This is a genomic window from Paenibacillus sp. DCT19 (genome assembly GCF_003268635.1).
GTDB lineage: Bacteria > Bacillota > Bacilli > Paenibacillales > Paenibacillaceae > Paenibacillus.
The window spans coordinates 932,843-990,513 of record NZ_CP029639.1; the positions used below are offsets into that span (position 1 = coordinate 932,843).

Below are 57,671 nucleotides of genomic sequence, written 5' to 3' on the forward strand. Positions count from 1 at the left end.
ACGCCTTATATTATGAATCCCGAAGGCCACCGTACGGTATTAATCGTCGACGATCAGTATGTGAATCTAAAGGTATTGCTGGATGCGTTGCAATCGCTCAATTATCGTGTTATTGCAGTCAAGGATGGATATGAGGCGCTTGAACAGATCGACCAGCCGGGTAGAATTGATCTGGTCATTCTTGATCTGATGATGCCTGGTATGTCTGGATACGAAGTATGTCTTGAAATTCGCAAGCGTTACTCACTGCTGGACTTGCCTGTGCTTATGGTAACAGCAGCGTTGCAACCGCAGGATAAAGTGGCGGCATTCCAGGTGGGAGCCAACGATTATTTACCCAAGCCATTTGACCTGGAAGAACTGAAGGCTCGAATTGGAAGCTTGCTTGCCATGAAGGAATCGCTGGGACGGGCGGTACATATGGAAGTGGCGTTCCTTCAATCACAGATCAAGCCACACTTTCTATATAATGTCCTCAATAGTATCGTTTCTTCTAGTTATACAGATGTGGAGCTTGCAAGGAACATGATTATTGCATTAGCAGATTACTTACGTGGAAGCTTCCGGTTCAGCAATACGGATGAACGTATTGAATTTGATGAAGAGTTCCAGCTTATTCAAACGTATGTGGAGATTGAGCAAGCAAGGTTCGGGGATCGGATCTGCTTCAAATATGATATTCCTGAAGCGGCTTATCGCTCGAAGATGCCGCCGCTGCTGTTGCAGCCGTTGGTTGAAAATGCAATTCGCCACGGCATCGGAGCTCGAAATGAAGGCGGAACGGTAAAATTGAAAGCAGAGAGATATGAGGATTATTGGTTATTCACTGTAACTGATGATGGAGTCGGCATTTCTCCTGAACGAATAGACCTGCTTTTGGAACAAAATGAATCGAATGTTGAGCACGGAGTAGGCTTGCGGAATATCAATAAGCGACTGAGATTTGAATACGGAACTTCACTGGAGCTTGCGAGTGAGCCGGGGCGTGGAACGAGTGTTGCCTTCCGTATACCGGATATGCAGTCATAATGGGGAAGTGTGTTAAACCAAAGGTGTTCGAAAAACAGCGCGGTAATATGAGTATACCGCATGGAAACTAGAGAAGTGGAACAAGGACTACGGAGCCCTCGTTCCGCTTTTTCTCATTCAGGGTGTAATACTTGATGATTTATTGAATGAAATGATTGAACAGATGGATCAAAGAAGTTGGGTTTAATGTGGGCAATGAAGTTGTCATGCTCCATACAGTGGTTTTATAATGGTACATTCAATATGTTTAAGATATTCATTTCTGTACAGGCAACTTTGTTTATTCAGGCTAGCGTGAGAAGTATGCTTCTCTCGGGGTATGATATAATCGGTCTACAGATGGTTTATCATTATCATTTCGGGATAAAAAATTTCCCTAGTATGCATAGAGAGGTTTTGGATATGACGAAGGACAATTTTTGGCGTGAATTACCACGACCATTTTTTATACTGGCACCGATGGAGGATGTGACGGATGTTGTGTTTCGTCATGTTGTGAGTGAAGCAGGGCGACCAGATGTATTTTTTACGGAATTTGCGAACACGGAGAGCTACTGTCACCCAGAGGGGAACAAAAGTGTGCGCGGACGTTTGACATTTACAGCGGACGAACAGCCCATTGTGGCTCATATCTGGGGAGATAAACCGGAATTCTTTCGTGAGATGAGTATCGGTATGGCAAAAGAAGGCTTCCAAGGCATCGACATTAATATGGGTTGTCCTGTAGCCAATGTGGCAGAGAATGGGAAGGGGAGCGGCCTGATCTGCCGTCCCGCAATTGCTGCGGAGATCATCCAGGCTGCCAAAGCCGGAGGACTTCCTGTCAGTGTGAAAACAAGACTGGGGTTCACAGAAGTAGACGAATGGCGCGACTGGTTAACTCATATTTTGCAGCAGGATATTGTGAATCTGTCCATTCATCTGCGGACTAGAGAGGAAATGAGCAAAGTCGATGCGCATTGGGAACTGATCCCTGAGATTAAGAAACTTCGAGATGAGATTGCGCCGCATACACTTCTGACGATTAACGGCGATATTCCTGATCGTGAGACTGGTTTGAAGCTCGCTGAACAGTATGGGGTGGATGGTATTATGATTGGGCGGGGCATTTTCCAGAATCCGTTTGCCTTTGAGAAGGAGCCTAAGGAACACAGTAGCGAGGAATTGCTCAATCTGCTAAGGTTGCACTTGGATCTCCATGATCAATATTCAGCACAAGAGCCACGTTCATTCAGCGCGCTTACCCGTTTCTTCAAAATCTATGTTCGTGGATTCCGAGGCGCAAGTGAGCTTCGCAATGACTTAATGAATGCAAAATCAACAAGTGTCGTGCGGACGTTACTCGACGAATTTGGAAGCAAGAGTCAAGATGGGGTAGAGGAAAGCGGAGTCTAGGATACCGATACTCTGAGGAAAATTATATATACTCAAAATGCACCCCTTAGAATGAACATTGCGATAAACTACGAGTTAATCCAATGTAATTCTAGGGGTTTTTTGGTATGTGGATTTATAGGAACGTTAATCTGAAGACGTCTACATATTCTCTCGCTAATAAATGATATTGATAATCAAACTCATTTAGAATACGATCTATATTAAAATGTAATTTAAAAGGAGTGAACAGAGATGCATGGAGAACCGGGCTTAACTAATCATTTCACGGATGAAATGATTGAGAAAATTGCTCGATTATGGTCACACACTCCCATTTCATTAATAGACGTACGCAGTCAATGGGTTCATTCGAGCCGCCCAATTGAAAATTATCGAATGCCCAGCAGTATGTTGGTGTACACATTTGGTGGGTCAGCGGATATTAAGTTGAATCATGTCCATTACAGTATGAATCGGTTTGGGATTTTTCATGGAGGCAAAGGAACGGAACTAAGTATTTGGCCTTCTGATGTACAGATCCATGCAGTTATGGTTCTGTATAAACCAGAATCGCCGTCTTTTTATAAAAAGGAAGTGCTTCGGTTACTGGATCAGATCAATCCCTTTATACAGCTATACGGTTACTCACCCAAAAACCCGATCCAATTCCAAGACAAATTCCAGCAGATGTTGGACAGTTGGCAACGTATAACCGCAATGAATCAATTTCGTGCCAAAAATCTGCTGTATCAAATCATCTATGATATTTACAAAGATATGCAAACAGAAGGTGTACATTTTCTTCAACCCGATCCGGTCAGTTCAGCCAAACAATATCTGAATGAACATTACACAGAACCAATTCTGTTTCAAGAAATAGCTGATATGTTTTCCATTAGCAACGGGCAATTGACTCGTTTGTTCAAGAAAAAGGAGGGTATGGGACTACAAGAGTATTTGATCCAAAAACGACTTGAGGTAGCCCGCACGCTTCTGATCAATACGGAATCAACCATCAAAGAGATTGCTCTAGGTTGCGGTTTTATCGATGAGAAGAACCTGTTTCGTATGTTTAGGAAGCACTATAAGATGACACCTAACGATTATAGGAAAATAAATGCACTCCGCATGCCGGATTATGGTATTGATAATGATTCTCACCATTTATACAATGAGGAAGGACTAGGTAATCTAGTCAAAATTCATAGTGACGGGGAGCTAACCATGTTTGGACAAACAAGAAGTAAGGAAGTATTCATAGCTGCAATGATGAGCTTGATGTTGTTATTATCAGCGTGCTCGGGTGCTACACCAGTGAATAACGGAGCCTCAAGTGGGACATCTGCACAGACACAACAGGTTCAATCTTCAGGAAGTACGGAGAAAAATGTAACAGAATCAACATCGCAGACAAGAAAGGTCAGTACGATTATGGGGGAAATAGAGATCCCATCTGATCCTGAGCGAGTAGTCGTGAATTGGTACGCTGGAGATGCGGTTACTTTAGGCTTAAACATTGTGGGTACAACGGTTGGGCAGAGTAAAGAGGACTCTTACAACAAGCTTCCTTATTGGGAAGAGTTATCTAAATATACGTTCATTGAGAAGTGGGAACCAGAAGATGTAATGGCATTAGAACCAGATTTGATTATTACACATAAGGAAGAGGACTTCGATAAATTCAAAAATATTGCTCCTGTGCTTGTGATTTCAGGTAACGAAATGACACCAACAGAGAGATTGAAGTTTCTAGGAGAAGCGACTGGACGGGGAGACATTGCGACTCAAGTGCTGGATAACTTTGAGACCAAGCTGGCTTCTGCTAAACAATTAATCAGTAGTGATCGATTCAAAGACCAGACGTTTACTATTAATCAGGATTGGGGTTCAACCGGATCGTGGGCAGGCATTGGATTCGAGAGTGAGTCCCGCGGAGGAACCCTTCTCTACAACTTCTTGGGAACGAAACTTCCAGATAAAGTACAGGCACTGCTTGATAAATCAGGAGATGATTACGCCATGCTTAGTTATGAAGTGGCTCATGAGTATTTTGGTGACTATGTATTGTGGTTTGAATCTCCGGGCAAAGAATCAGAGTACCAAAAGACAGAAATATGGAACAGTATTCCGGCGGTTACCAATCAAAAAGTTGCAATTATTTCGACAGAGGAATATGGATTATTCTTTTTCTCCGACGTAGCTGCGATGACTGCACAATTGGATTATATTACGAACCTTCTCCAGTCCCTAGAAGGCTAATATGGAAGAAAGTCAATACTCCGCTTCTGTACTCTCCAAAAGACGACTTCTGTTGTACACGTTAATAGGGTTGGTACTCTTAATTCTCACATCAATAGCTTCCATTTCCTTAGGTGCAGCGGATATGCAATTTTCCACCGCATGGGGAGCTATTTTTCACTTTAATGCAACAATCACAGAGCATCAGATTGTCCGAACATTACGAGTTCCTCGTACTATTGCAGACATCGTTGTTGGCAGCAGTCTTGCTCTATGTGGTGCAATCATGCAAGGAACTACGCGTAATCCTTTAGCCGACTCGGGACTGATGGGCATTAGTTCAGGTGCGGTATTTGCTATAGCACTAAGCATGGCCTTTTTTCCAACCTCTACATACGGTTTGACTATGCTGTTCGCATGTGTAGGTGCAGCCATTACAACGGGACTAACTTACTTTATTGCTTCAGTTGGCAAACGAGGTATGACACCTCAGCGGTTGGTGTTGGGGGGATGTCCATAACGATGCTCTTTGGCGCATTTTCTCAGTTCATAGCAATTAGATATCAATTGGGAGAATCACTGGCTTATTGGACTGCTGGGGGAACGGCAGGAGCAACATGGAGTGAACTGATGTTTGTTACTCCTATATTTCTAGCAGGTGTCGTTGCATCTCTGGTGTTGTCTCCTTTTGTAGCTGCGATGAGTTTAGGTGAAGAGGTAGCCTCAGGCTTAGGATTAAAAACAAAATATATTTTACTGATGTCAACGATTATCGTACTTGTTTTAACGGGTATGTCCGTTATCGTAGTAGGCTCTGTTGGATTTGTCGGTCTAATCACACCACACATTGTCCGGCGGTTAGTTGGTGTAGATTATCGTTATATCATTCCGGTATCGGGTATATATGGTGCACTCTTGACGGTTTCAGCGGATTTGGCAGGTCGTCTGATTAATAAGCCCTATGAAACGCCGATTGGCGTTACCTTTGCTGTAATTGGTGTCCCCTATTTTCTGTATCTGGTTCGTAAGCAGAGGAGGGGAATGGAATGAAAATGCGCCGAGCTTCGACTGTAAAGGCCGTCATCATGATGCTGGCCACATCCTGTCTCATCTTTGTCATTGCCCTGATTAGCATTAATTCAGGAAAGATGAATTTGACGCCGCTTGAAGTATGGCACGTACTGATGGGTCAAGGAACAGATCAGCAAAACATAATTGTTTATGACTTTCGCCTTCCTCGCATTGTACTAGCAATCCTTGTTGGTATAGGGATGGGCGTATCGGGCTGTGTGATGCAAACCTTAATGCGTAACGATATGGCTAGTCCAGGCACACTGGGTATTAACGCAGGAACCGGATTATTTGTCCTAATTTTCGTCGTGATTTTCTCGGTACAAGGTGTTTCTTCTGCGATTATTTTGCCACTTTTAGCCTTCATTGGCGGGATGACGGCAGCCATTTTAATTTTTGTATTGGCTTATCGCCGTGGACAGGAGATATCTCCAACCTCGTTGATATTAACTGGCGTGGCGCTGGCAAGCGGCTATAGTGCTTTTACGATTATGCTAACGCTCAAGCTGGATCATAATCAGATGGATTTTATGATTCGCTGGTTTGCAGGAGAATTGTGGGGAGATGATTGGCGATATCTACGTGTGTTGATCCCATGGACTTTAATTCTATGTGTATATGTATTCTACAAATCCCGAGTGCTTAATGCGTTGAAGTTAGGAAATCCGTTAGCGAGAGGGCTCGGTGTGGCAGTAAAGCCTGAATTCATCGGTTTGTCAGTAGCGGCGGTTGCCTTATCCTCAGCTAGTGTCTCGCTTGGTGGAAACTTCTTCTTCGTTGGATTGATTGCTCCACATATTTCCCGAAAATTAGTAGGTCATAATCATAAGCTTTTGGTGCCTGCCTCTTGCCTAACCGGTGCTGTGATTGTACTGCTAGCAGACACAATTAGCCGTACGATCAGCTTTGGTGTCAGTATTCCGACAGGCATTTTAATTACAATATTGAGCACTCCATATTTTTTGTACTTGATGTCAAAAGCAAATTGAATAGAGGAGGAATCATCTTGGATGAACTTTACGATCTTACGATCATTGGCGGAGGACCAGCTGGCCTATATGCTGCCTTCTATAGCGGAATGCGTGATATGAAAACCAAAATAATTGAGGCAAATGAAGAATTGGGTGGTGTCTTGCGTACGTTTCCAGAAAAAATGATCTGGGATGTCGGCGGAACTGCACCGGTTCGCGGGGAAGAATTAATTCGCAGAACGATCGAACAGGGGAAAACCTTTCAGCCAACCATGGCAATGGGACAAAAAATAACCAACTTCGAGCGGATGGAAGATGGCACAATTCGTTTATACGCCGAGACGGGGGAACAGCATCTTACCAAAACCGTGCTGCTCGCCGTAGGCTATGGTATACCTAAACCGGTTAAACTTGAATTGGATGGTGCGGAGCGCTTTGAAGTGAATAATCTGTTTTATACCGTGACCCATATGGATTATTATCGGAATAAACGAGTACTTATTTCCGGTGGTGGCGATACGGCGGTAGATTGGGCAAATGAACTTGAAGGCATTGCAGCCGAGGTGACTGTGGTCCATAGGCGTAATCAATTTGGCGGTCACGAACAGCCTGTAAAGCAGATGATGGAGTCCTCGGTTAGAGTATACACACCTTATACTATTTCAGGTTTGCATGCGAATGCTGGTGGAGATGCCATAGCTTACGTGGAGATATCTCGTCTTGATGAGAATGGAGAAATGCAGCAAGAGAAGGAACGGATTGATATCGATGCCGTTATTGTAAATCATGGTACACGTAGTGATTGGGGAGAACTTGGCGATTGGAAAATGGATCGAGGCGAATGGAATAAGTTCCGAGTGAATGATCGAATGGAAACCAGTTTGCCCGGTTTTTACTGTGCTGGTGATGCTGCGGGTTACGCAGCGAAAATTGGTCTAATTGCGACGGCATTCAGCGACTCCATTATTGCAGTTAACCAAGCCAAAGCTTATATTGACCCAACTGCCAGAAGAATGGCCTCTGTCTCCTCGCATAGCGAGATATTTTATGAGTGGAATAAAGCTCTTCAGGAAAGTAAGTGATGAGTAATAGATTATGAAACGCATAGGAATTGTTTTTCAAAAATTCTAAAAAAAGAAGCGGGAATGATGCCGCTTCTTTTTTATCTCGTTATACTTCCAGAACCTCAGCGAGAATACTCTGGTTGCGCCATCGCCACTGGCTGAGGATTAGCAAGCACCCATTGCACCGCTAATTCGCATAATCTGGCAGGCGCATCATAGTCCGAACCCTTACGAAGCCTACTAACCAGGTCAGTTGCTTCTTGCAGAAGTGCCGGAGCTAATGGTGTACCCGTGGCCAAGTGCCGAATCAGTGCATCCAGCATCTTACGATACTGAGCATCCCAGTTGCCACCACCATTGTCCAATACTTCATGGGACACGCGCCCTGTGATCCGGATAATCTCTCCCTGTACCGTTTGGGCATGTCCCTTAGGCGGGATAAGATACTCCCACAGCTCTTGGTGCTGCTTGGGCCAGGTGCTCGTCGTTACCTGAATGGGCGTAGTTCCATCATGCATGATCCGTTTCGCTACCGGCTCCACATCAAAGAGCTGATACAGCTTGAGTAACGCGTCTGAGACTTCGTCAACACGGTCTTTATTATACTTTTCTCGGATGAATTCAAAATCCTTGCCAATTCGTTTCACCGAATCTTTCATCGCTGGGGTGACTGACGCTCCGGCATCCAATAAAACCTTAGAAATCTCTGTCACGTTAACAATATTTGTATTTCGGCAATTGACTAATCCCTTAGCCAGCGGAGTATTTCCCATTTTATTCTCCACGTTAATATCCGCACCGTGGTTAACCAATTCTTGTACCGCTTGAGTTCTAAACGAATTTACGGCTGCGTGCAGCGGTGTTTCGTTCTGGTAATCGACGGCGTCCAGCTCTGCCCCTAACTCAAGGAGTAGAGCTACATTTCCTGACCAGTGTGAAGCATGGGCATGCAGAGGTGTACGCTGGTATTTGTCTTGAGCGTTAATATCCGCTCCTTGCTCTACTAGCCAGCGAACGAGTTCATCGGAAATCTGCCGAAAGCTGAGAGCCGTACCTTTGCTATAGCCTCCGCGGGCATCCCATTCGCATTGCTCAAATACCTCTTTGACGGCAGCAATGTCATTATCTTTAATAAGTTGTTCAATACCGGCGGGTAAGGTTGTTTTCTTCTTCTTAGCCATTCGTTTCTCCCTCTCATCTATAAGTAGTGACCTTCTTCAACTGATAAAATGGTTATACACGTACACACTAAGCCACACAGCAAGTAGAACCCATACGATAATGAACAAGGTAGCCGTGTACCAGTTTCTAGGTTTGCTTAACATCTCCTGTGCTTTGGGTCTGTTCTCTTCAATGACCACCTGAGGTATCATTTTCAGGGCGAGGATTATGCCTATTGGAACGATAATAAGGTCATCCACATAGCCTAGAATCGGTATAAAGTCTGGAATAAGGTCGATGGGGCTGAATGCATAAGCTACAACACACAATGTAAACAGTTTAGCAAACCATTTCACTCTAGGATCACGGTAGGATAGATACAATACGAGCAGATTGGATTTCAGCAATTTCGCAGTTTGTTTTATTATTTGTAATACGGCGATAGCCCCCTCTATATATGTACAACTTATTTACCTTACTTAATCGGAATATATAGATCAATTTTCGAACTAGGGTGGTCATATCCCAAATATCGATGATCGTATACCTCAAAATCTTCTCGATCGTCCATTTCCTCTTTTGTATTAAGCAGCCATGTGCCCCAGATATACTGAAAGGTCTGAGGAAGCGTGCGCAGTGAGCCTATGTGAGTGAATACCGCGTAACGTCCTGCTGGAAGTATCTTTTGCACGAATGGGTCGGGCAGCTCTGCAAAAGAATCGACCTCCACGCCAGCAACCTCTGTGAATATCACCTCATCACTCATCTCGTATAAGCTGTTCTCATGACACGCCTCGCAGATGCCAAATCCTCGTCCAGGAATAGAACGGTGGGGGATCTGAGTAGCGATGTGGTTGAACGCCTGCCACAAGGCGGCTAGCTTATTATCCTTAAGCGTGGTGTGTCCACGTATTCCGGCGATCCTCGTCTCGGGAAACATAACAATGGTGGGCTGTATGGTGACGTTGAGCGTGAGATGATCTAGAGCATTCGTGTGCAGTTTTGACTTGGAAGCAATAAAGGTATCTAAGCGATTGATGCGGTATTCCTGTGGGCTAATCTTATAGTTGAATTTAAACGCACGGCTAAACGACTCGGAGGACTCAAACCCATTTTCCAGCGCAATCTCAATCACCTTTTTATTCGTATAAAGTAAAGCTTTAGCTGCACTGGCTAATCGCCGTTTCTTAATGTAACTGCCAATGCTCTCTCCCAATATCGCGCTGAATTGGCGGTTCAAATGGTAGTAGGAGTACCCTGCTGACCGCGCAACCTCCTCCACTTTAATTGCTTCACCAAGTCTATCTTCGATATAGATAATTGCCTGCTCTAATGCTGGTCGGTAGTCCAATAGGAATTCCTCCATAATTAACGGTGCAATGATTGGTATCCGAACATCGATGTGTCCGCTCTCTCCAAGCGAATCTGAATCGTAGTCGCCGTTTCTGGTAGGGGGTGTCTGATATCGTATGTGTGCCAGCCGTTCTCAGCTCTGCCGCCCCAACATAGCTCTATTATACCGTCTGCGGGGGAGAACAGCATGCTTTTGGTTGTGCCGAAATAGTCCTCAAAGTAATGACAACACAGCCCATGGGGATAGCTCGACAATAACATGTCCTTGAGCTGTTCAGATGTTACACCAGTCGATCCCTCCAGCTGGGTAACAATCCATTCGGCTCGTCGCAAAGAATGAATCGCTGCCTGTGGCTCATAACGAATGAGTTCCGGAAGCACAGGATGATTGGTCGCCCAGAGAAACTGCTCTTGCGAGGCTGGGTCAATGTGCTTCGTAGCTTGGTTGCCATCCATCGTTTCGAATAAAGCGGCGTTACCGGCTTGATCAAGCAGCATCATATTGACATTACAGGCAATCGGCATGTCTTTGAGATAGAGCAGTGCTTCTTGAACATTAGTACAATGCTCTAATACCGCCCGAATGGCCGCCCAGAAATGTAAACCTTTAAGCTTAGGGGCTCGCATGAAGGGCACAGCCCCAACGGGAAAACCGCAAGCGCTCATGGTGACCGCAAGTCCATGCTCGTTAAAACCATCGTCACGCCCAAAGCTCATCGTACTCGTACCCATATGTGTGTATTTTCCTGTAACAGAGGTTCTAACAAGAGCAAAATCCTCCATCTGATGATTGAATTCATAGTTGCGAGCAAGTAAAGGTTTGTTCTGTGCTGTTATCGAGGGTAGCAGGGCAATCTGGCTGCATCGCGGGAGCAGATAGGATAGGGCATAATATACAATTTGTTTGGCAGGTACATGTAGAGCCTCTGCAAATCCAGCAATCTCTTCCGTTATGCCTGGGCACCATTCATCGAAGAGATGGATCGCTTCTCGATATTCGTTCTCGCCAAAGCCTGCAAGTGTGCGTGTATACGCGAGTTGTTGTGCTCTATTTTCAGAAATTAGTGTACCTAGTCTATAGCCAATTTCGTAGTTTGTACCTTTTAATTCTAGTGTGTGAACGGGAAGTGTTATCATCTCGAACCCTCCTTTTTTCCAAAGTTTACGGCAGGAAGATGAGGGGTGCATGATATTTTGTGCTGTTTTTTGAGTTATAGTAAAGTAAGATGAAGAGTGGAATGGCTGTCTTAAAATGTATTTCGTGAACATGTTGTGCAGCATCTATCAAATGGATCAACATAGGAGGAATTATGTCCTGGAGTAAATTGAAGCAACAATTGGAGAGTTTCCTCTGTCCTGCGTTAGTCGGAAGAGTTGAATATGGGTCAACCAGTTATCGTTATTCACCGGATAAGGCTGGACTTAGCTATCTTGTTGTAGATAAGAAGAACATTCTTAATATGATGGATAAGACGACCCCGATCCGCTGGTACCAGTCGGATCAGGAGATCAAGAATGATCCGCAGATTGAGATTCCGGTCAGTGATGAAGATATTGAAGAGGTTAGAAAAGCGACCAAAGGAAACGTGCCGGAGGATCGTTTACCCGTCATGGCAAGAAGTAAGAAAAGTACAGCCGTAGCGAAAGAGATCTTGTCCGCACAGACTGCTCTAAGTAAATCCAATTTTAACGTGGTGGCTAATACGTTCTTAACAACTTCTATAGAGGTAAGCTTGGAGAGCGATGATATCCTGTTGAATATTCTGGCTCTGGTGGACAGGCGTGTGGGCAAGAAGCGAATATTGAACATGTCCGAGAAGGTGAAGTCCAAGCATTCGGCTGTGCAATATTTTTATGAGTTACGGCGTAGTACGTTGTGAGAATAAACCATTTGCTTTTAAAAAGGAGCTACGGAGCACAACAGTGAGGAGAGTTGTTTGCTCTGCCTAAATCTCCATAATCACAATCAGAGCTAGGGCGTTGAATATAAGACAATCAAAGTTGAGATTATTTTATCAAAATTAGCAAACGAACTAATACGAATAGCAGTTCATTTTTACCAGAAGAGAGAAGATGGGATACACGCCTATTATCTCTCTTCTTTGTTATTAATGGTTTCTATAAGTTTTTAAGATATCTAAGTGACAGAATCTGTCTAACTACTGTGGTAGAATATAGGAAAAAGGTACTAGTGGTGATCAAATGCATAGTGAGGATAAAGTAACAAGAATACTAATCTTGTATGACAAGCTTATGAAGGGTGAGATTTTAAACAAGCATGCCCTTGCCAGTAATTTAGGCGTTAATGGAAGATCTATTCAACGTGATATTGATGATATTCGAGTCTATTTGTCAGAACAGCATTCAGGAGAAGATGTTATCTACGATCATTCGAAAAAAGGGTACCTAAAAACAGAGATTCCTAATGGAAGATTAACTGCAGTGGAAATTTTGGCAATCACAAAAATAATGTTGGAAAGCAGAGCTTTTCAAAAAGATGAAATGCAGGGCTTAATTAAGGCTATTGTTAACCAAGCTGAAGTAGGGGAAAGGAAAGCATTACAAGGGGCAATTAACAACGAACTTCATCATTACAAACCTTTAACTCATAATAAGCCGCTATTGAAACTCATTTGGGACATTAACTCTTGTATAAGAAGACAGCAACAAATAGAGATAACTTACGAACGCATGGATGGCAATCAATCTGTTAGGAGAGTAAAGCCAGTATCTATTATTTTTTCGGAATTTTATTTTTATTTAGTTGCTTATATAAGTGAAAGCAGATATGAGTACCCTGCATATTTTAGAATTGATCGTATTAAACTTTTTAAATTAATAAAAGAACAGTTCTCAATTTCGGAAAAGGAAAGAGTTCAAACAGGAGAAATACGAAATCGGTCTCAATTTATGTATGCAGGAGAGCTAATCAATTTGAAATTCAATTATTATGGATCATCGCTTTCTGCAGTGTTAGATCGGTTGCCCAATGCTCAGGTATCAAAGGGATTGGATTGCGGTTATTTAATTGAGGCAAAAGTATATGGAGAAGGATGTCTGATGTGGTTGTTAAGCCAGGGGAGTAACGTTGAGGTCTTAAGCCCTAAAAGTCTAAGGGAAAAGATGAAAAACACAATTCAGGAAATGTCTTCAAGGTATAAAGAGTAGTTATTCAAGAAGAGAGGGTGTAATAACGATTGCTGAAAAGAAACATTAAATTTCCAATTAGACTGAAGAATGGACAGCAAGTGCGTACATTAGAAGAATTGAAAGCGAATTTCGAAATAGAGACTGTAATTGAGTATTATTTGGACGGCAGATTGGTCAATTGGCTGGAGCAAAGATACTATACGAAAGAGGCTCAGTTATTACAAAATCTCAATGAAAACAGTGATACGTTGCCTTTGGAAATCTCCAATATGTTTGGTGTGGACTTTAACCAATCAGGTTTTAATTATCAGGAGTACACTAAAAAAAGAGCGAAGCTGGAAGTTATCAGTAAGTATACCTCAGACCAAGTTATTCTGAGTAACAATGAATATGTAGCAGAATCCCAGACAGAGCTTCAGATGTTGTATGAAAAGATTACGGATCATAGTAGAACGCTTTATTTGTTAAATACCACAAATGAGATATTCAATATTAGCGATGAATTATCCAATATAACTTATATTGGTATAAATAATCCTACAGTCAATTTAATTGGAAATCATACTTTTGATGCAAGTGGAAAACGTATTGTATTTCAGAATGTTAAATTAACGGCTGATAAAGATACTAAGTTCAAATCATCAGTTGATTCAAACTTTGATTGTGATCGTACCAAGATCAAAAATCATATGAATATTAGTGAATTAACCCAAACGATTAAAATTGATGGAAGTAAATTCAAACGTGGTGGCCTTTTCAATCTTTTAAATAGGGATTTTAAAAAAGCACGAAAGGTCTATATGTATGAAAATGTAGTTATGGTAGAGCTTGAGAATGTCATAGCTATTTATGAAACGATCTCAAATCATTTATTAGGTCACTACAAAATGTACGAATATGAACACTGCGTAAATATAATCAAAGACAACAATAAAATGTATTGTCTCGATATTGAAGTATTGAATGACAAAATAATGGGAGCAATTAGTCATTATAAACTACTCACTCTCGATTCAAATAAACCAATGAAACGGCCTGTTGTTGAGTTCAATCCCAAATTGCATTTCAGGGATATGAGGGTAAATTTAATCGGAATTCACGAAGAGATAATGTACTTATATAGTGTGAATCAAAACGTAAATAATTCGGACAATTTAACTATACAATCATGTCAAGTGAATTTGTACAACGGAAGTTTGAAGAAGGATAAAAGGATTGAATGCTTCAATGTTACGAATCAACAAAGTCCAGTCACCTATCATTTTAGTAATGGTAAATTTTATTATTTTATCCCATCTCAGAGAACGTTAATGGAACTCAATAATCAACAGATGGTGGTTAACTTATCAGGAAGCATTGGTGATTTTGTTATTAGGAAAAATCAACTATTTGCATTACGAAGCCACCCAAAAAATGATAGAGGAATCCAAAAGGAATATAAGAGTAAGTATGGGGAGGGAGCGTACAAAGCCTGTAGCGATAGTTTGGTAGATATAGGCGAGCTGATTGTGATTGATATAGAGAGTGGAAGTGAGATTAACAGGCTGAAAGCTCACGAGGGTGAAATTGATATTTTGAAGATTTACGAGGATGTTTTATTAACCTGCTCAAGCTTTATAGGAGAAGTGAAATTATGGGATTCCCAATCTTTTGAGTTACTTAGTGAAATTCAAGTTGCTCCGTTTGATTTTAATAGTCCTCTTGCCTTTGATGTAGATTTGTATGGTGATCAATTAGCTGTATTGATTGAAGATGAAATTTATATATACAGTTAATAAATGTATAAAATTATATAATAAAGGGATGACGATAATTATATGCACATCAATTCAGTAAGTCATAAATTACTTCATTACGTAGATGCTCAGTTTCCAATTTTATACCTTAATACATTTGAAGAAACAAAAGTAGATAAGATTATTAAAGATATTGCGTATGGTCGAGAAATTATAGAGTGGAATGCTTCCAAAGGTCTAGTCAATTTCCTTACAAAAAATCGTCTGTTAAGTGATATGAATAACTTAGAGCAAATATTAGGACTCCTGTCGATGGATGATGAGTTGAAAGGAAGAATGTTGGTCATTAAGGATGTTCATCATTTTATTGGAGATCCTCATGTAATGTCGATTCTAAAAGAAATCGCAATTCAGATCTATAATGGATTAGAAGCTACCATTATTTTAGTCTCTCCGATACTTAAAATACCCACAGAACTGGAAAAATACATTACTATTGTTGAGATTGACTATATGGGTGAAAATGAAATAAAAAAGCTCATTAAAGATTTTATTGAAATTAATGGATTCGAAGAACCCTCAGAAGAATTGCTTGATGACCTGACCGTAGCTTTTAAAGGTTTGACAGAATATGAGATAGTCAATATCCTATCACTTGCTATTTCAAAAGAGGGAAGTTTGAAAAAGGGAGACTTAGATCTAATTTATGATCAAAAATATCAGATGGTTCAGAAATCTGGTATTTTGGAGATGGTTTCGTTAAATGAAACCTTTGGAGAAATTGGTGGATTGGAGAATTTGAAAGACTGGTTGTCCAATAAGGCCAAAGTTTTTAAAAATATGAATAAAGCTTTAGAATTTGGTGTTGATATACCTAAAGGGGTGTTGGTTGTAGGGCTACCTGGTTGTGGTAAGTCCTTAAATGCTAAAGCAACAGCTCATTTATTTGGAATTCCCTTGCTTAGATTAGACATGGGAAAATTATTAGGGAAATATGTTGGCGAATCTGAGGCGAATATGCGTAAGGCAATTAAATTAGCAGAAGCAATCTCACCGTGTGTCTTGTGGATAGATGAACTTGAAAAAGCATTTGCTGGTATCGGTAATTCCGGAAATGCTGAAGTAGCTACAAGACTATTTGGTTATTTCCTCACTTGGATGCAAGAGAAAAATAGCCCTACATTTGTTGTGGCAACAGCGAATGATACTTCGAATCTCCCACCAGAATTAATGAGAAAAGGAAGATTCGACGAGATTTTTTATGTTGATCTACCTGATTCTGTTGAAAGAAAGAAAATTTTTGAAATACACCTAACCAAGAGAAGGAAAAATGATGTGGCTTTGATTGATCTCAATCAACTCAGTAAAAAAACGGAAGGATTTAGCGGAGCAGATATTGAGGGCGTAGTTAAAGAAAGTATCGAAACAGCGTTTGTTTTAGGTGAGAATCAAGTAACTACTAAAGATATTATTACTTCAATTGAAAATACAACATCACTCTCAGTACTCTTTAAGGATAAGCTCACAGCACTTTCTGAGGGATATAAAAACAACCATTTTAAATCAGCATCTAAACGCTAAGGAGGTGGTACTCAATGAGTTCTCTTGTGGAGAATGATAGTCTTGGTAATGAAAATGAAAAGGTAATCAAGATCATCCAAGATGTTGTCGGAAGCTATTCGAAAAAGGATTCTTTGCAGTCAGATGAACATTGGATAGAAGAGGAACTAGAGAAATATTTACCTGAATTGAGTCAGGAAGAGATTAGGGTGACCAAGGACGAGCTTGTTTTGGCAACTGATGTTCAGAACAGTAATCTCAGAAGTTTAGATTTTGCAATGGAACAAGGAACGTCTAAAGAAAAGTGGTTCCATGAAAAAATTCAAGAAGCAACTATCGGTATGGAAATTCATAAGGTTGGGCAATACCTTCAAAATATTGATAGTGTGATTTCAAACTCTAATCAGCTAATGAATGAAACCATCAGAAATCGAAATGGTTCAATCAATATGAATGCTAATCTAGATGGTTTTATATTCGAGCAGCATCATGCAAATACATTTAATATGGAAGCAATTTTGAGAGGACAAAAGTTAAGAGCAGAAGTGTTAGCTCCAAAACCAGGAGAATCATATGCTAAGAATTCTGTTGATCTTGTAATAAAAGATGAACTGGGAAAAGTCGTTAAAAAATACCAAGCTAAGTTCTATGCTGATTCAAAGGCTACAAATAAAGCTTATCGTAGTGGGCACTATCCATTTCAAGGAAAATTAGTGTCTGAAGGACAAGCTGGAGATATTTCTAACGGTAAAGATTCAATTGGTATAAGAAATATAACTAGTGCGCCGTTAAGCAAAGAGAAGGGGAAGGAATTACAAAAACTTGCGCAAGAAGGAAAATCCTTAGATGTGGATTGGAACTATTATAAAATGAAAGACTTAACTTCACATATGACAAAGAACGTTGCGACAGCAGGGTTTCAAGCGGTAGCCTTTGGGGTGGGTTATGATCTTATATACAAAAAAATGTCAAATCAGGAGATAAAATCAGATGAAGTCATTGAGTTGGCAATAAGGACGGGAACTGATGCTAGTATTAAAAGTGCATCTGCTGTAGCTCTTAAAATTGCCTCTGAAAAAGGACTTATCAATATACTACCCAAAGGTACACCAGCAGGAGTGATTGCTACAATTGCATCAATATCCATTGAGAATATAAAGGTGATGAACAAAGTAGCCGAAGGTGAGTTGACTGTTGTTGAAGGATTTGAAAAGATTGAGCGCGTCACAGTATCTGCTGTTGGAGGCTTAATAACAGGCGGGATTGGTGCTGCGGAAGGGGCAGTTATCGGAGCAACTGTATTAAGTTGGATACCTGTTGTAGGAACTGCTACAGGAGCATTACTAGGCTCAATTGTAGGTGGAACTGTTGCTTACATGGCAGGTTCAACAATAGGTGAAAAGATATGTGAAGGTGCCCAAGGACTTAGGAGCAAGGCAATGGATTTGATGAAATCTGGTTATGAAACTGTTGGGCGAGCAGTGAATGGAATAAAAAGTTTTTTTAAATCATTAACTTAGAAGAGCAGAACATCATATTCTTTCATTTTGATATAGCTAAAAGCTATAACTAGTTATGGTTTTTAAGTATCTCTTCTAGCTGCCTCTATCGTGATATGATACTCGTATACAACGAGGGGGTTATTTACATGACTGATAAGTTCCAGATCGTAGGAAGTTTATTGCGGCCGGATGAGCTGCTAGAATATAAAACGCAAATTGAACATCGTGATGATATCCAGTATCCGTTCTATAACAATTTTGAGGGATATGCACAGTGTGAAACCAAAGCAATCGAGCAGGTGGTCAAGAAAGAAATTGAGCATAACCTGTCGATTATTACAGATGGTGAATTCTCCAAGTCCATGTGGCATCTGGATTTTGTGTGGGCTTTGGTGGAGTGGAGCGTTATATCGCGGATCATGGATACTTTTTCAGAGACGTGGACGGCACTTCAAAATATGAAACACGCAAAGACATTGGGCTCCGCATTACTGGCGAACTGAGCGCCAAGAATCACCATTTCATTCAACTGTTCAAACAGCTTCAAGACACGGCTGGTGATCAGCAAACGAAGCTCTGCGTACCGTCACCTTCCCATATCTTCGGTGAGCTGTCCTGGTCGGATAACATTGGTGGCACAGATGCGGTGTACCAGAACATTCAGGAGCTCAAAGCAGGGCTTGTAAAAGCCTATAAAGAATTCGTAACAGAATTCGCTGCGGCCGGCGGTAAAATCCTGCAATTCGATGATTGCTTGTGGGAGCTGTTTGCAGACGACAACCCGAACTCTCCGTTTACTGGTGAGCATATCAATCAAGAGGAAGTACAGGGTCTTGCTACGGAATTCATTGATATTAACAACACCGTGATCGACTTCGGTCATAGCCTTGGCTTGAAAATGTGGACCCATAACTGCCGCGGTAACTATGATTCCCGCAACATGGGCGGAGGATCATACGCAAAAATTGCGAATCTGTTCTTGAAGCAGTTGAAGTATGATCGCTTCTTCCTTGAGTGGGATGATGATCGTGCAGGTTCAATTGAAGCGTTGGAAGTATTCAAGGACAGACCTGAAACGGAAATTGTACTCGGTCTGTTGTCTTCCAAAACAAGCACACTGGATGATGAAGGTCGGGTACTTCGTCTGTTGGACGAGGCATCCAAGATCATTGACAAGGATCGTCTGTTGTTGTCTCACCAATGCGGGTTTGCATCCTGCGATGGTGGTAACGAACTAAGCGAATCCGAGCAATGGGCGAAGATTGATCAAGGTCAACGGATTGCCAAGCAATATTGGGGCAGCTAAGAACGTACGGAAAAAATAGCATTACTTCATGTCACAGTCGTAGTCTCCAGACTCCAATAGCGATACATGAAGTTCATAGAGATGGCTTGCAGAATCCAGCAGTGGATCGCGAGTCATCTCTATTTGGTATGCCGACTTCAACCTAATATCCTTCCACTGAATTCCTTCTTAAGACGGATGTTACGATCCATCGCTTGCAGGAGGTCGTTATTCTACCAAGATGTATGATGGAAATGAAGACAATAAAAGGGGATAGGTGCTTTATGTTCAGGCTCTAAGACTTTTATACGGCATATAACACGGGAGGAAATGTTTATGATGGGGACACTGATTGAATTTAAGCAGGTATCGAAAGCGTATCAGATTGGTGAAGTGCGGATCAAGGCACTGGACGGCGTGAATTTTACGATAGCCGAGGGTGAGCTTGTCGTTATTTTGGGAGCAAGTGGTGCGGGGAAAAGCACGATTCTGAACATCCTTGGCGGCATGGATACAGCTACGTCCGGTCAGGTGATCGTTGGCAATCAGGATATTACGAAATGGAGCGAAAAGAAACTAACTGCTCATCGCGGGGAGAATGTTGGTTTTGTATTTCAGTTTTATAATCTGATCCCAAATCTGAACGCATTGGAAAATGTAGAGTTTGCCACGGAAGTATGCCGGGATCATCTCGATGCGGAAGCTGTACTGACGCAGGTGGGACTGTCGCATCGTCTGCACAACTTTCCATCTCAGCTCTCTGGTGGGGAGCAGCAAAGGGTTGCTATTGCTAGAGCGCTCGCCAAGAATCCAATGCTTCTTCTATGTGATGAACCAACGGGAGCTTTGGACTACGTTACGGGCAAGGCTGTGTTGAAGCTGCTTCAAGATGTGAATCGGGATCACAAGACATGTGTTGTGCTAGTCACACATAATGCGGCCATCGCTCCAATCGCTGACAAGATCATTAAGGTTAAAAGTGGCGGCATCGAATCCATCACCATCAATGATAACAAACAAAGCATTGAAGGAATTGAATGGTGATGAAGAAATTAGTCGTGAAGCTGTTCAGGGATATGAAACAATCGGTGGTTCAATGTATTGCATTGGTGTTGGTCATCGCCGTAGGCGCTTTCTTCTATGCGGGATTAAGCAGCTACAGCCAGAAGCAACGTGAGTACTCCGAGGCTTATTTTGCAACATATAACTTAAGTGATCTGAATGTGTATTATGACCGTGTTACTGTAGAAGATATAGCACAATTAGCTAAAGTTGACGGAGTTAAACGTATGGAAGCACGTTATACGACAGATGCATTACAATACTTCAATGGCTACACAACAGCATTCACCATCCATTCACTGCCGTCCGACAATCAGATCAATAGGCCGATGATCATAGAGGGGCGTCATCCTTCCCAACAAGATGAGATCATTATTGATTCCCACTATGCAGAAGAACATTCGTATCAGGTTGGTGATTCGATTCGTTTGAACACGGATGGAAGAGAAGAGGCGTTTGAGATCAGTGGTCTGATTGAAAATGTAGAATATGTGAAGAAAAACGCTACGCAAGACCATAAAACCTATGCCATAGCCTATGTTTCCGAAGAAGCGATTTCGAAGATTGCAGGCGGTCTGTATTACAATGAGTTGCTCATTGATACCAAGGAAGGGCAAGAGGTGGATCTAGTAGCGCAGACCATGGAAGAACAATCCGCAGATCTTTCGTATCTAGGGCAAATAAGCAAAGAGCGGTCGTACGGATATGCCCAGATCCAGCAGACCATCTATAACAACGGCATGATGAGTAAAGTAATCCCGTTCATTCTCTTTTTGATCTCAGCAATCATTTTATTTCTAACCATGTCCAGAACAATCGACTCACAGCGTAGTCAGATCGGCATCATGAAGGCTCTGGGGATTAAGAATAGCTGGATGATGTTTCATTACATGGGGTATGCTCTGCTGGTTAGCTTGATTGGTTCTCTTGTAGGCTGCATCATAGCCCTCTACGTGTTTATCCCATTGGTCACAGCATCTAGCGCCAAGTCGTATTCATTGCCTGGCATTACATTTTCTCTCTCCCCATGGTCGATCCTACCGCCGCTACTGTTCTCTAGTAGCTTTGGGCTCTTGTCCGTCTATTGGAGTGGTAGAACGATACTTAACGAGCGTGCAGCTCATGCCATGCGTCCGAAGCCACCCCGCAACATGAAGAACCTGCTGATCGAACGAATTCCGGGGATGTGGAAACGAATCTCCTTCAGCCACAAAATCATTTTACGAAACCTATTTCTGAACAAAAAGAAGGCAGTGGCAAGCTCCATTGGAACAATGGTGAGCATGGTATTGCTGATCATAGCCGTAGGTACCCAAGCATCATTGCTGAAAATAGCCAACCAGATTGAAGATGTGTATACCTATGATCTGAGAGTAGATTACAAAATAGGTACTACGCTTGAGGCAATCGACCTGCCCTCAGGTATTCAAAGCCATCACTTCATTTCTAATCTGCCTGTAGAGTTAGTAGAGGGGAATGATAGAGAGAATGCCACAATGGTCGTGATGGAAAAAGAAAACAACCTCATTCATTTGTTTGATCAAGTGGATCAACCAATCGCTATGGGGATCATGGTGTGATTGTACCGAAATCCTATGCAGATCATTACAACATCGTAGAAGGCGACTTCATTCAACTACGCTTCACGCAGCCAGAGCTGCGGAATCAATCCATAACGATGGAGGTTACCCAGATTACGAATCAGTTTAATCACCCATCCTTCTATATCACGTCAACCTATTTGGAGAGCTTTAAGATCGATAACCGTCCAACCACGATGTTGATTAAAGCTAATGATGACACAGAGTTAGCAAGCATACGCCATTTTTTTGAACAGGATCAACGTGTGAACTCCCTTACGGATAAGGTGGGAATTCAGGAATCAGCCAGATATATTCTGAAACAGAATCAGTTTATGTTCGTGATGTTTCTCATTAGTGCGGTAATTCTCTCCTTGGGAGCCGTTTACACGATCTCATCTATTAACATTCATGAAAGGAACAGAGAGCTTGCTACGCTCAAGGTTTTGGGTTATCCCATAGGTAAAATCAACAGGCTTATTTTTAAGGAAAATATGATATTAACCGCCTTGGCAGCTATTGTTGCCATACCTCTAGGTATGTACTGTTTCACGCTTGTAATTAAGGCATTATCTAGTACCATCAACAAATCCCGGATCAAATAAATGTGACGGGATTGCTGATCTCCGTCCTGCTGGCGTTCTTGTTAACCATGCTGTCCAACCTGCTATTAATAAGGAACATTGCCAATATTCATATGACGGAGTCGCTAAAAAACGTAGAGTAGCAAATCGAATGGATGCTGGAAATAGAGTGGCAAAATAAATAGAAATTAGTATGATATGCACCCACCATAATCACAGTAGAAGACGCCAAAATCTCTACGATGATGAATGGTGGGATTTTTTTGCAAAACCTTTAGCTGGTGTTAAGCGTATTAATGATTATGACGATTTGAGAGATTTTGTATCCTGTGGGGTTAAACAGGAGATATCTCTGTAAGAATGCTCAGACGGTTACATGAGATGAAGGGAGAGCAGAACCAATGACACTTAATCCAACACCACTAAACCAAGAACAGCTCCTGAAGGAGCTAGACACACTAGGATATTCCAATAGGATGAAACAAATGGCGCTGCTCGCGCGTGTGCACCGAGAAGATAAAGGCTATTCGGCGTTACTAATAAGCTTGCTGGAGAGCGGCACCGCGTACGAGGCACATTTGGCACTGACTGGGGCTCAAGTTGCTAAGGATGAACAGGCTGTAGTGTTCGCCATGCAGCATCCTAAGGCAGGGGTCAGAGGTCGGGCGGCTAGATTGTTGCCAGAGCTCATCACCGATCCTGGATATGCCATTGAATCCGAGATCACAACAATGTCCTACCACTGCCGTCGCCATTTGTTGCAGAGCATTGTGAACATCGGTAGACCGGATTGGGCAGAGCGATTGTTGCCCGTTGTGCTTACCCGCTGGGAGCGCACGAGGCTGCGGTATTATTATCTGTATGTAGCGAGGAGACGGTTCGTAGCCGACTCTCCGACTTAGGTTATGCGGTACATAATTGGCGGAAGTTAACGAGACGTTTCCCGGATCTGGTTGCCGAATATCTGGAGAATGAGCTGCAGAAGGCTACGCATCGGGAAAAGGGATATGTATGGTGGAAGCTCTCTTCCGTTGTTGAGAAACTTAGTGTTACAAGACCTGCTATCGTTATAGATTGCGCCCTGAAGTATGGACCGAAGGACGAGATTCATCCTGTCCTTAAGCGGCATTTAGGTATGCTCATCCAGGCTAACCCTGAGGGTGTATTTGAACTGCTGACCAGAGAAGAGGCAAGAGGGTATCTTCTGAATCATGGGGTGCCCGCAGGTATTTTGAAAAAAAGAAAGTGGTTTACGACAGCCCACTGGACAACACTGGTCACCTTGCTTGCAGATCAACCCAGCATGTTGCCCAGGTGCTGGATGAACGCCCCATCATCTCGTCAAGCGATGTTTGACGCCGCATATCCAGAAGCTGAGCGCAAAACACGTGTATTTCCTACCTCGTTGTTAGATGTGTTGCCACATCAATTACGGGATAAGGAAGCTTCGCGTATGCTGGAGCTTCGGGAGATTCGCGATGATCAGTATCAGACGTTTGAAATTACAACAAGGCGTTTGATTGGACATACGAGAGCGGATCTAGAGGGATCAGTTCAAGTATCTAATGCGGATGAGCGTGCTCTAGCTTATAGGCGGTTGATTCAGAGCACAATTCTATCTCGGCGCGGTATGGACGATACACTTCATTTCTTGACCCGAATCAAAAACGACCAAGATCCGGTTCGATTTGCAGCTATATCAGAACTGTCGAATAGTCCCGCGCACATGTTCAAGGAGGAGCATATAGAGGATCTAACCGTGTTGATAGATAGTGTGGTTGAAGCACGAGATACCTCATATGGGACGAAGAACGTAACGGAAAGATTGGCTTTTGACTTACTGAGGGAGCATGCACTGGAGCCGGAGAGCAAGCTATTTAGATTCGCTTTGCGAACATTTGAGAGAATGGTTATGCGTGTGGGCAGTTTGTATTGTTCGCCAAAGATTGGGATAGCATACCCAGTCATGCACTTGAAATTTTTTTGATGAGATTTATTTTGCCACGGAAGCTAACAAACGTGAAAATGACCATGTAGTTCTGCGGATGGCAGATGCATTCGGTAAAGCTGTAGAGCGACTGCCGAAGCTCCAACACTTGTTAGAGCAATTGGTCAAAACTCAAAAGTCTCCTGCACAGGCTGTGCGGCACTGGCTAGCTCCTTATAAAACGCGAGATGAGAGAGTCAGAGAGCTGCTCGACAGAGATCCGTCCTTCATTACATTCTATGAGTATTCAACCATCTGCATTTGAAACGACAAGAGTGGCTAGACCCGTTTATCTCAGGAAAAGTTATTAAAGGAAAACATCTATCAGGCAAAACGATCTATCTTGTGCCAGCCTATAATGGATTTTATCGTTGGCTGCCACGTCAGCAAAAAGCCCTTGCTACCTTGTTTGAACGAGTCGCATTAGATGCCAAACGCAGCTTCCATGAGCGTGCATCGGCGATGAGAATTCTTGCGAGTATGCCCGACTATGCTTCGGATCAACTGGAAGTCCTGTTGCAGGATAAGGAAGTACACGTCGTTGAAGCAGCGCTTCATGCGTTTTCGTTATGGGAAGAGCCGGAGAAGGCACTCCCTATTTTGTTAGACAACCTAGAGGGAGACCGGGCACGTGTTGCGATGTATTCGATTCCTAGATGTGCACGCAGGGTAAGTCCTGTGTTGTTAACGTCCATTCTCTCAGAGCTGCTAGATCGGGAGAAACTGAAAGTTACGGTTAGAAAAGAAGCGATTCGACTTCTGGGCGCTTATAAAACGAGTGATAGCATGTCTCTGCTCGTTCGAGAATACGAGAAACCGAATACGCACAAAGACGTGATTATTGCTATAGGTCATGCGGCAAGGCAATGTCTTGACGATGAACGGAGCTGGGCGATGATGAGCACAATGGCTTCGTCCCCACAGCGGGACATCGCACGGAGCCTACTGAACCAGCAACCAGGGGATCTTCCTGTGGAGGCGCGTCCTCGATATCTGCAATGGATTACAGAGATTGCAGATCATACGGATTCGACTGTTGCAAAAGAAGCTTTTCGGGCAATGACCCGGTGGGTGAACGGAACGAAGAGGTTATTGCGACCTGCGCGAGCAGAGCACTCGGTAATCTGCAGGATAGCTCACGTTGGGGAGCAGCGCTTGATACACTAGTTGCAACTTGTCATGATGGCCAAACGAATGAACAGGTTATCGCCGTTTGCAGACAATTAGCTGATGCTGAAACGACCGCTGATTGGAATGCCGGAACCGAGCGTGATCTGCCACACTGGCAGCGTTTGCTCGCCTTAATTGATAAACTTGCCTCATTGCCTCGCCCTGTTAGGCGGTTACTTGTTCCTTTATATGAAGGCTTAATTGAATGTCTCCAGTCTCAAGATACGATGAAACCTTCTGTGATCAAGTTGCAACTAGCTATGACGGATTGGAGCAATACTGACGGAGCAGTCGCTAGTTTGAATACTGTTATTGCGATGGTGGATGGACAGCCTTATTTGTTGGACTATGCATACCATCAGGTTGCACGAGTCGTCAATGACAGCAAAGGTTACTGGAAACCGGAGGGGCTGCTTGAACTCGTGGATCGGTTGAATGCTCAGCCGCAGCTCGCTTCCTCATATATTGGTCTTTCGCTGTTGAAGATTGCCGGAAAGGCTTTATTATGGAACGAGGCTTCTGCCGATCGGTTAAGAGCTTATCGGAATCATGAACATGAGATCATCCGCATGATGGCATTAAATTTGTGGACTGTTGTTGAATAAAAACACGATCTGAATTCGCTAGTGTTTATAACTTCAGTTCGAAGTTACGTGAATATAGATAATCAAAGACCGGTCTTTACCTCCATACGGCGGTGAGTCCGGTTTTTTTTGATTTATTTTCATACAAGTGAGCAGGCGATCTAGGACAAATACATAATTGTGATTCATCTCACTTTCATGCTATTCCAGCTACTTTAAAATTAATGGAATGTGTATGAGGAGGAGAATGGATGATGAAATCTCAAATGATGCCTCAGATAAAACCGCGAGATTATGCTAAATATCCGTTCATTGTGATCTGGGAGGTCACACGAGCATGTGCTCTGAAATGTCTTCATTGCCGCGCGGAAGCCCAGTATAGAGCAGACCCAAGGCAGCTGACAACAGAGCAGGGGAAAAAATTGATCGATGACATTGCGGCAATGGAAGAGCAGCCGTTATTTGTGTTTACGGGTGGTGATCCGTTAATGCGAACGGATTTATTTGAGTTAGCAGAGTATGCCATCAAGGAGAAGCAGCTTCCTGTCTCCATGACACCAAGTGCTACACCCAAGGTGACGCGTGCTGCAATAACGAAAGCGAAAGAAGTGGGTTTATCCCGCTGGGCATTCAGCCTGGACGGTTCGACAGCGGAGATCCATGACCATTTTCGCGGAACGAAGGGTTCTTACGATATGACGATGAAGGGCATCCAGTATCTGCAAGAGGCTCACATTCCCATTCAAGTGAACACCACCGTTTCCCGATACAACCTGCATGATTTGCAGGCGATTAGCCGCAAGGTGAAGGAGATGGGCGTGGTTCTGTGGAGTTTATTTTTCCTGATCCCGACAGGGAGAGCCCAAGAGAAGGATATGATTAGCCCAGAAGAGCATGAAGAGGTCATGAAGTGGATGGTGCGCATTGCGCAAGAGATGCCATACGGGGTGAAATCGACGGAGGCACCGCACTATCGGCGGGTGATGATGCAGGGTAGCGGGGTAGCGGGATCCGAGCGTAGCTCTATGAAACGTGTGGATATGCTGGGACGTGCACCTCAAAGTGTGAATGATGGTGATGGTTTTGTATTTATCAGTCACACCGGCGATGTGTATCCTAGTGGATTTCTGCCTGTTGTGTGCGGCAATGTGAAGGAGCAAGCGCTCATTGATGTGTACAGGAATTCTCCAGTAATGCAGACGTTGCGAGACAAGTCGCAATTACAGGGCAAATGTGGTGTCTGTGAATTCAAAACGATGTGTGGTGGATCAAGGGCAAGAGCGTATGCGCTTACGGGAGACTATATGGCGAGTGATTCTGCATGTGCCTATATTCCGTCTGCGTTGCGACAAAGATATTAATGGTGGGAAGTGTGAAATGGATAAACAACGCAGGAAGCAAATCGTTATTGCTGGAGGCGGAATTACGGGACTGAGTACGGCTTATTATGTAGAGCAGTTGTGCAGGGCGCACGCAATTGAAGCAGAGATCGTGTTGGTGGAGAAAAGTGATCGATTCGGCGGACATGTGCATACCGGGAAAAGGGATGGATTTGTCATTGAACGGGGGCCGGACTCGTTTCTTGCTCGCAAAACATCAATTATTGAACTTATGCAGGAGCTGGGCATCGGCGATGACATCGTTGGCACAAGATCTGGGATATCCCACAGTTACATTGCCTATCGGAATCGGCTGCATCCCATCCCGGATGGCTTTATGCTTGGCGTACCGACAAAGTGGAAACCGTTCATTACAACGAAGCTGTTAACTGTGCGGGGGAAGGTGCGAGCTGCTGCTGATCTGGTTTTGCCAAAAAGGTCAAGTGCAACAGATGAGTCTCTTGGTCAACTGCTTCGTAGACGACTCGGAGATGAGGTGCTGGAACAGATTGCCGAGCCATTGCTGGCTGGGATCTATGCAGGGAATGCAGATGCTCTAAGTGTGCAGGCTACCTTTCCGATGCTGCAAGAAACGGAACAAAAGCATCGGAGCCTTATTGTAGGTATGCTTGGTGTACGGAAGAGCAGGGCTCCGAAGCAATCTACCCAATCGAGCCAGAAGGCAATTAAAACTACAAGTGAAACTGGAAGTGGTAATGGTAGTGGTAGTACAAGTACGGTGAAGAAAAGCATGTTTCTAAGTGCCCGTGGAGGGTTGGAAGAGGTCGTAACTCATCTCGAAAAGTCGTTATCCTCCAGTATTAATATGATGAAGAATACAGAAATATCAGGTGTCACACATGAAGGGGAGCGTTATGTTGTTCACTTGCATAATGGAACGAAGCTTCATGCAGATGCGATGGTAATCGCTACTCCTGCCCATGTAGCAGCTAGGTTATTGCCAGACCCATCTATATCCGAGTTACTGCAAACCATTCCCTACGCATCCGTGATGAATGTTGTACTTGCTTATCGCGAGCAGGATGTCGGTATCTCTTTGGATGCATCGGGCTTCGTCGTTCCTCGTAAAGAAGGACGTACGGTAACCGCCTGCACCTGGACGTCTTCCAAATGGGCACATACGGCTCCAGAGGGTCACATTCTGTTAAGAGCTTATGTGGGCAAATACGGGCAGGAGAATGATGATCAGCTCTCAGATGAGAAGCTGGTGCACCATGTACGCCGTGAACTGGAAGAGATGATGGGCATATCTGCCGAGCCGATCTTTACGGAAGTAAACCGACTTCCCGATGCAATGCCACAATATAAGGTGGGACATCTGGAGCGTATGCAGGAGCTGGACGATGCTTTGGCAACGGTTATGCCAGGTGTGTACCTTGGCGGTGGGGATACCGTGGGATCGGAGTTCCGGATTGTATATCCCAAGGTAAGGCTATGGCGAATAAGTTGTTAAGTCATATACTAGGTAAATAAAAACAATTATTAGCTCGTAGATTATGTATTACTATTTTTCGAGGTGCATATTTCCGATTTGAAGAAAAACCAGTTTACGCGAATAGCCGCTACTCATAGGAGATGCGGCTATTCGCGTAAACTGCATGTTTATAAGATAATCGCTCAAGGGGGCATTACTTTCTTATAGTCACACAATGATCTGTAGTTGCAATCATGTTTATTTTAGTAACTGCAGGATAGACTGTGGGCTCTGTTGAGCTTGGGCTAGCATGGCCTGAGTAGCTTGGGTTAAGATATTGGCCTTTGTTAACTCCAACAATTCCTTGCCCATATCTGCGTCACGGATACGAGACTCTGCAGAGGTTAAATTCGTAGAGGCGTTTGTCGTATTATTTAGTGTGTGTTGCAATCGATTTTGTAAAGCTCCGTACACCCCGCGATAGTTTGAAACTTTTTCAATTGCTCCGTCTGTCTGAGCCAAAGCCTGGTCAGGTATGACTGGAGGTAATACCCCGATGTTGTTACTGCCTAATTGTACTGTATTGACATTAAATAATGGAATATCAATAGAATGACCTTGATTCGGACCAGTTTGCATGACTAGTCTTTTAGGAGAAAAATCTGTATCTTGTATGTCGGTAACCACTGTTGTTTCAATGTGTTGAGTTATTTCTGTTTCTGTAGTGGACTCATAAACATCAAAGTTTAGAGAGAATGGTCCATATTTAAACCCTAATGTTACCGTTGAACCACTAGGTATGGTCAGATCCCAATCAAAATTAAGCTGTGGTTGCGCTCCAGCCGGATTGTTGATTGTCAATTCCGATGGGGATGCAAATCCTAACGAATCGTCAAAAATAACGCTAGCATTAGCATCAGATCCTACCATGTTAAATGTACTTCCTGATGGAGATACAATAGTGGTGTTGCCAGTGAGTAATGGATTACCGTTGGCATCACTTATGACAGAGCCTGATGGTGGATCCAATACATTTTTTAGTGTGAAATTTGCATCTGCTGCATCCCTGTTATTAATTTCGTATCTAATCTCCATAGAGTTATCGGGTAACACCGTTCTGAACCGGGTTATAGATAAACTTGTACCAGGAAACCACATGTGTTCTCGTGCAGGCACAGTACCTGGCGTAGTGCGAGATGTATATTCAAGCGCTCGCGTAGTTCCGTTAAGCTCTACAGTTTCAAACATTGCACCATAAATACTACCCAAATCTTTGGGGCCAAAACTGGTTTTGTTCATTCCAGAAGAATACCAGTAGGCTGGCTCGCTATATTGTGGATCGTTTAACAGTGTTAAAGCTTCATAGATTGAAGTGTTAGTATCAGTTTTCGTTGTTGTATGGGTTTCGACTGTGTACTCATTATAGCCGTTTCTAGAATCGGCTAAGATAATAGGAGTAATATTACTTGTAATGGAATGCGTGTTGCTCGTTACTGAGGTATCGGAACTACTAACTAAATGCCTGGGTTCTTCAGGTGTACCTATCGGTTTATAACTAATCGTTTTATGTATGGTTGAAACTGGGGGTGGATCGTTGATGGAATCTACAGTATTGTTACTTGGACGAGTGGCTATGATGTCATAATCATCTCTTGCTAATAAATTGATGGTATTAAACTCTGTTTTGCTGGCGATGCTATCGATTTCTTTTGTAAGTTGACGTATTTCTTCATCGATCTTCTGTCGATCCTGATCCGTATTGGTATCGTTTAAACCTTGAATAATTAGTTCTCTTTGTCTTTGTAAAATGTTTGTTATTTCGTTTAAGCCGCCTTCTGCTGTTTGGATCAGCGAAGTGGCGTCCTGAATATTTCTAGATGCTTGCTCCAATCCTCTAATTTGTCCTCTCATTTTCTCAGATATAGCCAGTCCGGCAGCATCGTCAGAGGCTTTATTAATTCTCAATCCAGAAGATAGTTTCTCTAATTTATTCGAACTTGTCTTTGAGTGCTCCTGTAGCTTTTTCAACGAATTGTTAGCTACCAAGTTGTGTGTAATGATCATATTCTTCATACCTCATTTTGATGGATACTTTTCTCTATTTTACCATAGCGGATTATTGCAGGTCTATTATTTACATTTTTGTACTGAAAGTGGGGGAGATATGGACATAACAACTGAGGGTTGAAGTTTAGGTTTGGAATGATATATTTAGGGCAGTTAGATGAAACTTTTTGTAGGGATTAGATGACATATAAAAAAATATTTTGAATAGGGAGGGAAACTTAATGAATCTAGAAGAAGTGATGCAGGAGCTTGAAGCCTTGGGTAAGGAACGGACGAAAAAAATATATATGTCCAATGGCGCGCACGAGCCGCTTTTTGGTGTTGCTACTGGTGCGATGAAGCCGATGTCCCGCAAGATTAAGAAAGACCAGGAACTTGCTGACCAACTCTATGCTACGGGCAATTACGATGCAATGTATTTTGCTGGCGTTATTGCCGACCCCAAAGCCATGACTGCAGCAGATTTTGAGCGTTGGATGGAAACAGCTTATTTCTACATGATCTCTGATTATATCGTAGCGGTCACACTCGCGGAAACAGATATTGCTCAAGAGGTTGCCGATGCTTGGATCGCGAGTGGGGATGAGCTGAAGATGTCAGCAGGCTGGAGCTGTTACTGTTGGTTGCTCGGAAGCCGGAAGGATGGTGAGTTCTCCTCAGATAAGCTAGAAGCAATGCTGGACCAGGTAAAAGATACAATTCATGATTCGCCGGAACGAACAAAATTTTCTATGAATAACTTCATATATACTGTAGCGACATCTTATCAACCTCTGCATGATCAGGCAGTGGAGACAGCTAAGCTGGTTGGCCCTGTTGAAGTGAATAAGGACAAGCCTAAGAGCAAGCTAATACAAGCTTCTGAGAACATCCAGAAGGCCGTGGATCAAGGGCGGATAGGTTTTAAGCGCAAGTATGTAAGGTGTTAGTACGAGATTGGACGAAGAAAACCGCTACCTATGTGAACTGCACCCCAATTGTTAGACACAATTGGAGGTGCAGTTCATTTAAGGAGCGGTTTTCTTATTCTACTTGGTGCACACAATGATTACGCATACTATCACAATTTCTTCATTCTAAGGATAGGGTCTTGATCATGAAAAGCAATACAAACTGCGAGTGAACTTGCACCAGGTAGTGATTGATATGCTTTGGCATAAGATACAACGGTTCTAGCGATTAAGTATATCGTTGAACCGAGAGCTGTCTCATTACCATCAAATCCTTCTAACGCATAAATGTCAGCAAACGCTTCTAAAGAAGGGCCTTCCAGATCCTCAAGCCAATCACTAGCCCAATCATCATCATGATCCTCGAGTGTACTGTATTGCTCACAAATATAAAAAGCGCTATCCCAGTTGTTATCTAAATCATATTCAAAGTAGATTGCTTTGGCCGATTGTTGCTGAGCCAATGTAATAGATTGGTGGAGGCCAGATTTAAGGCCATTCACATACTCATTTAAGTTCACTTGCTTAATTGCAAGGGATCGATCCACTCCAGCTAACCTGGAACAAATACGAAAATACTTTTCTTCAATTTCTTCAAGGTGCTTACTACTTAAATCTACCTGTAGTTCATCTAAATACTGGAACATGTCCATCCTGCTACCTCCAATGTTACTAAGGTTGAGTATAGGCTGATCTATTTGTGGTTACATGAGTTTATCTTCACTTGAAGGAACTAGTTACCACTATTAATGGCTTTGTAGAGGAGTTCTTCGTAAGCCTTCACACTATCGCTATCTACGGTTTCTACCCCTGTAAACACATTCTTAGTGTTGTGATAGAAGGCAAGAGCGAAGTCTCTTACGACAGAAACATCGTGATGTTCTAATACAATGGCTTGAAATAAATTGTTTAACATGTATTCTGCATTCGAGCCGTCTTTGAGATATTGAAAATTAATAAACTCCTGAAGGACATGGTACTTAAACTCTTCGAGTTCATCTGTTGTAGGCTTGTACTCCCGTGCAAGCTTTTCGGTAGCTTCCGCTTTGGCTGTAGGTGAAAGGTCGCTCTCAGCCAATTCATTTACTTTTGATCTCCAATCTACCGATGCTTGTTCTGTTTGCTCAGTCTGTTCCGGCTGTTCGACGGCACTGGTCGTAGATACTTCCTCTTTTGCCACATCCGTATTTTCTGCTTCAGTTGCTGTTGCGCTTTCTATACCTTCTGTACTTTCAGTACTTGCTGGTGCAGTCTCTCCTGCCTTTGTTGTTGCATTGCACGCACTCAACACGGAAACTACAATAAAAGCTGATAAAACGAGTACTAATTTCTTCACAATATTTCCTCCATTGGTATGTAATCTTAATAAGTCTACCAGATGATATGTGAAGTTTCTACGTTCATTGGGTTCATTACAAGATGTGTAGGCATAAAAAAAGGATCATTTACGCCGATGCGGATGTTCATATCATTTGGTGATAATAAGGTGAAATACCACAGATTGATTCTCATTCATCCGCTTCATTATATGATATAATTTTTCACTGAGCGTGCAAAAATGGAGAGCAAGCACAGTTATATATAGCTACTTCATACCTGCGCCCCGATCGCAATCTAGCATAGGTGGAAGACTTCATAGGCAGCATTCATGTCTAGCATATGGGAGCTGCGGATAGATAAAATTATTTTATTATAGGAGTTGTCTAACGGAACATGAATAAAAAAGAAGTCGCGCATATACGCAAACAATTCAAATTGGATCACGATCTACTGAATATTTACGATATTCTTAACGTCTATATTACGAAGGAAACGAATGAGGTCTACCATTGGGAGCGCCACCCGTTTGAGCTCGTGGATCGAGAGAAGCAAGAGCTATACATGGGGAATTTCAAAAAACTACTAACCGGCGAACTGGATCAGAAATTGTTCGAGCTGAAGTTTCAAGAACAGGCAGAGGAGCCTGCACAGGTGATGCTGCACCAAGCACTCGTAACAGGTGATCCGGACGAATGGTCAGACCTGATGTTGCTGCTTGTGGATCGTATGCTGGCTGATGCGAAGTATGAGCGGGACATGGTAGTTACGTTTGTTAAGGGGCAATACTACTTGCCAACGCAGGCCAGAAACGAAGCAACGGAAGAGAGTGAGAAGAACGAAGTGTTTGCTCATCCCTTCATTCTGTGCAGCGTAAATTCAACGGAAAAACAAAAGAAGACAATGTTGTTTGACTATGTGGAACGGGAGTTTAAGTATAATGTCATTGTTGATCCGATTATCAAATTGAGCACGCCAGAGCAGGGGTTCCTGTATCCGAGCGTGACAGATAATTATTCTGACGTAAATCGTGTTCTATACTGTACCGGGAAATCCAATTTTCCAGATCCACACTTTGTAGAACAGGTGTTGAATGGCGATCGGTCTGTGACAGCACTGGAGGAACGAGCCATCTTTGAAGATATCGTGAAAGAGATCACGGGGGAACAAATGGATGCGTCTACCCTTGCTCATGTATATGAGGAGATTAACCGAGTGATTGAAGTGAGTGAAGAGTCACACGAGGAAGAGCCGCCGAAGCTTGATTACAAGGATGTGGAGCGTGTACTCACCGCGAGCGGTGTAGAGGATCTGACAGAGGAGAAAGTAGAGCGGGCATTCGAGACAATTGTGGATAACAAGAACTATGAGTTGAAGGCCAATAGTGTCATGCCGAAATACACTTCCAAATCGATCAAAATTGATACCAAAGTTGCCACGATCTCGGTCAGCCCACAGGATTTAAAATATGTGAGACAAGTCAACTATCAGGGCAAACGCTGCATTATGATTGAGGTTGATGAGGATGCCGTTATTGAAGGATTTACACTTACTACAGAGACGCTATAAAAAGATAATCATATGAAATTTCCATGGGATTAATCCAACATCTCAAACACAGCAAAGAGCCCATGCCTAAGCGATATCGCTAAGGCATTGGGCTTTTTTACGTTTCGTATCAACTGCTGCTAGATGATGATGCAGCTGCGGCCGCAGATGCCGCGGCGGCAGCCATTGCTGCCTGCTGTGCTATGAGCATGTTCACGATGCTGGTCGATAAACTTGTGGTCAGCACGCCCTTTTGCAAATTCTCAACATGACTCGTGGCAACGAGCGCCGAAGAATGAAGCAATAGCTCTTGTTTGGTAACTGACCAAGAACCGAAACCTTTTTGCTGGCGCAGTCCTTCGAAGGTTTGGGTAACCTCTTCGACAATCGTACTTGTTTCAACAGGCAGTAGGGAGAGTACACCCAGTGTAGGCAGCGTTTGTGCTCTGTCCATTCGTAAGCCGCTTGTGCGGAATGTGTCGTTTAATTCAAGTAATCGAGTTCTAGTCTGCATAGAATCCTCTCCTAAGGTTAGCACTTGAGTTAATGTCTGCAAGCCATTTCCAACGGAGAATTCCCGTCGAAGCTCCGTGTAGAGTTCCTCCATGCGTTCAACAGCAGGATCAGGCTCAAGTGAGGACAATGCAAGCATTGAAGCAAATATGTAATCATCCTTACCTGTCAGGAAAGAATGCTCCTTCTTCATTAGATCATAGAACACTTTTGCTCGTTGTACCGTGTCTTGGAATGTTTCCTTAGGCGCATGTGCAGCAATCTGGTATGCAGCGATCACGAGGTAATCCGAGGCGTAAAATTTATGCTCCTTCATTACGTCATACAGCATCAGGCTGTCAGCCAGCAAGCGCTCTCGATCTGGCGAAAGGGAGAGTAGGGTAGCGAGCAGGATAGACGTATTTCCTCTGAAGGTAGAGAATAATCCGGTATTTTCCCTAATTCGCTCATAGTTCTGTTTGATATCTTCCGTATCAACGGTTTTATTTTCGGATGCGTACAATAAGGCTGCCAGACGATGGATCATCACATTTTGCCATTTAAACGCTTTTTTCATCAAGTGAGTGTTGGATACGAATAATTCAATTCTAGCTGCGTGCTGCTCTAACATAAATCATCCTCCTGCTAAGTTTGTATGAGTTCAGTTATGAGATATCTATCATTTTATACCCAGCCTGTAAATTCCAGAATAGAGGCTTTGGCGGACTGTGCTTCAGACTGTGCGGCTTTTCGCCAGGCTTTAGGTGATTCTCCCATCAGTTTGGCGAAGCAGCGGTTAAAGCTTGAGATGGATCGAAAGCCGACTTGCTCAGAGATAGATAGAATGGATGCTTCCGTGCTCTTCAGTCGTTTGCATGCCTCTTCAATGCGAGTGCTATTCAGAAATTCCAGCGGTGTAGTACCCATAAGCTCGTGAAACTTACGGCGAAAATGTGTGGTGCTCAGATGGCATAGATCGGCGAGGTAATCGACGCTTACAGGCATCATATAATTTTTGGTGATAAACTCCAGTACCGGTGAAATGACCAACTCCCCTTGAAGGTCAGGCTCCTGCTCCTGTTCAGACCAGCTCTCGTTGCTCGCGTGAATTCGAAGCAGCTCGATATATAGAGACATTAACAAGCCATATGCGCTCTCCTGGTAATAGGGGGACTGCTGCTTGATTTCTTCCACGATGGATGTTGCGAGTGTGTAGATCTTCGGATGCTGTTCTTTATTCAAAATGCAGTTTGTTCCTTGTATCGCCCATAGGTTAGGTTCGATGTGGCTTTGGGCTGTTTTTAGTGAGTGACGGAAGAGCTCTTCTGGAGAAAAAAAGATATACGCCCACAAGCTCGCGGTATTAGGTGAACTGTAAGTAGTGTGCGGAAGATAGCGGGGAATAAACGTGATGTCCCCTGCCCGAAAAGGTACAGATTCACCCTTAATCTCCATAATGCCTCCATCGGAATAACAGATGCCAATCTCCATGTGGTTATGAAAATGAAGGTGTTCACTCTTGATGTCTGATATTTTCCAGCGATCCCCGCTGAGCAGCAAGACAGGAAAATCAATAGGCAGGCTGTAATGTCGGTATTCAATGACGGGTTTCTTTTTTTTGGGCATATTCGATGCTCCCATTCATAAATGATTGAAATTGCGCAGTTTTGTTGCGAATATGCTTAGATTGAGACTATTTTACTGCGTACAATGGAATAAGTAAAGCGTTTACAAAAATGGACGGACACCTCTCAGAACGCACTTGGGGGCGTGTGCGCAGGAGAGGGGTATGACAATGCTTCAAGTGAAATATGACAGAGAAGAGATTCTTAAAGTTATTGATACCGTTACCAAGAAAACACTAGATATGGATTTGACGTGGGATTGGCCCTGCGGTGTAGCCTATTACGGTGTGTCTAGAGCCTACCAGACGACAGGCAACCAAGAGATTCTGGACAGGCTTGTGAAGTGGGCAGATGAATATATTGAGCTGGGTCTACCGAGCTGGACAGTAAATACATGTGCGATGGGGCATATGTTGATTACGTTATATGAAGAAACTGGGGATCAGAAATACTGGGATATTGCAATGAGCAAGGTGGATTATCTGCAGAATCATGCGCTTCGTTTTGGAGACAATGTGCTTCAACATACGGTATCTGTTGCCAATGATTTTCCAGAACAGGCATGGGCGGATACTTTGTTTATGGCAGCCTTTTTCCTGCTTCGTGTAGGTAGCAAGCTGAAGGATGAAGCGATGATTCAAGATGCCTTGAATCAGTACTACTGGCATATCAAATACCTTCAAGATCCAAGCACGGGTCTGTGGTATCACGGCTACAATAACGTGAACAAGGATCACATGTCCGGATTCTATTGGGGAAGAGCGAATGCGTGGGGAGCATATACGATGTCCCAGGTTAAACCTCAATTAAAAGATTGGTACTTATACCCGCAGTGTATGGATGTGGAGTGTTCACTTCGCGATCAACTGGCAGCGCTGAAGCTGCTTCAGACAGAGAACGGCCTGTGGCGGACGGTTTTGGATGATGTTGATTCATATGAGGAAGTATCTGCTTCCAGCGGAATCGCGGCAGCGATGATTAATAACGGCAATCCGCTTCATACGAAGTATGTGCAGAAGGCGCTGGAAGGTATTTTGCAAAATATTAGTGAAGACGGTCGTGTCCTAGGCGTATCCGGTGGCACTGCAGTAATGAAAGACCGGGATGGGTATCGTAATATTCCTAAAGACTGGATTCAGGGCTGGGGTCAAGGGCTCACACTCGCTTTTCTGTCCGACATGTTGAGATAGGGAGGGAATTAAGTTGTCCAAAACAACGAAAGGCTCTTTTACATTACCGGGCGAATCCGGTTATGAGGCGCTCACGCTGGAACTTGCTGAGCGCTGGGGTGCCGATGTCATTCGTGACAGTGATGGTACGAAGTTGTCTGATGAGATCATTAATGCCGGGTACGGTATCTACTCGACCATTTGCATTATTCGGGATCACAACGAGTGGGCATCTCGTAATCTAGATAAGCTGCAACAGTGTTTTTTAATTACGAATCCAAAGGTGGCTGTCCAAAATTATATTTCCATCTACCTGATGGAGGACTTTTTTGCTGAACAGTTCAAGGTCAATGACTCCAAAGAGGCCTTTAAGTATTGGCAGGTGTATGACCGAACGACGGGTGAGGAAGTGCCAAGAGAGCAGTGGAACTATGAGCGGGAGTCTGGGAATGTTGTTCTAACGGGCATTGTTCCTTGGCATAAATATACCGTTAGTTTCTTGGCTTATCGGATCTGGGAAGAGATCTCCATGTATAATCACACCACCAATCATTGGGACAAAGAGCATCTCATGCAGATTGACCCGATCTATACAGAGACGCAAACCTACCTTCTGGATTGGATGGAAAAGTGGTGTGTCCAGCATCCGGAAACAACGGTTGTGCGATTTACGTCCCTGTTCTATAACTTTGCCTGGATCTGGGGTAGTGATGAGCGTAATCGCCATTTGTTCTCAGACTGGGGTTCATACGATTTTACCGTAAGCTCCAGAGCGCTGGATCTGTTTGCCCAGAAGTACGGGTATTCCTTGACGGCAGAGGACTTTGTGAACGGCGGGAAATATCGGGTTAGCCACGTTCCAGCAGAGCAACGCAAATTAGACTGGATGGCATTCATTAATGATTTTGTCATTGAGTTCGGGAAGCAGCTAATAGACATTGTGCACAGGCATGACAAGTTAGCCTATGTATTTTTCGATGATAGCTGGGTAGGGATGGAACCCTACAACGATCGTTTTGAAGAGTTTGGATTCGATGGCATGATCAAATGTGTATTCTCCGGTTATGAGGCGCGGATGTGCTCCGAGGTCAAGGTGGATACGCATGAGATACGATTGCATCCATACCTGTTTCCAGTGGGATTAGGTGGACTGCCTACATTTAAAGAAGGCGGAGACCCTACACTGGACGCGAAAAAATATTGGATTAACATCCGGCGTGCGCTGTTAAGAGAGTCGATTGATCGAATCGGACTGGGAGGATACTTACATCTGGTCGAGCCTTATCCTGACTTTGTGGCGTATATTGAGAAGATTGCCGATGAATTCAGAGAGATGAAAGAGCTGCATCAGGCTGGCAAGCCTTATCAATTGAAGACTAAGGTAGCTATTCTGCATAGCTGGGGCAAATTAAGATCATGGACGTTGTCTGGGCATTTCCACGAAACGTATATGCATGATTTGATTCATATCAATGAGGCGTTGTCCGGATTGCCGGTTGATGTGCAGTTTATTAATTTTGAGGATATCCGTCAGGGAGCCCTTGAACATTGTGATGTCTTGATTAATGCAGGATCAGCGGGCTATGCCTGGAGTGGTGGAGAACACTGGAATGACCACACCTGTGTGGAGCTTCTGACTCAATGGGTGTATGAAGGGGGAACCTTCATTGGTGTGAATCAGCCTTCGGCGGTTCCGGGCTATGATCACTTTTTCAGAATGGCGCATGTGCTAGGCGTCGATGAGGATACCGGCGCGAGAGTGGTTCATGGCAAATGGTCGTACACCGTGAAGGATGAGCATCAATTAGTTCCTGAGGGAGCGACTATAAAAGGTAAACATAACATTTATCTTACCGATGGATCAGCAACCGTGGTCAAGGATCAAGACGGCGACATTACGCTATCTACGCATGATTTTGGCAAAGGAAAAGGAATTTATCTGCCTTCATTCGAATTCACCTGGGCAAACACAAGATTATTGCTGAACTTAATTCGTTTAGCAGGTCATGAGCCGAGTGAGCCAAAATACATTTCAGATAATTGGTATACGGAGTGCGCCTATTATCCAGAAAGTAAAATACTAGTTGTGATCAACAATAGTGATCAAGCACAATCCACGACGATTGATACGGAGTATGGGCAACAAACGTTCACACTCGAGCCGTATGATACGGTGATCACGAATATTGGTGTAATGAAGTCCGTATAGAGATGGTTGTGTCTTAAGATTGCGGTAAAATCCTATTAAAAAAGCTCAAGCGACTGACGAGATTCGTCGGAAGCTTGAGCTTTTTGTCTGGGATAGATGAAATAAACGAAGTTAATGTCCTTTCGTCCGTTTTATATCATTCAGAAAACCTTTATTTCCGACTGGATTGATAAGCAAAATGCGTATTATACAATTAATTGATAGGAAATGCAATAGGAAAAAGATTGCTTTTCGTCGAATGATCGTTTATTCTAAAAAAAGGAAGTCTATTACATTTTAAGAGGAGGTATGGCTGATGGAAAACATGATGATGATGAACATGATGATGAATATGTGCATGGAAGAAATGATGTGCAAAATGAAGTCCATGAAAATGATGATGGAATGTATGGAAGACAAGAGCATGATGGAAGGCATGGATATGAACAAAATGATGTCCTGCATGCAAGAATGCGATGAAATGATGACCACGATGATGGGCATGATGAGCAACATGAAAAAAGCATCCATGTAATCATAAGTAATTATGGATCAATGATTAATCTGTAAAGCTGGCGGGCTTTACAATATTGCAGAACAGACGACTGTATGCAACCATAAAACCATAATAGCCTTATCATCGGGCGGGTTAAGCAGACAAACTGCAGACCGGCTTTTTTTCTTGTTTATTGATGTTGAAGGATTTTACGTGAAATATCAATCCGCATCAGTTTTAATTTGTACCATTGCTCCTGTAAAGACTCCGTCTGATAGCCCTCGGAAGCAACTCTCAGCTTGCTAAAAATCTCTATCAATTGTTTATTGATTCGATCATAGCTGGCAAGCAGCTCACGAAGCATGATGTCTTTCCGTTCTTCCTCTAGCAATACGTCCTTCTGATCACGGAGCTTCCCCAGAATATGTTCAGCCCATACCGAATCACCGATTCTACGGGCATAATTATATAAATCCAAATAATCGTTAACCCAAGCTTGTGTCCAAGAACTCATGGCGTTGTTCACTCCAGTCAGCTACGCTTTTCTATATACCGAGTATTATACCCGGAATAATATAATTTACAAGGGCTGAACTGATTTTTCTTGATAAAATATAACTATAACGCGATGGAGATCATCCTTGACGTCTAATGATATCAATGATTTTGCGCTGAGCATCTTTGGCTTCAGGTATCGGATATAGTACGAAGACATGATTCATTTTGGGATATACAAAGGTACTGTGCTCAATGCCTTGGTCTGTAAGCATTTTATCAAGCTTCATGTTATCGGGAAATAGACCTTCATGGGTTCCAATAAAGATACTAATCTTGCTGAGCCCTTCAAAATCACCGTAGATCGGGCTGATGAGTGGATCGTCTAAAGGTTTATCGGCTGCCCAAATCCGTCGAATCACATCATATCCTTCCAAGGCCAGCATCGGATCTCTGGTTTCGTAATCGAAGATGACCGGGTTGTCCAGTACCATATCAACGCATGGCGATAACAAAATGATATCTTTGGGTTGTGGTAGAGAATTCATCTTGATGTAATGAGCGAAGCTAAGTGAAATATTGCCTCCTGCTGAATCTCCCATGATGGTGAGTTGAGAGGTGGTTTTTACGGATTTAATCATTTCTCGGTACAGATTTAAGAGCCTCGGATACGTATGCTGATAATTAAAATGAGGTACTTTGGGATAGATTGGAGCGATCACTTTGGCATTCAGCGCTTGTGCCAAGCGATCCATAAATCGCCAGTGAAAGGATAAAGGCTGATGGGTATGCGCACCTCCATGGATATAGAGAATAACGTTTTGGTTAGTGGAATGCTGATCATTCAAGGTGAATACCTGCATACCTTCAAAAGAGCTTTCGATTATGGTAGACGTTAGTTTAACCTTCCCTAGCTGATAGGGTTTGGTATTCTGCTGACCCATGTGCTCAAGATGTTTCATCGTGTTTTCCCGTGAGGATAGATTTTTCTTGGTATCTAATAAGCCGATGTATTTCTCAAAGAGATAGCTCATGACAGAGCGTTTGTTAGGATATATATTTACACTCATTGGTATGCCGCCTTTCATGGTTGAAAATTAATATATCTAGAGTATAAAGGTTGAAGTATACTTCAAGGTCAAGGCTGGGAAAGCGGGTTGCCTATGTATGTTAGTGTGAATCTCACGGTACTGACATGTTATAATTTAGGAGGTGTACGACTGAAAGCAGTGTGTTCTTTTGAAAATTTCATAAATCTTAATAATATCGGTACTGGAGTGATCTTAATGAAAATTAAGGTAGATTTAACTCGCGAGAAATTTGATGATATCAACGGAGTAGATTTCTATGATGGCAAGACGCTGTTTTTTGATATCCCGACGACACTGCCCAAGGATCTGGAGATAATGGTGTGGGGCGCGAGCTTGATGCCAGAGTTCGACTGGTCTTCATATGTAAACCTTGCGAAGGACACACGCCTTAGAGAAATTATAGATAGAAGTAAGAGTATAGCCGTACAAATTCAGGGTTTTGGCAAGCTGAGATTGGAAGGGTTAGTAGGCGGAAATATTGAGGTATCCCCTTTAGATATGACGGTGAAGGAAGATTATACGTATTTTAGAGATCGGCAGGGACAAATCTTGTCTTTCCGAAGAGAATGGGGCATGGAATCTGTAGACTCAGCGTGTTATGAATATGGTTTTGATTCAAAAGTGGCATTTCCATTCGGTCATTGTGATCTGAACTTGTACGCGAAAGGCAATGTGGTGTTCGAATTTGATACAGATGATTGTGTGCACTACCATGACTATGTATTGAACCCCAATAGGGATGAGACGTATTTCGGTTTTGTGAAGCGCCAAGAGCTGGCATCCAATACATTCAAGGATTTTAAAATATAAGGTGGATTGCACATGATGAAATAATAAGGAGGATGCCAGTGGGGAAGTTCAACGGTAAGGTGAAAATGTTTAACAAAACCAAAGGGTATGGCTTTATCTCAGGTAATCATGGCCATAGAGATATAAATGTACATTTTAGCAACATCCAGGCAGAAGGATACAGGACATTAATAGAAGGTCAGAGCGTTGAATATGATATAGAAGAGACACCGCGCGGCTTAACCGCGATCCAAGTTCGGGTTCTGGAGCGAAATCAAGCGATTGAGCATGACACCGAGGACAAGCTGTATTGGTGCCGGGCAGGGGAGATTGAAGAAGAGGCATTTGTCCGTGAGATTGTTCCCCGTATCCATCGTAATCTTATCGTTCATCCAGACAAAAAGATTCGCAAAACGATGATAGATTTACTGAACATAGATCAAGGAACACTAGCCGATCTCAAAACGCAAAAGACACCCTTTTTCTCGGCAGGTCGTTATGGATATGATCCCCAATACACGGTGACCTTTAATCACAAGGATTATGATCATTATAAAAGATTGTATCCGACAGCCACCATATACTTCTGGGTGCACTGGGGACAGCTTCAATATAAAGCGTACACGGTAGAACCGCTGTATGGCGTTTGGGAAGTACCCTTTACATATCTTCAAGAGCGGATCGAAGCTAACGAAGTAGCATTACACCAATATAAACATCGAATTAATGACACGAAGAATGCCACGGAAAGCTATTTATTTAATCTAAATGAGTTTCATAGACTACTCTAATCCAGATCGGATTATACATAAAAACTGGTAATTCAATGTTAACTATAATATGTTATACATAAGTTGGGCTGAGAGGCTCAACTTGCAATATTTTGGTATCGCTTTCATTACTGGCTGAATCAGAGTTGTTATTCATTTAACTTAAAGGAGAATAGTACATGTATACCCAACCGAAAGCTTTGCGATCTGTACTAGATGGTAGGTATCTAGAATTCGTTATGAGTGAGCAGTATGACATCGGAAATTGGCAAGAATGCGTGTACTGGCTAAGAGGTCTAAATGATACGTACCGCGTAAAGACGTCAAAAGGACTGTATATTCTTCGTGTGTACCGCACTGAAATTAAGGAAGAAGAGGTGCAGTATGAACTATCCGTGATCTCTCAATTAAAAGAGAAGCTGAACTCTTCCGGCCATGCAGATGTCGGAGAGTATATTGCGAAGAAAGATCATAGTACATATACCGTTCTTGATGCCCCGGAAGGTACACGGATTGCCGTGATGTTCCGCTATATTGATGGAGTAGAGAACAATCTTGAGGATGAGGCATCCTGTTATGTATTTGGTCAATCTGCGGCACAGCTGCATGAGGCGCTGGATCTCGTCATTGTTGATCAGCCGCGTTATGAATTGGATACATCGTTTCTTATTGATCAACCACTAGAGCGGATTATCCGTTATATTGGTGAAACACATGAAGCGACTGCCTTCCTCCAGACGTTCGCGAGTGTGTTGAAAGAACGCATTAACATTGCGTCCCAACATGGATTGGATACCGGCTTATGCCATGGAGACATGCATGGAAATAATAATGCGTTTCAGCAGGGGCAGGTATTTACCCATTATGATTTTGAGTGGGTGGCTAAGGGGTGGCGTGCTTATGATCTGGCTCAGGTGAAGGCGCGCAAGCGGCAATCGGGAGAGAAGAAAGATGTGTTATGGCAGGCGCTTCTGTCCGGCTATCGTTCTATTCGGAACTTTTCTTCCGAGGACGAACAGGCCGTTGATCTCTTTATTATGGTTCGACGCTTCTGGATCATGGGTCTGGACGTGGCCTTTATTGATAATGATATGGGTGCACTGGATTATGGCGAGGATTGGCTAAATGATTTTGTAGAGGAGTTCCGGGGTATGGGAATTGTGGGGTAACGTGTTGTTTCTAGTAGACGGTTCGGAATAGCGAACGGGTAGAAGAGGAGAAAGAACATTTCTTTCTCCGTTGCCCCACTTTTTACAACATTTGAATCTATCATTTACTGAAGTGCTAACCATATCAAGTGAATGGATGCGCCCAGTCCCATGAAGTAGATAATGGATCTGGAGAAACTATTTTTGAATTCATTGCGCGGATGCTTTTCGAAGAAGAAGTGTAACACGGTATGTATGATGAAAAAGATATCCAGTACCCAGAAGGTAATGCTCTGATATGAACTAAATAGAAGCCCAAGGATGATCGTGTACATCGGCAGGTGAATCCAAGTGAAATACTTATAGGCTTTATCGTCTTCCATATCTTTTAATACGATAAATAGTCTCCATTCGGATCGCCTAATGGCATCCATTTCATGTAGAAGAAATAGGGAGAGATTGAATAAAAATAAGATCAATAACAGATCGGGCATGCGAAACCTCCCTTCAAACAGAATGAACATCGGATATACATACGAGCGTTAAATTGCATTAGTTCCAAGAATGCGTTGTGGCAGATCGATAGGGTTCTATTTTTCATTTTCAGCATGGTAAGGAATAATTCATAGTTTGACTACCAAATAGGTGAAGTACAATAAAAGACTCTCCGATCCATTCGATCTCGGAGAGTCTTTTATAATGGAACATTCCTATTGGAAATGATGAGTTGTACGATGAACTATAGCAATGAACTGCAGCTATTATTTCACTAAAGCCTGCTCGACAAGTTCAAGTGACTTAACCTTAATATTCGGGTAATCCCCAAACACCCACTGTGGCATGATGTGAATATTTCCCGCTTTTACAGCCTTCAGATTGCTCCATACGGCAGATTGTTTCATCTCTTCGAGCACCTTCTCAGCTTCATCATCATGACTAACTGTCGATTTTCCTATGGTCATAAAGATATGATCCGGGTTCAACTCTGGGAGTGTCTCCAAGGATAACGTCTCATAGGTATCTTTCATGTTTGCCAATTGAGGCACATACTTGAGTCCTAAATCATTGGACAAGGTTGCTCCCAGATGAACATTGGGGCTGGCAACTTGCACATTTTTTTGAACACGCATGAATAGGAAGGTCTCATCTTCACCGATATGCTGTGCCATTTTTTCTTTAATCTGTGCGGCTTTGAGATCGTACTGCGCTAGCCAGTCTTCGGCCTGCTGCTCTTTACCCACGACAGTGGCAATCTCCTTCATTTCCTCTCGCCAATCGCCATCCCCCCGGAATACGATCACAGGAGCTACTTTGCTCAATTGCTCATAGACGGTGGGCTCAATATGACGAGCAATGATGAGATCCGGTTCGCTTTCCACAGCGGCTTCAAGATTAATCTTATCCCCTAAAGGCAGAATATCTGGATTCTGCTGGTCTACATCCATATAGGGCAAAACTGTAGAACCCCCATAAGTGGTGGTGGCATGGGGATATACACCTAACGCATACAGGGTATCCATGATGCGATAATCTGCCGCTGCAATTTTATTCGGTATGCCTTCGAGCTTCGTTACGCCCATATCATGCTGGTATTCAACAGACGTGCTTGCCTGAGATGGCTGGATGCTAGTCCCGCAGGCGCTGAGCATAATCATCATGCACATGAGCAATGCTACAGCTAATGGTGTCTTGTGTTCTTTTGACATGAGTGAATCTCCCTTCTCGCCTACATGATCGACAATGTTGCTACGCCATTCAGTATAGTTCAGAGAAGCAGGGTTCCATATGGATGATTTGAGCTTCTTGTATGTAACATTCGATAACTGCTGCTCAGCAGCTTGCTTTCGGAATTGTCCAGGGACGAGACCCGTATGTTTTTTGAATCGTCGTATAAAATAAAACAGATCATCATAACCGACTTGGCGTGCAATATCTTGAACCGCTGCATCGGTTTCTGATAACAGGAGAATGGCTTTCTCCATGCGAAAATGAATCAAGTAATCAATGGGGCTACGTCCCATTTTGGATTTGAACTTGCGAGACAGATACTGCACGTTATAATTCAGCGTTCGCGACAGATCATCTAACGTAACGGATTCGGCAAAGTGTTCTTCAATGTATCGAATCGCCTGATCCACAATATCCGGCTTAACGGTTACCGCAGACCGCTGATCCAGTTGGTGCATGATTTCATGTAGAAACAGTTGGAAAATGGCGTGTGCTTTAAAGCGTGCCAGATCTCCGCCATCCATCCAGGAATGATATAACTCCTGTACATGTTGGTGTAGTACAGCAGGATAATCCGATTGGAGGGCAAAAGGGTCTTCCAATGTGGTATGCAAACCATTCAACACTTGAAGAGGATCTGTGTTTGCCGTATGTTCTGTCTTATACAAAATGAGATAATAGGCCATTGGCTCCTGACTGATGACCTCTATATGAAGTCCTTTGTTACCATGAATCACATGACTGTGGGAGACAAGGTAGGAAGTCTGGTTAAGGATGAATTCTCCTTGCCCTCGGCAGACAAGTAAGAAGGCGTTTGCGGGAAATCGATAGGGCGGAAGCGGCTTACCCGTTGGGATTAGCGTATAACGAACATCGAGTATATGAATGGACGATTGAGTCCATTGCTGTATATAGGTGGATAAATCCATGATGCCTCCTCATCCATAGTGAATGTCAGAATGGGATTTTTGTAGTTATTATAGTTGATAATCATTCTCATTTCAATCCTTCCTCACATTCCTTGTTGTATTTCTGCGACACATCTCGTACAATTTGGTGAAGTAATTCTGCATTGCGTTAATGTGGATGTGAAAGAGTTGATTGTTTACAACATGAAGATGTACACAAGAAAAGGGGAATGACGTTTGGAATCGAAGCAACTATCTAGAGGGCTGAAGCCTAGGCACGTTGAGCTGATTGCACTCGGCGGCACGATTGGCGTAGGTTTGTTTATGGGTTCGGCAAGTACGATTAAATGGGCTGGCCCTTCCGTATTGCTTGCCTATCTGCTGGCTGGGATCGTGATCTTTTTTGTCATGCGCATTATGGGAGAAATGTTGATTCAGGAACCAGTAACAGGCTCCTTCGCTACATTTGCCCACAAATATATTGGTCCACTTGCTGGCTTTCTCACCGCCTGGAGTTATTGGTTCCTCTGGGTAACGGTCGGCATGGCCGAGGTTACGGCGATTGGTATTTACGTGGGGTATTGGTACCCAGATATTCCGCAGTGGATTCCTGCGCTTGCTGGGGTGCTGATTATTGCTGCTGCGAATCTCGCTGCGGTGAAGTTCTATGGTGAATTCGAGTTCTGGTTTGCCATGATCAAGGTAACCGCCATTGTTGCAATGATCGTGATTGGTACAGGGCTGATTTTCTTCGGCTGGGGCAACGGCGGACAAGCGATTGGTCTATCGAACCTGTTCAGCCATGGTGGATTCTTCCCAGGTGGGCTAAAAGGATTCCTTTTTGCGCTATGTATCGTCACAGCGGCATACCAGGGCGTTGAGATGGTTGGTATCACAGCGGGAGAAGCGGAGAATCCCAAGTATACGTTGCGCAAAGCGATCAAAAACATCGTTTGGCGTATCCTTATCTTTTATGTAGGCGCGATCTTCGTTATTGTGACCCTGTATCCATGGAATGAGGTTGGAGAGACAGGAAGCCCGTTCGTGTTGACGTTTGCTAAGGTAGGCATTGTGGCTGCAGCAGGGATCATCAACTTCGTTGTACTTACGGCTGCGATGTCAGGCTGTAATAGCGGTATTTATAGTGCGGGGCGCATGCTGTATACCCTTGCGGAGAATGGACAGGCGCCAGCCTTTTTCAAAAAGTTATCCAAGGGCGGGGTTCCCCGCAACAGTATTATCGTTACGATTTCCTTGTTGCTTATTGGCGTAATTCTGAACTATCTAATGCCAGATTCGAAGCTGTTCCTATACATCTACAGTGCGAGTGTGCTGCCAGGGATGGTTCCATGGTTTGCACTGGCATTCAGCCAATTCAGGTTCCGTAAGCGCTGGGGCAATGAGATGGCTGAACATAACTTTAAATCCAAATGGTTCCCGATCAGTAACTACATCATCATTGTATATCTGGTGCTTGTTATTATTGGGATGTGTTTCAACCCAGATACAAGAGTACCGTTGCTGGTGGGTGCGACCTTTATGGCGATTGTAGTCATCGGTTATTTCCTATTCGGAATCGGGAAAAAGCAGCGGATTGAGCAGGATCCAACTCGACATGAATAAGCGATGATGCAGATGGCATTGGAAGATCCCAGCCGTGTGACTGAGCAAGCAAGTAAGAAAGCGGTTAGGCCTCTTAACCATCCGTGGTGAAAATAGTTCAAACTTCAAGATGAAGCTGAGAAAATTCAGCTTCATCTTTTTTTGTTCTTGAATCTCCTGTAACTGGAGGTTTTAGGATAGGAGATAGAAAAGCTGCTCTATTTTACAGGGAGTTACACATTTAAGCGAAGCAGCGAAGGAGGAAATAGCACGATGAGATGGTTAGAGTGGATCTACATCATTTTCAACGTAGTCATGTTGGTTGGGCTGGTGGTTAAACCAGGCAAATCTCGCCCGATGGTATGGGGTGGATTCGCAATATCAGCGGTATTACTGTTGTTACATGGTTGGATGGAGGGGCTGCGGTGGCCGATGATTCCAGGGTACGCTATGACGTTTCTCCCCATATTACTGCTGATTGCTACAAGAGGAAAGCAACGTTCCACAGAATCGCGGAGTCGTCTGCGGGTCGCTGCAACGTCGCTATTCGTGTTGGTGTATGCTGCGTTTACCATAGGGCTACCGCTATTATTTCCGATATTTACTTTTGCAGAACCGGCAGGTTCATACGGAATTGGTACGGTTTCTTATGATTGGACGGATGAAACGCGTGAAGAGTTGTTTACAACACAAACTGGAGATCATCGCGAACTGATGGTACAGGTATGGTATCCAACGAATAAAGATGTGAAGGGAGCACCAGCACCTTATGTCTCTGATTCGGCAGTGTATAGCACCGCCTTCAATGAATTGCTGAAACTGCCCAAAGCGCTTTTCTCCAGCCTAGGTGATGTTAAGACTCATGCAATCCAAGATGCAGAGCTGTCGGATGTAGAGGCCAAGTATCCTATACTTGTTTTTTCCCATGGTCTGCATGGATATGAGAAACAAAATACTTTCCAGGTCGAGCAGTTGGTGAGTCAGGGATATATTGTAGTCGGCATTAATCACACGTATAGCAGCTTGGTCTCCATCTTCCAAGATGGGCGTGTGGCTCAGTTTGAATCTGAGGGAAAGGAAGGCTTTGATCAACTGCAATTTGATTACATGGACAAGCTTAACGAGACTTGGGTGAAGGATGCCCAATTTGTACTGGATCAGGTCGAGCAATTGGCAGCGGATGACCCGGAAGGGCGCTTTACAGGTCATATGGATCTGGAACATATCGGCATGTTCGGTCATTCCTTTGGCGGGGCAACAACAGTGCAGATATTGATGGATGATCCTCGTGTCCAAGCAGGCATCAACATGGACGGCGTATTATTCGGAGAGAAGCGTATCCCGGCTCAAGGCGTGGGCAAGCCGTTTCTTATGATGAATGCTGATGAGACATTGGCTGGAACAAGTGTGATGGATGACGATGCCATTGCCGCTCTAGGTGCAACACGTGCAGAGGCTGAGAAGTATTATGAAGAGGTATATGCAAGGTACGAGCCTGTCACTGCAGGCGGGAACTACTGGATGACACTGAACAATACGACACATCTCAGTTTCTCGGATCTGTATCTCATATCCCCAATTCTGGAATGGTCTCAGGGTGTAGATGCTAGAGGAACACAGGAACTCGTGAACGAGGCAACGCTTGATTTCTTCAATCATGTGTTAAAAGGCGAACCATTGAAGCTCTTGAATGGCGAAGCTGGAGATCACCCGACATATTCATTGCAAAAAGGATGATCTTTACGTTCGTCATTGCACTCCGTCCAAATTGTAAAAAAGCTGTAAGATCGCCCTACTCTGGACGATCTAACTGCTGCAGTCTCCAGCGCATTCCTCTCTGTAAGAGTTCAATGCATTCCACCAACTGACCCCATTCAGGATTCAGGATGGAGCATAGTTTGTTAAACCGAAGAATGCGTTCTGTGACGGAATCGAGCATGTATCGGGATTGATTACGAAAAAAATACTCTGGATTACTGGACTGTTCGCTACTGCCGTACATCATCACGAAATCCCAAACGATGGATTGTACTGCCGGGCTGTCTTCCGACCATTGGTTTTCCAGTGCCTCGATAGCTCGAATATGGATTGCTTCCATTTTCTTAACCCAAGTCGTAGCCTGAACCTGTGGATGGTTAGCCATCGTGAAGAAAGGGATCTCCAAACGAGCCAGATCAGCGAGATAGACAGGATCACTGAGTAAGGCTTGTACTTCTTGCCAGGCGACGTCTTGTTTGGCGGACAGCTTTGTGTCTTTCATGATGTATTTATCGAAAAAGTGAAGAAATGTGACTCTCCACTCTTGTGGAATACTTTCCAGTAAGCGAGACTGCTCTAACTTGGTGGAGACAAATTGTTTTCGTCTAGTTGCACTGGCGTTCATCGATTCGACCAGACTGGATACATAACCAAGCGATTGTTCTGTACCTAGTGCGGAATCGGCTTCATATTGTTTGGCTTGATGCAGAATGGAGAGCATGGATTGGAGGGTATGCACCTGGGATTCCAACGCTTCAATCTGTAAGTCCAGTGCTTGTGACATACCAAGCTCACCGGACATGAGTTTGCGAATGTCGGGTATGCCAAAATTCAAATAGCGTAGCGTTGTGATCAATTCTAGTCGCCACAGGTCTTGAAGTGTATAAAGGCGGTGTCCACCTTCTGTATATTGGGATGCCTGGAGCAGTGCAATTTCGTCGTAATAGCGGATTGTTTTGACCGTAGATCCAATCATCTTGGCCGCTTCACCTATGGAATATGTCGTCTGTTGTTGCATAACGTAGTTCACCTCATGATCATTATACAGGTTCAAGATCTTGAAGATTCACATGTAGGAGTGAATGGTAAATGGGAAGGCTCAGTTTAAACTCTGCCTAACTCGGTTACAAAGGAAGGAGTGAGACTTTTATAACAACCTATATGAAATCTAACGATAATAATCGAGGAGGAAATTGACGATGGCAAACCAAGATCAACACACCATACAAGATCCGACTACACAATATCCGAAAGCTACACCGGAGTGGAAACAGCAGCAGGAAGAGCCGGGATTGCAGCGTGAGATGACTCCTGTTCCGGATTGCGGTGAGAAGACATATAAAGGCAGTGGCAAGCTTACAGGCCGTAAAGCAGTCGTTACTGGTGCGGACAGCGGGATTGGCCGGGCAGCGGCGATTGCATATGCTCGTGAAGGTGCGGATGTCATACTCTCCTATCTGCCAGAGGAAGAAGCGGATGCGAAGGAAGTCGTGCAACTAATCGAGGAAGCTGGCCGCAAAGCTATTGCTGTTCCCGGTGATCTTAAGGATGAGAAATACTGCGAGAAGTTGATTGAAACTGCGGTCAAAGAACTAGGCGGCATAGACATTCTGGCTAACGTGGCAGGGAAGCAGCAGTTTGTCGAGCAGATTGCCGATCTGACAACCGAACAATTCGATGCGACGTTCAAAACGAATGTGTATTCTATGTTCTGGCTCTGTAAAGCAGCCGTGAAACATATGAAGCCAGGTGGTTCAATCATTAATACATCGTCCATCCAAGCCTACAGTCCGTCTCCGATTTTGCTGGACTATGCCACCACGAAGGCTTCGATCAATACCTTCAGTAAAGCACTCGCTCAACAGGTTGGCAGCAAAGGCATTCGTGTGAACGTTGTTGCACCAGGCCCGGTGTGGACACCACTTCAGATTGTCGGTGGACAACCTGTAGAGAAGTTGGCCGAATTCGGGAACAATACACCGCTGGGTCGTCCGGGACAACCTGCAGAGATGGCTCCAGCCTACGTATTTCTGGCGAGTCAGGAATCCAGCTATGTAAACGGAGAGACGTTGAACGCCAATGGCGGTACAGTAAGCCCGTAAAAGAGTGAAATTCGGGAAATAGAGCGCATCGATTCATACAACACATGCCATTACCGAGGTAAGACTATTGTTTCATATAGATACACATAGAGCCTTCGTCAACACAATGTATTCCAGTCGGTGTCGTATCTCATATTACAATCCGCCAAAAAGAAAACGGGACAACGCAGTGGTAAGTTGCTTTGTCCCGTTTTGTATGTCTCGTGTCAGATTAGAACTTGTACTATTTCTGTTCTGGCTTAGATTCCAGAATGGCATAGCTGCCAAGGGTGGCAAGCTGTGCTGTATTCAGCAGTGATTCATCCACTGCAGCCAATGCTTCACCAGCGGCTGTCATCAGTTCATCTGAATTAACAGGTGAAGCGAACCGTAGGATGACAGAAGTCTCCCCTTTTTTCAACTCTGTCTCTGCCTTGGTTTTATATTCGCTAATGGATGCGACTTCAAGGTTGTTCTGTACATAATAATCGTTGCTGTCACTCTCGCCTTTGAACTGATCCAGCTCGGAATCCAGCCAATAGTCTTTATCCGCTACCGTCTTCTGACTCAGAGCCGTTTCGTCATTGGCATTGTATAAGAAATAAGGGATTCCCGAGTTAGTCAGGTTATTGGTCGCATCGACATGTAACCATTCGTTTCCGATTTTGACCTTATTCCATGCATGAGGCACGCCGCTGGAGGTTCCAGTGACAACGATGCTTTCCAAATCGGACAGGTCTGAGAGCAGCTTGTATACGGAAGCATAACTTGCACAGACGCCTACACCTTTCACCAAAATACCGTACGTCGTAAATGAGTCATTATACTGTGCATCTACTTGCTTGAAGTTGTTCTGCTCCGCATTTTCTAGTGCGGCATCATCATATGTCGCATTGTCATTGAGATAATCATAGATCGCTTTACGCTTCTCATCATCGCTCATGCCTTGTTTGATAATGGATGCAACAACCTCTTTGGCTTTTGTGATGATTTCGCTCTGTTTTCTCTGGATATCTGCCGCCGATTCTTCGTAATAAATGGACAGGGTAAGTGTACCGTAGTTGTATTCGAAGCCTTCAACCCCAAGAATCAGCGGATTCTGGTACATTACTTTCAAGACGACATCCGAGAGCGTGGTAAAATTCTGGGCTTCAGGAAAAGCTTTCAGTGAGATTTTGTCTTGAGCGGCAATCATATTTTTAGCTAAAACTTCCTCAAGTGCAGAATCTGCATTAATGAAATCATCACCGGTAGCAGGCTCCGGCACGATCTCCTGATTGCCTTGTTCAACATTTTGCTCGGTATTAGACTTTTGCTCATCTACAAGGTTTTGCTGGGAGTCTGTCTGAGTATCTGTCTCAGCATTGGTATCTGGAGCAACTGTCTCGTTTGAAGTATCGCCAGTAGATTCATTTGCCGGTTCTTCAGAAACTTCTTCCGTGCTGTCATTGGTTTCCGTTGTTGCTGCTGCTGAAGAGTCTGCACTATCCTCTACAGCGGGTGTCTCATGATTATTAATAATCGTTGGTACATCAGGTGCAGGTACGTAAGGAGTATCATTTTTGGGTTCAACGAGTCCATTGCTGGAATCGGCCACACGTTGCTGTGTAAGCTTGTCTAGATCCTCCTGAGTGACATTCTCTACGCGTACGTAGCTTTTAAGTGCTGTTCCTTTGATGTGAAAAGGAATTTCGGTTTCATTGAACTCTGAAATTTTCACATTAGCTGTATCATAGACAAGCGTTTCACGGGCTAGTGTACCATCATTGTACTCTACCGTAATTTTCTGAGGAAGCAAGGTAACGCTGCTAAATGTATGGAGATAGAGTTGTTCTTTCAACTCGGACGGTAACTGCGATGCCAATGGCGCTGTAGCAACTCCATTACTGAAATTGGATTCTTTGCCTTCACCCAGTGCGGTTACGTAGTACTCGCCCTGAATACCGAAATTTTGATGCGTTGTAATCATGTCATTATGAATACTAAGGCCGCCTTGCCCATCTTTCATAAAATCATTAAAGGTCGTTTCGGTTGTCGTTGCGATAACCAAAGGCGTGCTCTCGCTGTAAGCCTCTTCTGCACCTTGCAGAGGAAGATTGTATGGATCGAAAATTCTACTGCGGTCAATACGTTTATAAATTTTATATTGAGTGGCGCCTTCAACCTTGTCCCATACTAAAGAGAAACGTCTATCTTTATCGATAACATAATTCAGTTTAGGAACAGGTAACTCCGATTTCACCGTAAAAGGAATGATGAGTGGTTGATCGAGCAAAGTAAGCTTTTCCGCATCTGGATCATAGTTCAGACGGATATAATAGATGGGAGCGCCACCCCAACCACTGTCTCCAGTCGTCATCATTGCTTCGGAACTTAGTACTCCCCAGCCTAGTGGTTTAATCGATACGCTGTCTCCATTAATCTCAGGAAGAGCATATACTTTACTGGCTGTAAGTCCTTTAATATCAGTATGTACAGAAATAATATCATCAGAAGATAGTCTTGATTGGCTCAAATCTGCTTTAAACTTAAACGTAAATTCTTCATCCTGTGCTACGTTGTACATGGGCATCATTGCTTTGTCGGATGCCGAGCCATACTTTTCTTTTAAGCTTAAAATGCTGGAGCCTTGCTGTAATTCGGTCGGTTCATTCTCGGATGGGCTGCTCTCCTGATCATTACTCTGGCAACCGGCGAGGAGCAGGGTGAGTGCGAACATAATGAAAAATAGTCGTTTCATGGTACACCGCTTTCTACTTGTTCTGATTTTCTACGTTTGTCTTGGTCGTTCTACATGAGATTCTATCTACCGATCTATATACTAATAAGCCTTTCATCCGAAGATGTGCATAGATGGGTAAAACTCGTTTACGATCCTCTTACCATCAAAACCTCCTATTAATTCCCTAATATCTTTGCTAGTTTATGGTCATAATGGCTTATTGTCAAGGCAGGTATTGAGGGTTCTGAGACCTATAATTAGGCAAAATGGAGTAGTTTTGTTTATACGTGAGGATGTTAAAACAAAAAACCAACAAGAGACCTTTCTTATTAGATAAGCGAGGCACTTGTTGGTTTTGTATGGACTACCTTATATATTGAAGCTTTACTGTGTGTATTGCTTAATCCGATACCAATACGAATAGGCATCGGTATACCCCAACTTGGCATATAGCCGCCGTGCGGGGGCATTGTTTTCAACGACTTGCAGATAGCTTGACACTGCGCCATGATTTTTACCCCAGTGCAACAGATGCAGAATCATCTGCTCCGCCAGGCCGCGATTACGGTACGTTGGTTCTGTAATAATGTCATGCAGTCCGATTACTCCCTGCTCAACCACACCAAGCCCGCAGGCCGCCACAACGCCATCAACAGATAGGGTGATGAAACCTGTCTTTGCGCGCACGTTGAAGAGCATCTGTGTCATCGTTTCCCTGAATTCCTCGTTGACCGCATTCAAACGACAGAAATGGTTCAACCATTCGTCAGTTAGCTGCTCGTCGATATGTACCTCCAGATGCTCAGGAGCTTTTAGTTCCTCCAGATTTCGAAGCTGTACGATCGTCCGATCAATGACGACATAACCTTTATCCTGCAAGAGCTGATCTAATTCTTCTGGCTGAACAAATGGTGTGATTTTGAAAATGGTACTTAGCTGGTTGGACGTATAGAGTTGCTCACAGGCTGTGATTTTCTCATGTACATCCAGGGTAGAAGGGTAGATCGCTTGAACCGAGTTGGCTCGCTTCGTATATCCTTTGGCAAAACGCAGCACCCATCCGTCATACAGTGAGGTTGATAAAGGCTGCCAGTGGTTGAGCGTTAATTCTTCAATATGCCGATGCGTACACTCTATTGCATACATTTGGTTCATCCTCCCAGTTTAATGATCAAATATATGTAAGAATTGAATTAAATAATAATACATAAAAATAAATAAAAATTCAATTGAGATCGTTCGGATGTTAAACATCTGATTATTGGTATACAATCTGTAGGATAGAGTGAAATGCAGCAATAACAAGTAAGGATAAACAAGAAGTTACAAATAAGAAGTTATATCAGTAAACAAGCATCGGTAGACAGCTTAAGTTGCAGAAATGGAGTACAACATGATTACTATAGAGATTCAGGGACAGATCATTACATGTCATATCGAATATGGCAA

General features: G+C 43.4%; 47 protein-coding genes and 3 pseudogenes (2 of these 50 running past the window's edge). 34 read left to right on the forward strand and 16 right to left on the reverse strand.

Translation table 11 applies throughout. The annotated features are described in order from the left end of the window. The 7 genes from DMB88_RS04155 to DMB88_RS04180 all read left to right on the forward strand — a co-directional run. Positions 1 to 1,029: the 3' portion of an ATP-binding protein gene (locus DMB88_RS04155; RefSeq protein WP_128100320.1), read on the forward strand. The gene continues 2,016 nt to the left of window position 1, outside the view; the window shows 1,029 of its 3,045 coding nt (coding positions 2,017–3,045); its start codon lies beyond the left edge, outside the window; it ends in the stop codon at positions 1,027 to 1,029. A gap of 402 nt (positions 1,030 to 1,431) precedes the next feature. Next, a complete protein-coding gene (locus DMB88_RS04160) occupies positions 1,432 to 2,424 on the forward strand; it encodes a tRNA dihydrouridine synthase (protein WP_128100321.1) in 993 nt (330 codons plus the stop codon). A 234-nt stretch (positions 2,425 to 2,658) separates the two neighbouring features. After that, a complete protein-coding gene (locus DMB88_RS04165; RefSeq protein ID WP_128100322.1) occupies positions 2,659 to 4,665 on the forward strand; it encodes an AraC family transcriptional regulator in 2,007 nt (668 codons plus the stop codon). A gap of 1 nt (position 4,666) precedes the next feature. Continuing rightward, positions 4,667 to 5,164, forward strand: coding sequence for a FecCD family ABC transporter permease (locus DMB88_RS30730; RefSeq protein WP_254438439.1), 498 nt, complete (start codon positions 4,667 to 4,669; stop codon positions 5,162 to 5,164). Further along, on the forward strand, positions 5,155 to 5,694 hold the full coding sequence (locus tag DMB88_RS30735) for a FecCD family ABC transporter permease (protein WP_254438440.1): 540 nt from the start codon (positions 5,155 to 5,157) through the stop codon (positions 5,692 to 5,694). The genes DMB88_RS30730 and DMB88_RS30735 overlap by 10 nt, the downstream gene beginning before the upstream one ends. Continuing rightward, positions 5,691 to 6,704 (forward strand): FecCD family ABC transporter permease, encoded by a 1,014-nt coding sequence (locus DMB88_RS04175; protein WP_128100323.1) that lies wholly within the window; start codon positions 5,691 to 5,693, stop codon positions 6,702 to 6,704. Before DMB88_RS30735 ends, DMB88_RS04175 begins: the two co-directional genes overlap by 4 nt. Before the next feature lie 17 nt (positions 6,705 to 6,721). Next, entirely contained in the window at positions 6,722 to 7,768 is a 1,047-nt protein-coding gene (locus tag DMB88_RS04180) for an NAD(P)/FAD-dependent oxidoreductase (RefSeq protein WP_254438441.1), read from the forward strand. A gap of 104 nt (positions 7,769 to 7,872) precedes the next feature. Here the strand turns inward: DMB88_RS04180 and DMB88_RS04185 are convergent, their stop codons facing one another. The 4 genes from DMB88_RS04185 to DMB88_RS04200 all read right to left on the reverse strand — a co-directional run bounded on the left by DMB88_RS04185 (position 7,873) and on the right by DMB88_RS04200 (position 11,401). Next, positions 7,873 to 8,931 (reverse strand): ankyrin repeat domain-containing protein, encoded by a 1,059-nt coding sequence (locus DMB88_RS04185; protein ID WP_128100324.1) that lies wholly within the window; start codon positions 8,929 to 8,931, stop codon positions 7,873 to 7,875. A 36-nt stretch (positions 8,932 to 8,967) separates the two neighbouring features. Further along, a complete protein-coding gene (locus DMB88_RS04190; RefSeq protein ID WP_254438442.1) occupies positions 8,968 to 9,318 on the reverse strand; it encodes a YkvA family protein in 351 nt (116 codons plus the stop codon). A gap of 68 nt (positions 9,319 to 9,386) precedes the next feature. Beyond that, complete coding sequence (locus DMB88_RS04195) at positions 9,387 to 10,262, reverse strand: AraC family transcriptional regulator (protein WP_128100326.1); 876 nt, start codon at positions 10,260 to 10,262, stop codon at positions 9,387 to 9,389. Positions 10,263 to 10,279: 17 nt separating this feature from the next. Then, positions 10,280 to 11,401 carry a C45 family autoproteolytic acyltransferase/hydrolase gene (locus tag DMB88_RS04200; RefSeq protein WP_128100327.1) on the reverse strand — a complete coding sequence of 374 codons (1,122 nt, stop codon included), beginning with the start codon at positions 11,399 to 11,401 and terminating at the stop codon, positions 10,280 to 10,282. A 173-nt stretch (positions 11,402 to 11,574) separates the two neighbouring features. Between DMB88_RS04200 and DMB88_RS04205 the strand changes: the two genes are divergently transcribed. From DMB88_RS04205 to hemG, 15 genes and pseudogenes are all read left to right on the forward strand, one after another. Beyond that, a complete protein-coding gene (locus DMB88_RS04205) occupies positions 11,575 to 12,144 on the forward strand; it encodes an SF0329 family protein (RefSeq protein ID WP_128100328.1) in 570 nt (189 codons plus the stop codon). A 322-nt stretch (positions 12,145 to 12,466) separates the two neighbouring features. Further along, positions 12,467 to 13,432 (forward strand): helix-turn-helix transcriptional regulator, encoded by a 966-nt coding sequence (locus DMB88_RS04210; protein ID WP_128100329.1) that lies wholly within the window; start codon positions 12,467 to 12,469, stop codon positions 13,430 to 13,432. 29 nt (positions 13,433 to 13,461) lie between these two features. Then, on the forward strand, positions 13,462 to 15,189 hold the full coding sequence (locus DMB88_RS04215) for a WD40 repeat domain-containing protein (protein ID WP_128100330.1): 1,728 nt from the start codon (positions 13,462 to 13,464) through the stop codon (positions 15,187 to 15,189). Between the two features lie 42 nt (positions 15,190 to 15,231). Beyond that, positions 15,232 to 16,731, forward strand: a complete 1,500-nt coding sequence (locus DMB88_RS04220; RefSeq protein WP_128100331.1) for an AAA family ATPase — start codon at positions 15,232 to 15,234, stop codon at positions 16,729 to 16,731. A gap of 14 nt (positions 16,732 to 16,745) precedes the next feature. Next, positions 16,746 to 18,230: a hypothetical protein gene (locus tag DMB88_RS04225; protein ID WP_128100332.1), complete on the forward strand. Its 1,485-nt coding sequence runs from the start codon at positions 16,746 to 16,748 to the stop codon at positions 18,228 to 18,230. Positions 18,231 to 18,358: 128 nt separating this feature from the next. After that, a pseudogene (locus tag DMB88_RS04230) lies at positions 18,359 to 19,518 on the forward strand (cobalamin-independent methionine synthase II family protein). Positions 19,519 to 19,836: 318 nt separating this feature from the next. Continuing rightward, positions 19,837 to 20,541, forward strand: a complete 705-nt coding sequence (locus DMB88_RS04235; RefSeq protein WP_128104304.1) for an ABC transporter ATP-binding protein — start codon at positions 19,837 to 19,839, stop codon at positions 20,539 to 20,541. Then, positions 20,541 to 22,866: pseudogene (locus DMB88_RS04240) on the forward strand (ABC transporter permease). Before DMB88_RS04235 ends, DMB88_RS04240 begins: the two are co-directional and overlap by 1 nt. Before the next feature lie 258 nt (positions 22,867 to 23,124). Beyond that, entirely contained in the window at positions 23,125 to 23,625 is a 501-nt protein-coding gene (locus DMB88_RS30740) for a hypothetical protein (RefSeq protein WP_254438443.1), read from the forward strand. Next, the gene (locus tag DMB88_RS30745) at positions 23,514 to 24,710 is read left to right on the forward strand and encodes a hypothetical protein (RefSeq protein WP_254438444.1); all 1,197 of its coding nucleotides are present in this window, start codon (positions 23,514 to 23,516) and stop codon (positions 24,708 to 24,710) included. The genes DMB88_RS30740 and DMB88_RS30745 overlap by 112 nt, the downstream gene beginning before the upstream one ends. A 58-nt stretch (positions 24,711 to 24,768) precedes the next feature. Further along, the gene (locus tag DMB88_RS30750; RefSeq protein WP_254438445.1) at positions 24,769 to 24,975 is read left to right on the forward strand and encodes a hypothetical protein; all 207 of its coding nucleotides are present in this window, start codon (positions 24,769 to 24,771) and stop codon (positions 24,973 to 24,975) included. Then, on the forward strand, positions 24,972 to 25,877 hold the full coding sequence (locus DMB88_RS30755; protein WP_254438446.1) for a HEAT repeat domain-containing protein: 906 nt from the start codon (positions 24,972 to 24,974) through the stop codon (positions 25,875 to 25,877). The genes DMB88_RS30750 and DMB88_RS30755 overlap by 4 nt, the downstream gene beginning before the upstream one ends. Then, complete coding sequence (locus tag DMB88_RS30760; protein WP_254438447.1) at positions 25,778 to 26,485, forward strand: hypothetical protein; 708 nt, start codon at positions 25,778 to 25,780, stop codon at positions 26,483 to 26,485. The genes DMB88_RS30755 and DMB88_RS30760 overlap by 100 nt, the downstream gene beginning before the upstream one ends. Positions 26,486 to 26,730: 245 nt before the next feature. Then, on the forward strand, positions 26,731 to 27,825 hold the full coding sequence (locus tag DMB88_RS04250; RefSeq protein ID WP_128104305.1) for a TIGR04053 family radical SAM/SPASM domain-containing protein: 1,095 nt from the start codon (positions 26,731 to 26,733) through the stop codon (positions 27,823 to 27,825). 16 nt (positions 27,826 to 27,841) lie between these two features. Further along, positions 27,842 to 29,317, forward strand: a complete 1,476-nt coding sequence (gene hemG / locus DMB88_RS04255; RefSeq protein WP_254438448.1) for a protoporphyrinogen oxidase — start codon at positions 27,842 to 27,844, stop codon at positions 29,315 to 29,317. Between the two features lie 219 nt (positions 29,318 to 29,536). On the opposite strand, the gene DMB88_RS31920 is transcribed toward hemG, so the two are convergent. Continuing rightward, positions 29,537 to 31,342, reverse strand: a complete 1,806-nt coding sequence (locus DMB88_RS31920) for a flagellin (RefSeq protein ID WP_128100333.1) — start codon at positions 31,340 to 31,342, stop codon at positions 29,537 to 29,539. Between the two features lie 224 nt (positions 31,343 to 31,566). Here DMB88_RS31920 and DMB88_RS04265 point away from each other — a divergent pair, with 224 nt between their 5' ends. Then, positions 31,567 to 32,274: a DNA alkylation repair protein gene (locus DMB88_RS04265; RefSeq protein WP_128100334.1), complete on the forward strand. Its 708-nt coding sequence runs from the start codon at positions 31,567 to 31,569 to the stop codon at positions 32,272 to 32,274. A 131-nt stretch (positions 32,275 to 32,405) separates the two neighbouring features. On the opposite strand, the gene DMB88_RS04270 is transcribed toward DMB88_RS04265, so the two are convergent. Together DMB88_RS04270 and DMB88_RS04275 are read right to left on the reverse strand one after the other, a co-directional pair. Next, entirely contained in the window at positions 32,406 to 32,948 is a 543-nt protein-coding gene (locus DMB88_RS04270) for a hypothetical protein (RefSeq protein WP_128100335.1), read from the reverse strand. Positions 32,949 to 33,028: 80 nt separating this feature from the next. Next, a complete protein-coding gene (locus DMB88_RS04275; RefSeq protein WP_128100336.1) occupies positions 33,029 to 33,631 on the reverse strand; it encodes a hypothetical protein in 603 nt (200 codons plus the stop codon). Between the two features lie 377 nt (positions 33,632 to 34,008). Between DMB88_RS04275 and DMB88_RS04280 the strand changes: the two genes are divergently transcribed. Further along, positions 34,009 to 35,181 carry a DUF4317 domain-containing protein gene (locus tag DMB88_RS04280; RefSeq protein ID WP_128100337.1) on the forward strand — a complete coding sequence of 391 codons (1,173 nt, stop codon included), beginning with the start codon at positions 34,009 to 34,011 and terminating at the stop codon, positions 35,179 to 35,181. Positions 35,182 to 35,290: 109 nt separating this feature from the next. Here the strand turns inward: DMB88_RS04280 and DMB88_RS04285 are convergent, their stop codons facing one another. Both DMB88_RS04285 and DMB88_RS04290 read right to left on the reverse strand, forming a co-directional pair. Further along, complete coding sequence (locus tag DMB88_RS04285) at positions 35,291 to 36,283, reverse strand: DUF4003 family protein (protein ID WP_128100338.1); 993 nt, start codon at positions 36,281 to 36,283, stop codon at positions 35,291 to 35,293. Positions 36,284 to 36,336: 53 nt separating this feature from the next. Then, complete coding sequence (locus tag DMB88_RS04290) at positions 36,337 to 37,278, reverse strand: AraC family transcriptional regulator (RefSeq protein WP_128100339.1); 942 nt, start codon at positions 37,276 to 37,278, stop codon at positions 36,337 to 36,339. 169 nt (positions 37,279 to 37,447) lie between these two features. Between DMB88_RS04290 and DMB88_RS04295 the strand changes: the two genes are divergently transcribed. The 3 genes from DMB88_RS04295 to DMB88_RS04305 all read left to right on the forward strand — a co-directional run bounded on the left by DMB88_RS04295 (position 37,448) and on the right by DMB88_RS04305 (position 41,169). Beyond that, positions 37,448 to 38,467, forward strand: coding sequence for a glycoside hydrolase family 88/105 protein (locus DMB88_RS04295; RefSeq protein WP_128104306.1), 1,020 nt, complete (start codon positions 37,448 to 37,450; stop codon positions 38,465 to 38,467). A gap of 13 nt (positions 38,468 to 38,480) precedes the next feature. Further along, a complete protein-coding gene (gnpA, locus tag DMB88_RS04300; RefSeq protein WP_128100340.1) occupies positions 38,481 to 40,655 on the forward strand; it encodes a 1,3-beta-galactosyl-N-acetylhexosamine phosphorylase in 2,175 nt (724 codons plus the stop codon). Between the two features lie 295 nt (positions 40,656 to 40,950). Continuing rightward, positions 40,951 to 41,169 (forward strand): hypothetical protein, encoded by a 219-nt coding sequence (locus tag DMB88_RS04305; protein WP_056692804.1) that lies wholly within the window; start codon positions 40,951 to 40,953, stop codon positions 41,167 to 41,169. A gap of 151 nt (positions 41,170 to 41,320) precedes the next feature. Here the strand turns inward: DMB88_RS04305 and DMB88_RS04310 are convergent, their stop codons facing one another. Both DMB88_RS04310 and DMB88_RS04315 read right to left on the reverse strand, forming a co-directional pair. Further along, positions 41,321 to 41,644 carry a hypothetical protein gene (locus DMB88_RS04310; protein ID WP_128100341.1) on the reverse strand — a complete coding sequence of 108 codons (324 nt, stop codon included), beginning with the start codon at positions 41,642 to 41,644 and terminating at the stop codon, positions 41,321 to 41,323. Between the two features lie 121 nt (positions 41,645 to 41,765). Further along, positions 41,766 to 42,695 carry an alpha/beta hydrolase fold domain-containing protein gene (locus DMB88_RS04315; protein ID WP_128100342.1) on the reverse strand — a complete coding sequence of 310 codons (930 nt, stop codon included), beginning with the start codon at positions 42,693 to 42,695 and terminating at the stop codon, positions 41,766 to 41,768. A 216-nt stretch (positions 42,696 to 42,911) separates the two neighbouring features. Between DMB88_RS04315 and DMB88_RS04320 the strand changes: the two genes are divergently transcribed. From DMB88_RS04320 to DMB88_RS04330, 3 genes and pseudogenes are all read left to right on the forward strand, one after another. After that, on the forward strand, positions 42,912 to 43,526 hold the full coding sequence (locus tag DMB88_RS04320) for a hypothetical protein (RefSeq protein ID WP_128100343.1): 615 nt from the start codon (positions 42,912 to 42,914) through the stop codon (positions 43,524 to 43,526). A gap of 32 nt (positions 43,527 to 43,558) precedes the next feature. Further along, a pseudogene (locus DMB88_RS31925) lies at positions 43,559 to 43,762 on the forward strand (cold-shock protein); the annotation flags it as partial. A 692-nt stretch (positions 43,763 to 44,454) separates the two neighbouring features. Then, positions 44,455 to 45,444, forward strand: coding sequence for a phosphotransferase (locus DMB88_RS04330; RefSeq protein WP_128100345.1), 990 nt, complete (start codon positions 44,455 to 44,457; stop codon positions 45,442 to 45,444). Between the two features lie 104 nt (positions 45,445 to 45,548). Here the strand turns inward: DMB88_RS04330 and DMB88_RS04335 are convergent, their stop codons facing one another. Then, on the reverse strand, positions 45,549 to 45,917 hold the full coding sequence (locus DMB88_RS04335; protein ID WP_128100346.1) for a DUF6713 family protein: 369 nt from the start codon (positions 45,915 to 45,917) through the stop codon (positions 45,549 to 45,551). Between the two features lie 267 nt (positions 45,918 to 46,184). Continuing rightward, entirely contained in the window at positions 46,185 to 48,080 is a 1,896-nt protein-coding gene (locus tag DMB88_RS04340) for an AraC family transcriptional regulator (RefSeq protein ID WP_128100347.1), read from the reverse strand. A gap of 216 nt (positions 48,081 to 48,296) precedes the next feature. Here DMB88_RS04340 and DMB88_RS04345 point away from each other — a divergent pair, with 216 nt between their 5' ends. Both DMB88_RS04345 and DMB88_RS04350 read left to right on the forward strand, forming a co-directional pair. After that, positions 48,297 to 49,682 (forward strand): amino acid permease, encoded by a 1,386-nt coding sequence (locus tag DMB88_RS04345; RefSeq protein ID WP_128100348.1) that lies wholly within the window; start codon positions 48,297 to 48,299, stop codon positions 49,680 to 49,682. A 252-nt stretch (positions 49,683 to 49,934) separates the two neighbouring features. Beyond that, positions 49,935 to 51,398, forward strand: coding sequence for an alpha/beta hydrolase family protein (locus DMB88_RS04350; protein ID WP_128100349.1), 1,464 nt, complete (start codon positions 49,935 to 49,937; stop codon positions 51,396 to 51,398). A gap of 55 nt (positions 51,399 to 51,453) precedes the next feature. Here the strand turns inward: DMB88_RS04350 and DMB88_RS04355 are convergent, their stop codons facing one another. Then, positions 51,454 to 52,437: a MerR family transcriptional regulator gene (locus tag DMB88_RS04355; RefSeq protein ID WP_128100350.1), complete on the reverse strand. Its 984-nt coding sequence runs from the start codon at positions 52,435 to 52,437 to the stop codon at positions 51,454 to 51,456. A 181-nt stretch (positions 52,438 to 52,618) separates the two neighbouring features. Here DMB88_RS04355 and DMB88_RS04360 point away from each other — a divergent pair, with 181 nt between their 5' ends. Then, on the forward strand, positions 52,619 to 53,521 hold the full coding sequence (locus DMB88_RS04360) for an SDR family oxidoreductase (RefSeq protein WP_128100351.1): 903 nt from the start codon (positions 52,619 to 52,621) through the stop codon (positions 53,519 to 53,521). Positions 53,522 to 53,744: 223 nt separating this feature from the next. Here DMB88_RS04360 and DMB88_RS04365 read toward each other — a convergent pair whose 3' ends face one another. Together DMB88_RS04365 and DMB88_RS04370 are read right to left on the reverse strand one after the other, a co-directional pair. Beyond that, positions 53,745 to 56,240, reverse strand: coding sequence for a transglutaminase domain-containing protein (locus tag DMB88_RS04365; protein WP_128100352.1), 2,496 nt, complete (start codon positions 56,238 to 56,240; stop codon positions 53,745 to 53,747). Positions 56,241 to 56,606: 366 nt separating this feature from the next. Then, a complete protein-coding gene (locus DMB88_RS04370; RefSeq protein ID WP_128100353.1) occupies positions 56,607 to 57,368 on the reverse strand; it encodes a GNAT family N-acetyltransferase in 762 nt (253 codons plus the stop codon). 247 nt (positions 57,369 to 57,615) lie between these two features. Here DMB88_RS04370 and DMB88_RS04375 point away from each other — a divergent pair, with 247 nt between their 5' ends. Then, positions 57,616 to 57,671, forward strand: the start of a protein-coding gene (locus tag DMB88_RS04375) for a M48 family metallopeptidase (RefSeq protein ID WP_174715268.1). 607 nt of this gene lie beyond the right edge of the window; 56 of the gene's 663 nt are visible here — the first part of the coding sequence; the start codon lies at positions 57,616 to 57,618; its stop codon lies off the right edge, out of view.

Bases quoted from the DNA above. Each gene is read 5' to 3' on its own strand.
- DMB88_RS04160 (WP_128100321.1), top strand. From the start codon at position 1,432: ATGACGAAGGACAATTTTTGGCGTGAATTACCACGACCATTTTTTATA.
- DMB88_RS04165 (WP_128100322.1), top strand. From the start codon at position 2,659: ATGCATGGAGAACCGGGCTTAACTAATCATTTCACGGATGAAATGATT.
- DMB88_RS30730 (WP_254438439.1), top strand. From the start codon at position 4,667: ATGGAAGAAAGTCAATACTCCGCTTCTGTACTCTCCAAAAGACGACTT.
- DMB88_RS30735 (WP_254438440.1), top strand. From the start codon at position 5,155: ATGTCCATAACGATGCTCTTTGGCGCATTTTCTCAGTTCATAGCAATT.
- DMB88_RS04175 (WP_128100323.1), top strand. From the start codon at position 5,691: ATGAAAATGCGCCGAGCTTCGACTGTAAAGGCCGTCATCATGATGCTG.
- DMB88_RS04185 (WP_128100324.1), bottom strand. From the start codon at position 8,931: ATGGCTAAGAAGAAGAAAACAACCTTACCCGCCGGTATTGAACAACTT.
- DMB88_RS04200 (WP_128100327.1), bottom strand. From the start codon at position 11,401: ATGATAACACTTCCCGTTCACACACTAGAATTAAAAGGTACAAACTAC.
- DMB88_RS04205 (WP_128100328.1), top strand. From the start codon at position 11,575: ATGTCCTGGAGTAAATTGAAGCAACAATTGGAGAGTTTCCTCTGTCCT.
- DMB88_RS04210 (WP_128100329.1), top strand. From the start codon at position 12,467: ATGCATAGTGAGGATAAAGTAACAAGAATACTAATCTTGTATGACAAG.
- DMB88_RS04220 (WP_128100331.1), top strand. From the start codon at position 15,232: ATGCACATCAATTCAGTAAGTCATAAATTACTTCATTACGTAGATGCT.
- DMB88_RS04225 (WP_128100332.1), top strand. From the start codon at position 16,746: ATGAGTTCTCTTGTGGAGAATGATAGTCTTGGTAATGAAAATGAAAAG.
- DMB88_RS04235 (WP_128104304.1), top strand. From the start codon at position 19,837: ATGGGGACACTGATTGAATTTAAGCAGGTATCGAAAGCGTATCAGATT.
- DMB88_RS30740 (WP_254438443.1), top strand. From the start codon at position 23,125: ATGACACTTAATCCAACACCACTAAACCAAGAACAGCTCCTGAAGGAG.
- DMB88_RS30750 (WP_254438445.1), top strand. From the start codon at position 24,769: ATGGCAGATGCATTCGGTAAAGCTGTAGAGCGACTGCCGAAGCTCCAA.
- DMB88_RS04250 (WP_128104305.1), top strand. From the start codon at position 26,731: ATGATGCCTCAGATAAAACCGCGAGATTATGCTAAATATCCGTTCATT.
- hemG (WP_254438448.1), top strand. From the start codon at position 27,842: ATGGATAAACAACGCAGGAAGCAAATCGTTATTGCTGGAGGCGGAATT.
- DMB88_RS31920 (WP_128100333.1), bottom strand. From the start codon at position 31,342: ATGATCATTACACACAACTTGGTAGCTAACAATTCGTTGAAAAAGCTA.
- DMB88_RS04265 (WP_128100334.1), top strand. From the start codon at position 31,567: ATGAATCTAGAAGAAGTGATGCAGGAGCTTGAAGCCTTGGGTAAGGAA.
- DMB88_RS04270 (WP_128100335.1), bottom strand. From the start codon at position 32,948: ATGGACATGTTCCAGTATTTAGATGAACTACAGGTAGATTTAAGTAGT.
- DMB88_RS04280 (WP_128100337.1), top strand. From the start codon at position 34,009: ATGAATAAAAAAGAAGTCGCGCATATACGCAAACAATTCAAATTGGAT.
- DMB88_RS04285 (WP_128100338.1), bottom strand. From the start codon at position 36,283: ATGTTAGAGCAGCACGCAGCTAGAATTGAATTATTCGTATCCAACACT.
- DMB88_RS04290 (WP_128100339.1), bottom strand. From the start codon at position 37,278: ATGCCCAAAAAAAAGAAACCCGTCATTGAATACCGACATTACAGCCTG.
- DMB88_RS04295 (WP_128104306.1), top strand. From the start codon at position 37,448: ATGCTTCAAGTGAAATATGACAGAGAAGAGATTCTTAAAGTTATTGAT.
- DMB88_RS04305 (WP_056692804.1), top strand. From the start codon at position 40,951: ATGGAAAACATGATGATGATGAACATGATGATGAATATGTGCATGGAA.
- DMB88_RS04310 (WP_128100341.1), bottom strand. From the start codon at position 41,644: ATGAGTTCTTGGACACAAGCTTGGGTTAACGATTATTTGGATTTATAT.
- DMB88_RS04315 (WP_128100342.1), bottom strand. From the start codon at position 42,695: ATGAGTGTAAATATATATCCTAACAAACGCTCTGTCATGAGCTATCTC.
- DMB88_RS04320 (WP_128100343.1), top strand. From the start codon at position 42,912: ATGAAAATTAAGGTAGATTTAACTCGCGAGAAATTTGATGATATCAAC.
- DMB88_RS04330 (WP_128100345.1), top strand. From the start codon at position 44,455: ATGTATACCCAACCGAAAGCTTTGCGATCTGTACTAGATGGTAGGTAT.
- DMB88_RS04335 (WP_128100346.1), bottom strand. From the start codon at position 45,917: ATGCCCGATCTGTTATTGATCTTATTTTTATTCAATCTCTCCCTATTT.
- DMB88_RS04340 (WP_128100347.1), bottom strand. From the start codon at position 48,080: ATGGATTTATCCACCTATATACAGCAATGGACTCAATCGTCCATTCAT.
- DMB88_RS04350 (WP_128100349.1), top strand. From the start codon at position 49,935: ATGAGATGGTTAGAGTGGATCTACATCATTTTCAACGTAGTCATGTTG.
- DMB88_RS04355 (WP_128100350.1), bottom strand. From the start codon at position 52,437: ATGCAACAACAGACGACATATTCCATAGGTGAAGCGGCCAAGATGATT.
- DMB88_RS04360 (WP_128100351.1), top strand. From the start codon at position 52,619: ATGGCAAACCAAGATCAACACACCATACAAGATCCGACTACACAATAT.
- DMB88_RS04365 (WP_128100352.1), bottom strand. From the start codon at position 56,240: ATGAAACGACTATTTTTCATTATGTTCGCACTCACCCTGCTCCTCGCC.
- DMB88_RS04370 (WP_128100353.1), bottom strand. From the start codon at position 57,368: ATGTATGCAATAGAGTGTACGCATCGGCATATTGAAGAATTAACGCTC.